47 protein-coding genes and 1 pseudogene (2 of these 48 cut by a window edge) are annotated in these 57,671 nt (G+C 65.1%); 24 read left to right on the forward strand and 24 right to left on the reverse strand.

Annotation, left to right across the window (positions count from 1 at the left end):
- From nusB to D9T14_RS02660, 11 genes are all read left to right on the forward strand, one after another.
- On the forward strand, positions 1–423 hold the 3' portion of the coding sequence (gene nusB, locus D9T14_RS02610) for a transcription antitermination factor NusB (protein ID WP_119160609.1). The gene continues 90 nt to the left of window position 1, outside the view; 423 of the gene's 513 nt are visible here — the last part of the coding sequence; its start codon lies beyond the left edge, outside the window; it ends in the stop codon at positions 421–423.
- Positions 424–559: 136 nt separating this feature from the next.
- Complete coding sequence (gene carA, locus D9T14_RS02615) at positions 560–1,714, forward strand: glutamine-hydrolyzing carbamoyl-phosphate synthase small subunit (protein ID WP_119160610.1); 1,155 nt, start codon at positions 560–562, stop codon at positions 1,712–1,714.
- Positions 1,714–5,040, forward strand: coding sequence for a carbamoyl-phosphate synthase large subunit (gene carB / locus D9T14_RS02620; RefSeq protein ID WP_119160611.1), 3,327 nt, complete (start codon positions 1,714–1,716; stop codon positions 5,038–5,040). Before carA ends, carB begins: the two co-directional genes overlap by 1 nt.
- 56 nt (positions 5,041–5,096) lie before the next feature.
- The gene (locus D9T14_RS02625) at positions 5,097–6,200 is read left to right on the forward strand and encodes a quinone-dependent dihydroorotate dehydrogenase (RefSeq protein WP_119160612.1); all 1,104 of its coding nucleotides are present in this window, start codon (positions 5,097–5,099) and stop codon (positions 6,198–6,200) included.
- The gene (gene pyrF, locus D9T14_RS02630) at positions 6,197–7,006 is read left to right on the forward strand and encodes an orotidine-5'-phosphate decarboxylase (protein ID WP_119160868.1); all 810 of its coding nucleotides are present in this window, start codon (positions 6,197–6,199) and stop codon (positions 7,004–7,006) included. The genes D9T14_RS02625 and pyrF overlap by 4 nt, the downstream gene beginning before the upstream one ends.
- A gap of 223 nt (positions 7,007–7,229) precedes the next feature.
- Positions 7,230–8,108, forward strand: coding sequence for a quinate/shikimate dehydrogenase (locus D9T14_RS02635; protein WP_119160613.1), 879 nt, complete (start codon positions 7,230–7,232; stop codon positions 8,106–8,108).
- A 210-nt stretch (positions 8,109–8,318) separates the two neighbouring features.
- The gene (locus D9T14_RS02640; protein ID WP_119160614.1) at positions 8,319–10,331 is read left to right on the forward strand and encodes an FAD-dependent oxidoreductase; all 2,013 of its coding nucleotides are present in this window, start codon (positions 8,319–8,321) and stop codon (positions 10,329–10,331) included.
- A gap of 20 nt (positions 10,332–10,351) precedes the next feature.
- Positions 10,352–12,079 (forward strand): 3-dehydroquinate synthase, encoded by a 1,728-nt coding sequence (aroB, locus tag D9T14_RS02645; protein ID WP_147434113.1) that lies wholly within the window; start codon positions 10,352–10,354, stop codon positions 12,077–12,079.
- A gap of 779 nt (positions 12,080–12,858) precedes the next feature.
- On the forward strand, positions 12,859–14,193 hold the full coding sequence (locus D9T14_RS02650) for an MFS transporter (protein ID WP_119160616.1): 1,335 nt from the start codon (positions 12,859–12,861) through the stop codon (positions 14,191–14,193).
- A 2-nt stretch (positions 14,194–14,195) separates the two neighbouring features.
- Positions 14,196–14,993 carry a type I 3-dehydroquinate dehydratase gene (aroD, locus tag D9T14_RS02655; protein WP_170175702.1) on the forward strand — a complete coding sequence of 266 codons (798 nt, stop codon included), beginning with the start codon at positions 14,196–14,198 and terminating at the stop codon, positions 14,991–14,993.
- A gap of 50 nt (positions 14,994–15,043) precedes the next feature.
- Entirely contained in the window at positions 15,044–15,691 is a 648-nt protein-coding gene (locus D9T14_RS02660; RefSeq protein ID WP_259340956.1) for a LuxR C-terminal-related transcriptional regulator, read from the forward strand.
- Between the two features lie 82 nt (positions 15,692–15,773).
- Here the strand turns inward: D9T14_RS02660 and D9T14_RS02665 are convergent, their stop codons facing one another.
- From D9T14_RS02665 to D9T14_RS02680, 4 genes are read right to left on the reverse strand one after another with little or no spacing between them, the layout of a single operon-like run.
- Positions 15,774–16,061, reverse strand: coding sequence for a ferredoxin family protein (locus D9T14_RS02665; RefSeq protein WP_119160618.1), 288 nt, complete (start codon positions 16,059–16,061; stop codon positions 15,774–15,776).
- A 13-nt stretch (positions 16,062–16,074) separates the two neighbouring features.
- On the reverse strand, positions 16,075–17,382 hold the full coding sequence (locus D9T14_RS02670; protein ID WP_119160619.1) for an FAD-dependent oxidoreductase: 1,308 nt from the start codon (positions 17,380–17,382) through the stop codon (positions 16,075–16,077).
- A gap of 17 nt (positions 17,383–17,399) precedes the next feature.
- Complete coding sequence (locus D9T14_RS02675) at positions 17,400–18,275, reverse strand: electron transfer flavoprotein subunit alpha/FixB family protein (protein ID WP_119160620.1); 876 nt, start codon at positions 18,273–18,275, stop codon at positions 17,400–17,402.
- Positions 18,276–18,297: 22 nt separating this feature from the next.
- Positions 18,298–19,050, reverse strand: a complete 753-nt coding sequence (locus D9T14_RS02680; protein WP_119160621.1) for an electron transfer flavoprotein subunit beta/FixA family protein — start codon at positions 19,048–19,050, stop codon at positions 18,298–18,300.
- A gap of 278 nt (positions 19,051–19,328) precedes the next feature.
- Here D9T14_RS02680 and D9T14_RS14415 point away from each other — a divergent pair.
- Positions 19,329–19,778 (forward strand): annotated as a pseudogene (locus D9T14_RS14415) (NAD(P)-binding protein); the annotation flags it as partial.
- Here the strand turns inward: D9T14_RS14415 and D9T14_RS14085 are convergent.
- Positions 19,737–19,910, reverse strand: coding sequence for a hypothetical protein (locus D9T14_RS14085; RefSeq protein ID WP_232012512.1), 174 nt, complete (start codon positions 19,908–19,910; stop codon positions 19,737–19,739). The pseudogene D9T14_RS14415 and the gene D9T14_RS14085 sit on opposite strands and share 42 nt — an antisense overlap.
- A 402-nt stretch (positions 19,911–20,312) precedes the next feature.
- Here D9T14_RS14085 and D9T14_RS14090 point away from each other — a divergent pair, with 402 nt between their 5' ends.
- Both D9T14_RS14090 and D9T14_RS02690 read left to right on the forward strand, forming a co-directional pair.
- Positions 20,313–20,507 (forward strand): ATP-binding protein, encoded by a 195-nt coding sequence (locus D9T14_RS14090; protein ID WP_232012511.1) that lies wholly within the window; start codon positions 20,313–20,315, stop codon positions 20,505–20,507.
- 141 nt (positions 20,508–20,648) lie between these two features.
- Positions 20,649–21,335 (forward strand): TetR/AcrR family transcriptional regulator, encoded by a 687-nt coding sequence (locus tag D9T14_RS02690; protein WP_119160623.1) that lies wholly within the window; start codon positions 20,649–20,651, stop codon positions 21,333–21,335.
- Here D9T14_RS02690 and D9T14_RS02695 read toward each other — a convergent pair.
- The 8 genes from D9T14_RS02695 to D9T14_RS02730 all read right to left on the reverse strand — a co-directional run bounded on the left by D9T14_RS02695 (position 21,265) and on the right by D9T14_RS02730 (position 34,278).
- Positions 21,265–22,986, reverse strand: coding sequence for an AMP-binding protein (locus D9T14_RS02695; protein ID WP_170175701.1), 1,722 nt, complete (start codon positions 22,984–22,986; stop codon positions 21,265–21,267). The genes D9T14_RS02690 and D9T14_RS02695 overlap by 71 nt on opposite strands.
- Before the next feature lie 78 nt (positions 22,987–23,064).
- Positions 23,065–24,216, reverse strand: coding sequence for an acyl-CoA dehydrogenase family protein (locus D9T14_RS02700; protein ID WP_119160625.1), 1,152 nt, complete (start codon positions 24,214–24,216; stop codon positions 23,065–23,067).
- Between the two features lie 38 nt (positions 24,217–24,254).
- Positions 24,255–25,664, reverse strand: coding sequence for an MFS transporter (locus D9T14_RS02705; protein WP_119160626.1), 1,410 nt, complete (start codon positions 25,662–25,664; stop codon positions 24,255–24,257).
- Between the two features lie 286 nt (positions 25,665–25,950).
- Positions 25,951–27,180: a CaiB/BaiF CoA transferase family protein gene (locus D9T14_RS02710; protein ID WP_119160627.1), complete on the reverse strand. Its 1,230-nt coding sequence runs from the start codon at positions 27,178–27,180 to the stop codon at positions 25,951–25,953.
- A 30-nt stretch (positions 27,181–27,210) separates the two neighbouring features.
- Complete coding sequence (locus tag D9T14_RS02715) at positions 27,211–28,392, reverse strand: acyl-CoA dehydrogenase family protein (protein WP_119160628.1); 1,182 nt, start codon at positions 28,390–28,392, stop codon at positions 27,211–27,213.
- A 191-nt stretch (positions 28,393–28,583) separates the two neighbouring features.
- Positions 28,584–29,276: a TetR/AcrR family transcriptional regulator gene (locus tag D9T14_RS02720; protein ID WP_170175700.1), complete on the reverse strand. Its 693-nt coding sequence runs from the start codon at positions 29,274–29,276 to the stop codon at positions 28,584–28,586.
- Positions 29,273–31,519, reverse strand: a complete 2,247-nt coding sequence (locus D9T14_RS02725) for a YhgE/Pip family protein (protein WP_119160630.1) — start codon at positions 31,517–31,519, stop codon at positions 29,273–29,275. The genes D9T14_RS02720 and D9T14_RS02725 overlap by 4 nt, the downstream gene beginning before the upstream one ends.
- A complete protein-coding gene (locus D9T14_RS02730; protein WP_119160631.1) occupies positions 31,516–34,278 on the reverse strand; it encodes an MMPL family transporter in 2,763 nt (920 codons plus the stop codon). The genes D9T14_RS02725 and D9T14_RS02730 overlap by 4 nt, the downstream gene beginning before the upstream one ends.
- A 309-nt stretch (positions 34,279–34,587) precedes the next feature.
- On the opposite strand from D9T14_RS02730, the gene mihF reads away from it, so the two are divergent.
- From mihF to D9T14_RS02765, 7 genes are all read left to right on the forward strand, one after another.
- Positions 34,588–34,899, forward strand: coding sequence for an integration host factor, actinobacterial type (gene mihF, locus D9T14_RS02735; RefSeq protein ID WP_119160632.1), 312 nt, complete (start codon positions 34,588–34,590; stop codon positions 34,897–34,899).
- A gap of 3 nt (positions 34,900–34,902) precedes the next feature.
- The gene (gmk, locus tag D9T14_RS02740; protein WP_119160633.1) at positions 34,903–35,520 is read left to right on the forward strand and encodes a guanylate kinase; all 618 of its coding nucleotides are present in this window, start codon (positions 34,903–34,905) and stop codon (positions 35,518–35,520) included.
- Between the two features lie 124 nt (positions 35,521–35,644).
- Positions 35,645–36,010, forward strand: coding sequence for a DNA-directed RNA polymerase subunit omega (gene rpoZ / locus D9T14_RS02745; RefSeq protein WP_119160634.1), 366 nt, complete (start codon positions 35,645–35,647; stop codon positions 36,008–36,010).
- A 114-nt stretch (positions 36,011–36,124) separates the two neighbouring features.
- Positions 36,125–37,315 carry a methionine adenosyltransferase gene (gene metK / locus D9T14_RS02750; protein WP_119160635.1) on the forward strand — a complete coding sequence of 397 codons (1,191 nt, stop codon included), beginning with the start codon at positions 36,125–36,127 and terminating at the stop codon, positions 37,313–37,315.
- Positions 37,316–37,421: 106 nt separating this feature from the next.
- A complete protein-coding gene (locus tag D9T14_RS02755; RefSeq protein WP_170175699.1) occupies positions 37,422–39,458 on the forward strand; it encodes a primosomal protein N' in 2,037 nt (678 codons plus the stop codon).
- A gap of 57 nt (positions 39,459–39,515) precedes the next feature.
- A complete protein-coding gene (gene fmt, locus D9T14_RS02760; protein WP_119160636.1) occupies positions 39,516–40,487 on the forward strand; it encodes a methionyl-tRNA formyltransferase in 972 nt (323 codons plus the stop codon).
- Positions 40,484–41,932 carry an RsmB/NOP family class I SAM-dependent RNA methyltransferase gene (locus D9T14_RS02765; protein WP_119160637.1) on the forward strand — a complete coding sequence of 483 codons (1,449 nt, stop codon included), beginning with the start codon at positions 40,484–40,486 and terminating at the stop codon, positions 41,930–41,932. Before fmt ends, D9T14_RS02765 begins: the two co-directional genes overlap by 4 nt.
- Positions 41,933–42,018: 86 nt before the next feature.
- Here the strand turns inward: D9T14_RS02765 and D9T14_RS02770 are convergent, their stop codons facing one another.
- The 10 genes from D9T14_RS02770 to D9T14_RS02815 all read right to left on the reverse strand — a co-directional run bounded on the left by D9T14_RS02770 (position 42,019) and on the right by D9T14_RS02815 (position 53,924).
- Positions 42,019–43,506 carry an MFS transporter gene (locus D9T14_RS02770; RefSeq protein WP_119160638.1) on the reverse strand — a complete coding sequence of 496 codons (1,488 nt, stop codon included), beginning with the start codon at positions 43,504–43,506 and terminating at the stop codon, positions 42,019–42,021.
- 313 nt (positions 43,507–43,819) lie between these two features.
- Entirely contained in the window at positions 43,820–45,040 is a 1,221-nt protein-coding gene (locus D9T14_RS02775; RefSeq protein WP_119160639.1) for a beta-ketoacyl synthase N-terminal-like domain-containing protein, read from the reverse strand.
- Between the two features lies 1 nt (position 45,041).
- Complete coding sequence (locus D9T14_RS02780) at positions 45,042–46,376, reverse strand: beta-ketoacyl-[acyl-carrier-protein] synthase family protein (protein ID WP_119160640.1); 1,335 nt, start codon at positions 46,374–46,376, stop codon at positions 45,042–45,044.
- 81 nt (positions 46,377–46,457) lie between these two features.
- The gene (locus D9T14_RS02785) at positions 46,458–47,465 is read right to left on the reverse strand and encodes an NAD-dependent epimerase/dehydratase family protein (protein WP_119160641.1); all 1,008 of its coding nucleotides are present in this window, start codon (positions 47,463–47,465) and stop codon (positions 46,458–46,460) included.
- Between the two features lie 143 nt (positions 47,466–47,608).
- Positions 47,609–49,855 carry an MMPL family transporter gene (locus tag D9T14_RS02790; RefSeq protein ID WP_119160642.1) on the reverse strand — a complete coding sequence of 749 codons (2,247 nt, stop codon included), beginning with the start codon at positions 49,853–49,855 and terminating at the stop codon, positions 47,609–47,611.
- Between the two features lie 181 nt (positions 49,856–50,036).
- Entirely contained in the window at positions 50,037–50,597 is a 561-nt protein-coding gene (gene hxlB, locus D9T14_RS02795; RefSeq protein ID WP_119160643.1) for a 6-phospho-3-hexuloisomerase, read from the reverse strand.
- A gap of 9 nt (positions 50,598–50,606) precedes the next feature.
- Positions 50,607–51,245, reverse strand: a complete 639-nt coding sequence (gene hxlA, locus D9T14_RS02800; protein WP_119160644.1) for a 3-hexulose-6-phosphate synthase — start codon at positions 51,243–51,245, stop codon at positions 50,607–50,609.
- A gap of 657 nt (positions 51,246–51,902) precedes the next feature.
- On the reverse strand, positions 51,903–52,355 hold the full coding sequence (locus tag D9T14_RS02805; protein WP_126464220.1) for a hypothetical protein: 453 nt from the start codon (positions 52,353–52,355) through the stop codon (positions 51,903–51,905).
- An 80-nt stretch (positions 52,356–52,435) separates the two neighbouring features.
- Positions 52,436–53,380 carry a quinone oxidoreductase family protein gene (locus tag D9T14_RS02810; protein ID WP_119160646.1) on the reverse strand — a complete coding sequence of 315 codons (945 nt, stop codon included), beginning with the start codon at positions 53,378–53,380 and terminating at the stop codon, positions 52,436–52,438.
- Positions 53,367–53,924, reverse strand: coding sequence for a TetR/AcrR family transcriptional regulator (locus D9T14_RS02815; protein ID WP_119160647.1), 558 nt, complete (start codon positions 53,922–53,924; stop codon positions 53,367–53,369). The genes D9T14_RS02810 and D9T14_RS02815 overlap by 14 nt, the downstream gene beginning before the upstream one ends.
- A 283-nt stretch (positions 53,925–54,207) precedes the next feature.
- Between D9T14_RS02815 and rpe the strand changes: the two genes are divergently transcribed.
- Positions 54,208–54,873: a ribulose-phosphate 3-epimerase gene (gene rpe, locus D9T14_RS02820; RefSeq protein ID WP_119160648.1), complete on the forward strand. Its 666-nt coding sequence runs from the start codon at positions 54,208–54,210 to the stop codon at positions 54,871–54,873.
- Positions 54,874–54,966: 93 nt separating this feature from the next.
- A complete protein-coding gene (locus D9T14_RS02825; protein ID WP_232012510.1) occupies positions 54,967–56,298 on the forward strand; it encodes a C1 family peptidase in 1,332 nt (443 codons plus the stop codon).
- A 211-nt stretch (positions 56,299–56,509) separates the two neighbouring features.
- Here the strand turns inward: D9T14_RS02825 and D9T14_RS02830 are convergent, their stop codons facing one another.
- A complete protein-coding gene (locus D9T14_RS02830) occupies positions 56,510–57,337 on the reverse strand; it encodes a PAC2 family protein (RefSeq protein WP_119160649.1) in 828 nt (275 codons plus the stop codon).
- Positions 57,338–57,487: 150 nt separating this feature from the next.
- Here D9T14_RS02830 and metH point away from each other — a divergent pair, with 150 nt between their 5' ends.
- Positions 57,488–57,671 carry the start of a methionine synthase gene (gene metH / locus D9T14_RS02835; RefSeq protein WP_310648464.1) on the forward strand. Its footprint extends 3,299 nt past the window's final position, so only the first 184 of its 3,483 coding nucleotides appear in the window; it begins with the start codon at positions 57,488–57,490; its stop codon lies beyond the right edge, outside the window.

Raw genomic sequence — 57,671 nt, forward strand, 5'->3', positions numbered from 1 at the left:
GAGGGAGCCCGCCACTCCACCCGTACGAAGGCTCGCAAGCAGGCGCTCGACATCCTGTTCCAGGCCGAGCTGCGTGACGAGTCGATCGACACGGTCCTGCAGCGCAGGGCCCGGCAGGGTGAACCGGACGTCCGCGAGTTCACCGCGGCGATCCTGCACGGCTACTGGGAGCACGCCGGTCAGATCGACCAGCGCATCGCCGAGTGCATGAGCGGCGACTGGACACTCGAGCGCATGCCCCGCGTCGACCGGAACCTGGCCCGGATCGCCATGTGGGAGCTCGACTTCACCGACATCGCACCGAAGATCGCCATCAGTGAGGCCCTCGGGCTCGCCAACGAGCTGAGCAGCGACGAATCAGTCGCCTTCCTCAACGGCGTGCTGAACAGGGCCCTCGAGAAGCGCCCCACCGGCCAGCGGTGAGCTGTCCGGTGGTTCGTCTCGTGGCCGCCGGTTCTGGCCGCCTCACGATTCGTGCGCTGCTATCGTTCCCCAAGGACCTCGAGGGCCTTGCCTCGGTCCTGCACTCGCTGGCTGCCCAGGGCAGGGAAGGATGGTCATGAGCGCGCACGAAAAGGACGCGATCCTGGTTCTCGAGGACGGTCGTGTCTTCCACGGCCAGGCATTCGGGGCCATCGGCGAGACCTTCGGCGAAGCGGTCTTCTCCACCGGCATGTCCGGCTATCAGGAGACCCTCACCGATCCGAGCTACTACGGTCAGGTGGTCGTCGCCACGGCCCCCCACATCGGCAACACCGGCTGGAACGACGAGGACGACGAGTCCAGCCGCATCTGGGTCGCCGGCTACGTCGTACGTGACCCGTCCCGGGTGCCGTCGAACTGGCGCAGCAAGCGCAGCCTCGACGAAGAACTCGTGGCCCAGGGCGTCGTCGGCATCAGCGGCATCGACACGCGCGCACTGACCCGCCACCTGCGTGACCGCGGCGCCATGCGCGTGGGGATCAGTTCGGTCAGCGCCGACACCGAGGCCCTGCTCGCCAAGGTCCGTCGCGTTCCCCAGATGGCCGGCGCCGACCTGATCGGGTACGTCACCACCGCCGAGCCCTACGTGGTGCCGGCCCGGGGCGGCAAGCGGTTCACCGTCGCCGCAATCGACCTCGGCGTCAAGTCCATGACCTTGCGCCAGCTGGCGGAGCGCGGCATCGAGGTGCACGTCCTGCCCGCCACCACCGGCTGGGAGCAGGTGGAGGCGCTCGCGCCGGACGGCCTCTTCCTGTCCAACGGCCCCGGGGACCCGTCCACTGCCGAGAGCGCCGCCGTCCTGTGCCGCCGGGCGCTGGCCGCCGGCGTCCCGCTGTTCGGCATCTGCATGGGCAACCAGGTGCTCGGCAGGGCACTGGGATTCGACACCTACAAGCTCAAGTACGGCCACCGGGGAATCAACCAGCCGGTCCTCGACCGGGCCTCGGGCCGGATCGGGATCACCTCCCACAACCACGGCTTCGCCGTCGACGCGCCGACCGACCACCCGGTCGACACGCCGTACGGGCGCGTCGAGGTCTCACACGTCTGCCTCAACGACGACGTCGTCGAGGGGCTGCGCCTGACCCGCGACGGCCGGCTCGCGGCCTTCTCGGTGCAGTACCATCCCGAGGCCGCGGCGGGCCCGCATGACGCCGCCTATCTCTTCGACGAGTTCGTCCAGATGATGGCCGACAACACCAGCACGACCAAGGCGGGGGAGCAGGCCTGATGCCCAAGCGCACCGACATCTCATCCATTCTCGTCATCGGCTCCGGCCCCATCGTCATCGGCCAGGCCGCCGAGTTCGACTACTCCGGCACACAGGCCTGCCGTGTCCTGCGGGACGAGGGCTACCGGGTCGTCCTGGTCAACTCCAACCCGGCCACGATCATGACCGACCCCGAGTTCGCCGACGCCACCTACATCGAACCGATCACCCCGGAGTTCGTCGAGAAGGTCATCGCCGCCGAGCGCCCCGACGCCCTGCTGGCGACCCTCGGCGGGCAGACCGCCCTCAACACCGCCGTCGCACTGCACGAGTCCGGCGTGCTCGAGCGGTACGGCGTCGAGATCATCGGCGCCAGGATCGAGGCGATCCAGCGTGGCGAGGACCGCGAGCAGTTCAAGCAGGTCGTCCAGAACCTCACCGTCGGTGACGCCGAGGTCGCTCGTTCCCACATCTGCCACTCCCTCGCCGAGGTCGAGGCGGCCGCCGAGGACCTCGGCTACCCGCTCGTCCTGCGCCCCAGCTACACGATGGGCGGGGTCGGCTCCGGTTTCGCGCACGATCACGACGAACTCGTCGCGATGGCCACCATCGGCCTGGACGCCAGCCCCGTCACCGAGGTCCTTGTCGAGGAGTCGGTGCTCGGCTGGAAGGAGCTCGAGCTCGAGGTCATGCGCGACAAGACCGACAACGTCGTCATCGTGTGCTCCATCGAGAACTTCGACCCGATGGGCGTGCACACCGGTGACTCGATCACCGTCGCCCCGGCCATGACCCTGACCGACCGCGAGTACCAGCGCATGCGTGATGTCGGCATCGAGATCATCCGGGCCGTCGGCGTCGACACCGGCGGCTGCAACATCCAGTTCGCGATCAACCCCGACGACGGCCGTCTCGTGGTCATCGAGATGAACCCGCGGGTCTCGCGCTCGTCGGCCCTGGCCTCGAAGGCCACCGGATTCCCGATCGCCAAGATCGCCGCCAAGCTGGCGGTCGGCTACACGCTCGACGAGATCCCCAACGACATCACCCGGCAGACCCCGGCCAGTTTCGAGCCCACGCTCGACTACGTCATCGTCAAGGTGCCGCGTTTCGCCTTCGAGAAGTTCCCCTACGCCGACTCCACGCTGACCACACACATGAAGTCGGTCGGTGAGGTCATGGGGATCGGCCGCAACTTCACCGAGGCCCTCGGGAAGGCCCTGCGCTCCACCGAGCAGGGCTCGGGTTTCTGGCTCTCCGACTCCTTCGACGGTGACGTCGACGCCATCCTGACCTCCCTGGCCCGCCCGCACGACAGTCTCATCCTGGAGATCGGCGAGGCGCTGCGCGCCGGTGTCCCCGTCGAGCGGATCGCCGAGGTCACCAGCATCGACCCCTGGTTCCTCGACCAGCTGGCCCTCGTCCACGAGATCGGTGAGCAGCTGCGCGGCGCGGACGAGCTCGACGAGCGCCTGCTGCGCAAGGCCAAGCGGCACGGCATCTCCGACAAGCAGATCGCGGTCCTGCGGGGCATCGACGAGGACGACGTGCGGGCCAGGCGCTGGGAGCTGGGTGTTCGTCCCGTCTTCAAGACGGTCGACACCTGTGCCGCCGAGTTCGCCGCCCGTACGCCATACCACTACTCGAGCTACGACGAGGAGAGCGAGGTCGCCCCACGCGAGAAGCCCGCCGTGCTCATCCTCGGCTCAGGCCCCAACCGCATCGGGCAGGGGATCGAGTTCGACTACTCCTGCGTCCACGCCGCCCAGGTGCTCAGCGCCAACGGCTACGAGTCGATCATGATCAACTGCAACCCGGAGACCGTCTCCACCGACTACGACACCTCCGACCGCCTGTACTTCGAACCGCTGACGCTGGAGGACGTGCTGGAGATCTACCACGCCGAGCGCCAGGCCGGGCCCGTCGCTGGCGTCATCGTCCAGCTCGGCGGTCAGACCCCGCTGCGCCTGAGCCAGCGGCTCAAGGACGCGGGCGTCCAGATCGTCGGCACCACGCCGGAGGCGATCTTCCTCGCCGAGGACCGCGAGGCGTTCGAGAAGGTGCTGGACTCCGCAGGCCTGCCCGCACCCAAGTACGGCATGGCCACCAGCTTCGAGCAGGCCCGCAGCGTCGCCGAGGCCATCGGCTATCCGGTACTCGTGCGCCCCAGCTACGTGCTCGGCGGGCGCGGCATGGAGATCGTCTACGACGAGCCCTCACTGGCCTCGTACATCGAGAACTCTGCGCTCGTCGGCCCGGACTCCCCGGTACTGGTCGACCGTTTCCTCGACGACGCCATCGAGATCGACGTCGATGCGCTCTACGACGGCACCGAACTGTACGTCGGCGGCATCATGGAGCACATCGAGGAGGCCGGTATCCACTCCGGCGACTCGGCCTGCTCCCTGCCGCCCGCCACCCTCGGTGACGCCGTCCTGGAACACATCCGGACGAGCACCGAGGCCATTGCGAAGGGGGTCGGCGTGCAGGGTCTCATCAACATCCAGTACGCCCTGTCCGCCGACACGCTGTACGTCATCGAGGCCAATCCGCGGGCCTCGCGCACCGTCCCGTTCGTCTCCAAGGTCACCAACACCCAGCTGGCCAAGGCCGCGACCCTCATCATGCTCGGCTCCTCGATCGCCGAACTGCGTGCTGCGGGCCTGCTGCGACCGGTCAGCGACGGGGCCGCCCGCTGGCCCGGCATGCCGATCGCGGTCAAGGAGGCCGTCATGCCGTTCAACCGCTTCCTCACCGAGCAGGGGCGCAGCGTCGACACGCTGCTCGGGCCCGAGATGCGCTCCACCGGCGAGGTCATGGGCATCGACCGCAGCTTCGGCGTGGCCTTCGCGAAAACTCAGGACGCCGTCTACGGTTCGCTGCCGACCGGTGGCACCGTGTTCGTCTCGGCCGCCAACCGCGACAAGCGTCACATCGTCCTGCCCGTCAAGGAACTGTCCCAGATGGGTTTCCAGATCCTCGCCACCGCGGGTACCGCGAGCGTGCTCATGATGCACGACATCGACGTGACGACGGTGCGCAAGTACACCGAGGGCCGCGGCCCGAACGGCGAACCCACCATCGTCGACCTCATCGAGGACGACCGGGTCTCACTGATCTTCAACACCCCCACCGGTGAGACCCGTGGCGGCAGGCCCCGCGGCGACGGCTACGAGATCCGGACCGCGGCGATCGGGCACGGCGTGCCCTCGATCACCACCGTCCAGGCACTCGAGTCGGCCGTCCAGGCCATCCAGGCCGTGCGAGGCGGGGACATCTCGGTGCGCTCGCTGCAGGCCTGGGGCGCCGACATGGACGAGCACTTCACCTCAACCCGGACGCACTGACACAATCAACCCAGGCGGCCGAGCGTGCCGCCGACCGACGAGGACGAGGAGAGGCCATGCCGAGTGCCGACGAGCTGTACGTGCGGGTCATCCGCCACGGCTACAAGAGCGTCATCCGCCCGGTACTGTTCCGCATGCACGGCGGCGACCCGGAGAAGATCCACGGTCAGCTCATCTCGACGATGGGTCATCTACCCGAGTCGCTGCTGGGTGTCATCGAACGTCTCGTCGGCACCGGACGCGACCCGGTGGACCTCGCCGGTGTCCACTTCCCCGGCCGGGTCGGCGTCGCGGCCGGCCTCGACAAGGACGGGGTGGCCGCCGGCGTGTGGGGCCCGCTCGGGTTCGGCTTCGCAGAACTCGGCACCGTCACCCGCCACGCCCAGCCCGGCAACCCCCGTCCGCGCCTGTTCCGCCTGGCCCGGTCGGAGGCGATCATCAACCGGATGGGCTTCAACAACAACGGCGCCGAGGCCCTGGCAGCCAAGCTCGACAACGCCGGCGTCCGGCGCGGGAACAACCGCCTGGGCGCCCCGATCGGCGTCTCCATCGGCAAGACGAAGAAGACCCCGCTCGGGCAGGCCGTCCCCGACTACCTGTTCAGCCTCGAGACCCTGGCCCCGTACGCCGACTACATCGCCATCAACGTCTCCAGCCCGAACACGCCCGGCCTGCGCAGCCTGCAGAGCCAGCGCGAGATCGAGGAGCTGACCGGCGCGATCGTCACCCGCGCCGGCGAACTCGACCCGGCCGCCCCGGTGCCGGTCTTCGTGAAGATCGCCCCCGACCTGTCCGCCGGCCAGATCGATGATCTGCTCACGGCCTGCGAGAGCGCCGGCATCAGCGGCATCATCGCAACGAACACCACCGTCGGGCGCGATGGCCTCGCCCCGGCCGACCAGCACCTCGCCAGCCAGGCCGGTGGCCTGTCGGGCAGGCCCCTCACCCGGATGGCGCTGGACTGCGTGCGCCGGGTCACCAGGCACACCGAGCTGCCGGTCATGGGTGCCGGCGGCATCATGACGCCGGCGGACGCGCAGGCCATGTTCGACGCGGGAGCCAGGCTCGTCCAGATCTACACGGGCTTCATCTTCGAGGGCCCGGCCCTCGTCATGGGCATCAACAGGCTGTGCCGGCCGGACCGGGGTGCGGTGCGATGACCGAGTCGTTCAGCGCACGCCTCAGCGCCGTCACCGCAGAGCGAGGCCGCCTGTGCGTCGGACTGGACCCGCACGAGCGGCTCGTCGCCGGCTGGGGCCTGAGCTACGACGCCGCCGGCGTCGAACGGATGGCCCGCGAGACCGTCGCGGCACTCGGCGATCAGGTGGCGGTCTTCAAACCACAGAGCGCCTTCTTCGAGGTCTTCGGCCCCGCCGGTGCCGCCGCACTGCAGCGTGTCCTGTCGGACATCGCCCAGGCCGGCGCGCTCTCGATTCTCGACGTCAAGCGCGGCGACATCGGCTCGACGATGGCCGCCTACGCCCACGCCTATCTTTCCGAGGGCGCCCCCTTGGCCGCCGACGCGATCACCGTCAGCCCCTACCTCGGTTTCGAGTCGCTGCGTCCTGCCATCGACCTGGCGCACCAGACCGGCCGGGGCCTGTTCGTCCTGTGCCGGACGAGCAATCCCGAGGGGGAGTCCGTCCAGTTCGCCACGGCCTCGGGCCGCACCATCGCCCAGCAGGTGCTCGACGCCGCCCGGGCCGAGAACACCGCGAGCGGGCTCGACGACATGGGGCTGGTCATCGGCGCCACCCACGAGGACGCCGGTGTCGACCTGACCGGCTTCACCGGCTGGGTGCTGGCCCCGGGCATCGGCGCCCAGGGCGGCACCGTGGAAGCTCTCGCCGCCATCTTCGGCGGTGCCGTCGGCCGCGTCCTGCCCAGCGTCTCCCGCGGTGTGCTGCGTGCCGGTCCGGACGTGGCGGCGCTGCGCGCGGCTGCATCCGCGCTTGTCATGCGGTGATTCTTGGCAGGGGGAGTGTCCTCGCCGCTGTCCATGATCCGTCCTGTGCGTCGCTGAACCTCCACTGCTCGGCGGTGAACTGCTGCGATCACGGCAGGGTCTGCTGAAGGATCTCGGACAAAAACTGGGGTTGTGCCTATGGCGCAAGGGCTGCCGATCGAGTTAAACTAACTAACGAGTTAGTTCGCAACGTGGCGAATGCCTCACGGAGAGGATCCTTTCCATGAACGATGAAGTTCAGCAGATCATCACCGGGCGTACAGAGCTTCTTGGCCTGCTTGCCTACCCCATCCGGCACAGCCAGTCCCCGCGGATGCACAATCTCGCTCTCGCGCGACTCGGGCTTGACTACGCCTACGTGGCCTTCGAGGTGAACGAGGAGGAGCTGCCCGCGGCAGTTGATGCCATGAGGGTGCTCAAGGTGCGTGGATGGAATGTCTCCATGCCGAACAAGATGAAGATCTTGGACTACGTCGACACGATCTCCCCTGCTGCTGAGCTCATCGGAGCGTCGAACACCGTGGTCAACGAAGAAGGCCGGCTCATCGCGTACAACACCGATGGCATGGGTGCGATGGAGGCACTGCGTTTCTACGGCCACGGCCCTGAGAAGCAGACCCTGACAGTCGTCGGTGCGGGCGGCGCGGGTACCGCGGTGACCGTGCAGGCGGCGCTGGACGGTGCGGAGAAGATCAACGTCTTCAACCGCAAGGACTCCTTCTGGGCCAGCGCGGAGCGCACCGTGGAGAGAATCAGTTCAGAGACGGGCACAGTGGGTGTGTTGCACGACATCGAGGACAAGGATGCCCTCACAGGTGCATTGGCCGATTCCTCAGTGCTGGTTGATGCGACGAATGTTGGCATGGGCAAGCTCGAGGGGATGACGAACTTCCCGGATGTCTCGATCATCCCATCGGATGTGTTCGTGATGCATGTCGTCTATGCGCCGGCTGAGACGAGGCTCCTGAGTGATTGCAAGCAGGCTGGACTGCGGTGCGCCAACGGCATCGAGATGATGTACCGCCAAGGTGCCGCGGCCTTCAAACTGTTCACCGGACACGACATGCCCTTGGACTACGTGCGCGAACACATGAATTCCTGATCTCTGTGGGAACGTCTGGACGGTCGACTCCACAAGACGATCTCGCCGGGTGACCCGTCCGGTGAGGACAGCGGACTTTCCTGGCAGGAGATGACCTGACTTATCCGGCGGACTACCAGTCCGTTCGAACAGCGCAACGGAAGCGTTGACTTGCGATCCTGGGTCCGTCTCGAGCCGAGGCGGACCCAGGAGACATGGAATGAGGTCCTCATGATTATTTCGTATGCTCATCCGACGGCACACATCTTCGAGCCCATCACTGTCCGCGGCATGACAATACCCAACCGGGTCGTCATGCCGCCGATGGGAACCAATTTCGCCACAGTGAGTGGGGAGCTCAGCGACGAACACATGGCCTACTACCGGGAACGGGCCCGCGGCGGCACGGGGCTCATCGTCATGGAGAACGTCTGCGTCGACCACCCCGTCGGCTCGAACGGGTTCACCCAGCTGCGACTCGACAGCGACCGGTACCTGCCACGCATGTTCGCCTTCACCGAGGAGATGCATCGCCATGGGGCGGTGGCAGGTGTGCAGATCAATCATGCCGGTGCCTCGGCCAATCCGACGCTGACCGGTGTCCCCACGATCTCGTCATCCGACGTGCCCTCCAAAGCCGGCGGCCCCGCCCCGACGCCGATGACCACGAAGCAGATCAGGCATGTCATCGAGCGCTTCGGACAGACCGCTCAGCGCGCCCAGCGCGCCGGCTTCGACATGGTTGAGATCCATGGCGGGCACTCCTATCTGCTGAACCAGTTCCTGTCCCCGCTCTACAACCACAGGACCGACGAGTACGGCGGCGGCCCGGAGAACAGGGCGCGATTCCTGGTTGAGGTGCTGCGTGAGGTGCGTGCCCGCGTCGGCGAACGCTTCCCGATCTCGCTGCGGGTCAGTGCTGACGAATTGCTCGACGGGGGAAATCGCCTCGATGACACCCTTGCCCTGGCCTCGTACTGCGATGAGTACGTGGACATCTGGAACGTCTCGGCAGCGGAGAACCCCACTCTTCAGTACCAGATCGACATGGCCCGACTGCCTGATGGCTGGCGCTCACAGATGGCACGCGCCTTCAAGGAGAGATTCGGAAAACCAACCATCACATCGGGCAACATCCGTGACCCGCAGGTGGCCGAACGCATCCTCGACGAGGGCGATGCTGATCTCGTAGCGATCGGTCGCGGTCTCATAGCCGATCCCTGGTGGACGCGCAAGGTGCGTGAAGGACGCCCGGAGGAGATTCTGCATTGCATATCATGCAATATCGGCTGCGCAGACCACCGGACCCGGCAGGGCAAGCCGATCCGCTGCACGGTCAATCCAAGCATCCTCGACAATGAGTCCTATCGCGACAGGAAGGTCAGCGTACCGACGAAAGTCGTCGTGGTGGGCGGTGGCCTGGCGGGCTTGGAGGCTGCTTCGACCGCGGCCGAGGTTGGCTGCGAGGTGACACTGCTGGAGAAGAACGACCAGCTTGGCGGCATCGTCCGTCATGCCGCCAAACTGCCGGCCAAGTGGCGTATCGCGAAATACCTCGACGAAGCAGTGCTTCGTGCTCGCCGTGCAGGAGTGCACGTCCTGGCCGGACAGTCGGGGGATCCTGGCCGGGTCGTCGATGAGCATCCCGATCTCGTCGTCAATGCCACCGGGAGCCTGCCGGTGGCCCCGCCCATCCCAGGACTGCGTGAACGTCTGGACAAGTCGGGCTCGGCCGTCACGTCCATCGCCGGCTTTGCCGCACGCCTCGACGAGGTGAGCCAGTGGAGCGGGGAACGGGTCATCGTCGCGGGCGCCGGGGCGGTGGGCCTGGACGTGGTGGAGCACCTGGTGGACCACGATGTGCAGGTGACATTGATCGAGCAGTTGCCCGCGATCGGCAACGATCTGGACATGATCACCCGTTTGCAGATGCTCGAGGTACTGGACCGCGGCGGCGTGGACGTCAGGGTGAGCACCAGTCTGACCGAGGTCCGCGACAACGGTGTCCTGGTGCGGACTGCGGGTTCTCCGCCCGAGCTCATCGCCATGGTGCACGGCGTGATCTGTCTCGGGATGCGGCCGGTGACCTCCGGGTTGGCGGAGCTGATCGAACGCTGTACCGGCGAGGGGATCGCCGTGATGAACATTGGGGATTCGGTGCGCCCGCGTAAAATCATCGATGCGGTGCGCGAGGGTCGTGCTGTGCTGAGGATGCTTGACGAACTCGGCAGGCGAGCCGCGTGAGGCAGACGAGATGACCCTTCTTGAGCTTCGCCGAAGACGCAGCAGAAGAAAGAACGACGATCATGGCTGATGACACGCAGCCCCCGGTACAGGACTGCGGGGACCACAGCGAGCACCATCCCGCCGTGGTGCTCGTCGGCCCGCCAGGGGCCGGCAAGACCACGGTGGGCAAGCTCATCGCCCGCGCGCTGGAACTGCCCTTCCTCGACACGGACGACGAGGTGGAGCGAGTCGCCGGCATGCCGATCCCCGAGATGTTCCTCACCCAGGGAGAGCCGGCCTTCCGTGCACTTGAGCACGAGACGGTGTTGCGGGTGCTGCGCGAGTTCGATGGCATCGTTGCGTTGGGGGGCGGTGCCGTCTTGCACCCTGGTACGCAGGAGGCCCTGCGCCAGCACATGACGGTTTTCCTCGACGTCGACGTCACGCAGGCATTGCCACGTGTTGGGCTCTCTGGGGTCCGCCCGCTGCTGATGGGCGATCCGGTGACGAAGTTCAACGAGCTCATGGCGCAGCGCCGGGCCATCTACGAGAGCGTCTCACAGATCCGGCTGAACACCACCGGCCGACGCCCGCAGGACTCCGGCGAGGACATCCTGCTGGCGCTCATCAATGCGGGCACGGTCAACCTGCCGCCGGGCATCGTGCGGCGCACCGCATCGCGGCACGCGCCGGCGAGTGTGGTGACCGTGACCGGTCAGGACGGGTACGACATCCGTGTCGGTTGGGGGCTGCTGCCTGAGATCACCGAACTCATACCGGCCGGCGCCGAGCGGGTGCTGGTGGCTCACGAGGCCGTCGGCGCTCAGACCGCCGCCAAGCTGACGCAGTGCTTGGAGGATGCGGGTCGACAGGTCGTGCGCCACGAGTTGCCCGAGCTCCGGGAGTCGAAGAACCTGGAGGTCGTCGCCCGGATCTGGGATCTGCTGGCCGAACATCATTTCGGTCGGCAGGATGCGATCGTTGCCGTTGGAGGTGCCGAGACGACCTATCTGCTCGGATTCGTAGGGGCTACCTGGCTGCGAGGCGTGCCAGTGGTGAACGTCCCCACGAGCCTACTCGCCATGGTGGACGCATCTGTCGGCGGCAAGGCAGCCCTGGATCTGCCTCGCGGCCGTGACCTGGTGGGCGCCTTCCACCCTCCGCATGGAGTGATGTGCGACCTGGGCTTGCTGGAGAGCCTGCCAGTCGAGCAACTGCGTTCTGGTCTGGCTGAGATCATCAAAGCGGGTTTCCTGGGGGACGAGCGGATTCTGCGGTTGATCGAGGCCAATGCCGGTGCTGATGCCCTGGACATCCAGTCTCCTGTCTTCCGTGAGCTCATGGAGCGCGCCCTGGCGGTCAAGGCACGGATCGTGGCCGAGGATCTGAGGGAGATAGGGCTGCGTGAGGTGCTCAACTACGGGCACACCCTGGGTCATGCCATCGAGAACTGTGGGGGTCCTGATGTGCGGCATGGCGATGCCGTAGCGATCGGCATGGTCTTTGCGGCCGAGCTCTCCCATCGAATGGGCAGACTCGATGTCGAGGTGCTGACTCGTCATCGCGCCGTGCTGCGGATGGTCGGTCTGCCGACCTGCTGTTCCTCGGCGAGCTGGGCGGAACTGTCGCAGGCGATGTCCTGGGACAAGAAGGTCCGCAATGGTGAGCTGCGTTTCGTGATCTTGGAGGACATCGAGAAGTGCGCCATCGCTCGGAACCCCGACGAGCGGTTGCTACAACAGTCCTGGGCGGCCCTCCAGAGCTGAGCACGTGGCTGCTTCGCGCCGGCAATCAGGGCGCACAGGCAAGCCCAGCACGAAGAAGCTCTGGAGCGGCTCTGGTGAGAAGCCTGCTCGGTGTGGAAGCGGGGCGTCGGTTCTGGCGTTGTCCGAAGAAGTGTCTCGGTCCGCAGGGCTTTTCCGCGGCGCATCGATCGGGCTGGTATGTCGAATATGAGTTCCCCGAGGCCCATGGCGCGAGGGGAGCAGTCCGTGTAAAGTAACTAACAAGTTAGTTCACAGCATGGCAGTCGTTCATCGAGTGACTCTCTCGGCAATGACGCGAGAGGTCGCCAGGGCGGCTGACGCGATGCGAGCTCTTAGCTGCGTTGCCGGGAACGGCCTGGCATGAAGCGGAGTGAGGCGTGGGGCACGACACATTCGCCCTATCGTTTCGCCGGGCAGAATGCCGGTCGTCATCGGCTGCGTACATCATGAAAGGCGTTCGCCGGAGACGCTGTGCTTCTTCGGTCGTGATCCCAGGAGGGCACACAGCTATGATCGTCAATCGCTGGAAGATCCTGATCATCCCCGGCGAGCCTGCGATGTGCCCGCCGCGCGGCTGGGAGCAAGCTGGTCGGCTGTGCACGGAGATCACTCACGACCTACCGAGGGGTTTCATACCCGCGCCCGGTGCGGTTGCGTCAGTCCCGGAACGTCAGTGAGTCCTGCGTGCAGGCGCACCGGCCCGTGAACCAACTCATCCCTCCCACCCGACGTGTACCCCTTGTGGGGCATGCGTGGTCGTTCATCAGAAAGGAGCTCTCGTGGCCACAAAAGTTCAGAACATGGGAGCTGTGCTCACCCTTTACTTCGCCTACTTCGTGTATGCCATGGGTCTCATCGCAGCAAGTCAGCTGGCCGGCTCGCCGAGCGATGGCTGGGGCCTGTCCGTGGCTTGGGGGGTCGAGACCAAAGATGTGATCTCGGCTCTGTCGGTGATGGCGATCGGCAAATTCATCAGCTATCCCTTCGCGGGATTCCTGGCGGACCGGTTCGGTCGTCGCAAGATCGTGCTGGTAGGTATCGCACTCAACGTGATCTTCTTCCTCCTGCTGCCGATCTCCCCGAACCGCACTATCGGTATGCTGTTGGCTGCGGTTTTCGGTATCGGTAACTCTTTCTTGGACGCCGGGACCTACCCGACGCTCATGGAATCAAACCCCTCGAATGCTGGCACGATGAACATCTTGATCAAGATCTTCATCTCAGCGGGACAATTCGTCATGCCCTTGCTCATCACGATGGTTGGTACCCAGAACTGGCGAATCGTGCCGATCGCAGGGGGTATCTACATGGTGGTGATGGGGGTCTTGGCCTGCATCGTGTCCTTCCCCGATTACAAGAAGATCGCGGCTGAGCAGTTGGCGGCCCAGAACGCCGCCGAGCAGGCTGCCGGCACCAAGAATGGATCGACGAGGGCCCGTGCGCGCTTCGCGGTAGAGGGCAGCGCCTGCCTCATCTTCATCTTCTGCACCAACGGGATCGTTTACCTGGCGAATCAGGCCCTTCCCCAGATTGGTGCCAACACCGCTCATCTGACCGAGGCTCAGGGTCGCACCCTGACACAATTCTTCACAATCGGTTCGGTCGTTGCAGTGCTGCTCACTGCCATGATCTCCTCGCGTGGTGTCAAGTCCATCAACTTCGTGCCCGTTTACGCCGCTTGTGGCCTGGTGTCGGTGGTACTGCTCAACATCGGGTTCATGCACTCTCTCGCAGGTATGAGGATCACCGCTTTCCTCATCGGCTACTTCGTCTCAGGTGGCATCATGCAGCTCGTGCTCACCGCGATGTCGGACTTCTTCCCGAAATCCAAGGGTCAGATCGTGAGCTGGTACTGGATGGCTGGCGCAGTCGGTGGATTCGTACTGCCCTACGCAGTTGGCGCCATTGTGCCGAGTACGGCAGGTGTCTCGGATGAGGAGGCCGTACACCTACTGACCACCGGCTACACCAACGTCGTGTGGCTCGCAGTAGCCTTCAGCGTACTTGCTTTCGTGACCGCGGCCTTCGTCTTCCTGCGGCACCGATCTATTTTCCGGACGATCCGGTCAATACCCGAGGCAGAAGGTCTCAGTAGTTCTGGAGAGGATAGCTGACGATGACTGTGCAGACGGTACGCGTGGGAAACGTGGTGCTGGGGGAGGGCCGGCCCAAGGTGATCGTACCGATCACCGGGGCGACGGCCGACGAGATCTTGGCTGCTGCGAGTACCGCAATATCCCACGAGATAGACATCTTGGAGTGGCGGATCGACTTCTTCGAAGGGGCACTCGACAGCGGTGCAGTCACCTCACTCGCAGGCCAACTGGCTGCCCGCTTGAACGGTCGGCCGGTACTGGCGACGTTCCGGACGGCAGATGAAGGCGGTGAGAAGCGGATCGGCGTCCAGGACTATGTCGACCTCAACTTGGCCTTGATTGCGTCCGGGCAGGTCAATGCCGTGGACGTCGAGTTCTTCCGTGGCTCAGACGCGGTGCATACCATCATTGCTGCCGCTCATGCGCAGGAGATGGCAGTGATCGCATCCAACCACGATTTTGATGCGACGCCACCGGTGGGGGAGATTGTGTCCCGGCTGAGAGCGATGCAGGACATGGGGGCCGACGTTGCGAAGCTGGCATGTACTCCGCATGATGTCGGTGATCTGCTCACTTTGCTGTCAGCGACGTGGCAGATGTCGGTGCGGTATGCCGATCATCCAATCATCACCATGTCGATGGGGCGGTTGGGAATGCTCTCGCGCATGACCGGTGCCTTCTTCGGTTCGGCGGCCACCTTCGGCATGGTCGGGCGCGCCTCGGCGCCGGGACAGATTCCCGTTGAGGATCTCAACCGGATTCTCAAGCTCATCGGTGAATGGGCTCCTACGGGCTGCTGCTTCAGGGGCTGCTGCTGAGCCAGCAGCCCGAGGGGATTCTTCGTAAAAGAAAAGGAAGTTCTGGGCCAATGGTTGTGCAACGCCAAGATCAGCAGCTAATTCGTGTCATGGTGGTCGATGAGCATGAAATCATCAGGCGAGGTGTCGATGCCATTCTTTCGGACTCGCTCGGCGTCAGCTTCGTCGGTGAGGCGCGTAGTGTCGCAGGGGCAGTGCGCTTGGCGCCTTGCTTGGCGCCGCAGATCATCTTGGTTGCGTTGCGGCTGCCTGACGGAACGGGCCTCGACCTCATCGCACAATTGCGTGATGTGCTTCCTGGTGTGCACTTCATCGTGCTCACCTCGGTGAACGATGATGAGGCGAAACGCGAGGCCTTGATGGGCGGGGCCAGTGCGTATCTTCACAAGTCCCTGCGGGCCGTCGAAATGGTTTCTGTGATCAAGGGCGTTGCCGCTGGGCGGGCCGTGGCTGGGCAGAAGCTCCCGGCCCGTAGTGGAAGCACGGATCTCACGGCGAATCTTACGCCAACGGAACGGCGCATTCTGGAGTCCATAGGCGAGGGCCTGAGCAACCGTGAGATCGGCGCGCGGATGGGGATAGCCGAGAAAACGGTGAAGAATCACATCACGTCGTTGCTGGCGAAGATGGGCCTGCGGCGACGCACTCAGGCGGCAACCTGGATCGCCACGCGACACGCACTGTCGTGGCGGAGGTGAAAGGGGGAAGAAAGCACCGTGCCGGTGTCGGGATGATCCATGACACCGGCACGGTGCTGATCAGAGGGTGTCTCGGAGGCGATCAACCTTCGCGGAACTCCACACCGAAACCACCGCGCGGATAGTGCCAGTCGAGCGCACCCCCTGGCATGATGGCCAGGCATGTGCCGCACTCCAGGCACGCTGCGTACTCGGCTGAGATGGTTCCGTCGGCTTCTTCGGTGTAAACGTGCGCCGGGCAGATGTCAATCAACAGTTTCCCGGTGCCAGTGGCCCGCACGATCCTTTGGTTGATCTCAATGTGGCTGAATTCTTCATCGGTCTGGTAATTGTTCCTCGCCAAGCGTTCGGCGACTGTGCCCGTGATCATTGCTGCTTTCTCCTCACAGAGCTCGTACGGCTTGCCAGGCATCTTTGGCGAGCTCGGTCATCTTGACGCCTGACCGTCTGATGGTTGACGCAGCAATGCCTGCCAGATGCTTGCGGGGTGTGGTGTCAAGATCGTAGATGCCATGCATCACATCAGCGAGGAGCACTCCGTAATCATGGTAGAAACGCGGGTTCTCCAACAGCGCAGGAAGCTTCTTGTAAAGCTCCATGTCCTGCCCCACGAATCCTTGTCGAAGTTTCTCATGGTACCGGTCCATGGACTCTTGCGAGAAATTCTGGGCGGCCAAGGCCTCCTCGATGGCCTGTGCCGCGGCCATCGCGGTGCCGGCGGCCAGGTCCATGCCTCTGATCGTCATTCCCGTGTTGAGCGTGAAACCGCCGGCGTCCCCGATGATGAGCAGGCCTGGCCGGGTCAGGTCATGATTGGCCATCGCCGGTCCATCCTCGATCGTCAGGTGGCAGCCGTACTCCAGCAACTCGCCGTCCTTCAACAGGGGGGCAATGGCTGGATGATTCAGGAAGTGGTCGTGGACATCGGAGGAGGCCAGTCCCCTGGCGGCCAGATCATCCAGCCGTAACACCACGCCGACCGAGATCGAATCGATGTTCGTGTAGAGGAATCCTCCCCCCGCACAGCCTTGCGTGGCGTCGCCTACCACAGCATAGGCGACGCCTTCCTGCGGGCTCAGGTGGAAACGATCCTCCAGTACGTTTTGGGGTACGTGGATGACGGATTTCACTCCGACGGCCAAGTGTCTGCGGGGCTCCTTGGCGCGTATGCCGGCTTGTCGCGCGATGAAGGAGTTCACACCGTCAGCCGCGACCACGACGCGTGCACGGAGCTCGTCCTCGCCGGCGCGAACCCCCACGATCCGGCCGTCCTCGATGAGCAGCTCATCGACCTTCACTTGGGGCATCACCATGACGCCTGCCTCCTCGCACTGCTCGGACAGCCAGGCATCCAGTTTCGACCGGAGTACAGTCACTGCGTTCACGGGTTCGGCCAGCCTCTGGTCCCAGTAGTCGACATTGACCGATGAGCTCTCGTTGAGAAAGGAAAGAACATTGCGAGTGATTCGTCGCTCAACGGGTGCCTGGATGGCGAAACCGGGAAAGACCTGTTCCATGACTCGGCAGTAGAAGACGCCACCTGACAGATTCTTGGTTCCCGGCTGGCTGCCGCGCTCAATGAGCACCACCTCATGACCCGCCTTGGCCAATTGGTAGGCGCAGACAGTTCCTGCCACGCCTCCTCCGATCACGATTGTGTCGAAGAGTTCCTCGTCCTCGTCGCTCGTCATCGTGTTCCTCCGTGCTGTCAGTTGAGTGCTGCAGTGAGGGCCGGGAGCACCTCGTAGAGGTCGCCGATGACGCCGTAGTCGGCGTAGCCGAAGATCGGTGCATCCTTGTCGTCATTGATCGCAACGATGGTCTTCGCGTCACGAGCGCCCGCCATGTGCTGCAACTGTCCTGAGATGCCGACCGCGACGTACAGATCGGGTTTCACCGACTGACCGGAAACGCCCACGTAGCTTTCTTTTGGCATCCATCCCACGCCCTCGGCTACAGGTCGAGAGCAGGCCAACTCCGCGTCAAGGGCTGCTGCGAGATCCCGGGCCAACTTCAAGTCGGCTTCAGTCCTGAACCCGCGGCCAACTGCCACGATGCGCTGTGCCGAACTGAGATCGACGCTTGCCGTGTCGGCCTTTGTCGTTTCAGCAGTGATGCGGGCTGCCAGGGGGGCGGGTGTCGTCGATGAGACCGTCGCGACCTGTTGACCGCTGATCTCCGCTCCCCCTGGGGCCACGACCACGACGGGGTGCTGCGTACTGGTCACCTTCTCGCGGGCGATCCCGCCGAAGCGGTCCAGCTCAAAGATTCCATCAGTCACGGCGATCAGCCCGGTGAGTACGGGTGCGCCCAGGTTTACGGCAAGCGAACCGGCGAGTACGCGTTCTGCGGCCCGGTTCGGTACCAGCACCACGTCGCCCGGCTGAGCGTCGACCGTGGCAGTGACTGCTGGTGCAGCGGCCTCGGCCGGAGTCCCCTCGGGAAGCGGAATGGTGAGTGTCTGATCCGCTTCGGGGAGGGAATCAGTTCCGACACCGACGATGGTTGTGGGAGCACTGAGCTGGCCGGCAACCTCGAGGAGGCCTGCGATCTGGTTATTGGTGGTGATGATCCACGTGGTCATTTCTGGTCCTTCCCCTCGATACTCACAACAGGCCATCGGCATGCAACACAGCGGCGAGTTGTTCACCGTCGGTGACAATTTTGTTCTGGCGAGTCCTGGCAGCTGGGCGCGAGCGTTCCGTGATGGTGAGATCGATGCTGCTCGGCTCAAGATCTGCAACCGCCACGGTGTCAACTTTTTTCTTTCCAGCGGCGAGGATGTCCTTCATGCCCGGAACCTTGGCCTGGGTCGCATCGGGAGCGATGGCGAGTACTGCGGGGCCGGTGACTGCGATGGTACGGGTGCCGCCCGGGATGTTCTGAATGATGGACCAGCCGTCATCACTCCGCTCAGCCCCGGCCACGTCCTGGAAGCACGGCCAGCCGAGGTGACCTGCGAGCAGTGCTGACACGAGCTTCGCGTTCTCGTCGATGGAGGCGTCTCCGGTGAGCACTAGGTTGACGCCATCAATCCTCTGGATCAGAGCGGCCAAGGCCTGCGCGACCTGGGTGAGATTCCACTCCGCGGTCTGGTCATCAGCGACCACCAGACCTCGGTCAAAACCGCGTGACATGGCCGCCTTCTTCGCCATGGAGCTGCCGACGGCAGAGGTGCCCACCGACACGCCGACGAGTTCGTCACCCGTGGCCGTGGCCAGTTCGCTGCCCAGTTGGATGGCGACGGGGTCGTACTCGCTCAGCGCGAGTTTGGCGCGCGACCAGTCAACGATGCCTTCGGCGCTGACTGAGGCATCCTGAGGATTTGCTGCCCATTTATAGGCGACGACAATGGTCATGAGCCCTCTCCTTGACAAGATGAACGGAACGCCATCGTCCCGTTGAGGCGTGGTTCACGGCTAGGGAACGTCACTACGCCAGCTATTAACTAGTCGGTACAATCATAACTGCAAGGATGCTTCGGTGCAGGGTCTTTGGTCCCGGATGATCCCGTTTGATGAGGATCCAACGACCAGGAGGAGCCTTGGCTTCTCTGGTGCAGGAAGGGATCCAACGTCGGTTCCCGATCGGGCCGGGTGCAGAGGCGCCTTCGATCGTCCTGTGAAGGGAGGGGCGCATGACTCATCGCGGTTCCCTGCCTCGTGACGCCCAGGGCGTTGAGTATCAGATCCCCGGTTTCGCCGAACTCACGCCACCATGCGTTCACGCCTGCGGCGCACATGAACCGGTACGGGAGTGGGTGCTGGCCCTGCGACGCGACGACGAGGAGGCGATACACCGGGCGTGGACCGCCATCGTCGCGGCCAATCCTCTCCCGGCGACAATGGGACGCATCTGTTACGCCGATTGTGAACGCAACTGCAATCGTGATGCGCTTGATGGCGCAGTGTCGATCCGTGAGCTGGAGGGTCGCGTGGGGGATTACGCTCTGGCCCGTGGCTGGGCGCTTCCCCCGGTTCCATGGCCTGCCGGCGCCCGTCGTTCGGCCCGGGTGACGGTCGTCGGGTCGGGGCCCTGCGGGCTGTCAGCTGCCAGTCGGCTTGCTCGTGCTGGGCATCAGGTCGTGCTGTGGGAGGCGTACGGCGAACTGGGCGGCCTGCTGCGACGGAGCATCAGCGAGGAACGGCTGCCACGCGTTGTCCTCGACGGCGAGATCGCCCGCATCGTGGCTCTCGGCGTCGATGTCCGGTCCGGACAATCAGTGCGCCACCTCGAGGACGTCCTGCCCCCTGCGGACGGGGTGATCTGGGCCACGGGTGCGTCCATGTGCATGGCGCTGGTAGTCGGCCGCACCTTGTGGCGCCAGCCTGTGCACACGAAGACCCGGCCGCGTCGCACGGCTTCCTTGTCGATAGGACGGGGGCTTCGGGCCGCTGAGGCGCTCGACGCCTACCTCGCCGGTGCCATGGCCCCTTCTGCGGGCCTTCCACCGGTGAGCGATGTGCAGCATATGAATACCGGTTATTTCGAGGGGCATGGCCCCGTGCTTCCGAGCGGACAAGCAGCAGGAGGCTCCGCAGGACGTCGATCGGGGGACCCGACGACGGTACTGGCCGGGGTCTGCACCGAGGCCGGCCGGTGCATGTCATGCGGCAGCTGCATGGGCTGCGATCTGTGCCACGATGTGTGCCCCTTCTACGCCATCAACCTACTCGACGGGGGCGGCTACGAGGTCGTGGCGCAGGACTGCGAGAGCTGCGGCATCTGCGTGGACGAGTGCCCGACCGGGACACTCAGGATGCCGTCGCCGGATGTCGCCGTTGCCCCGTGGGTGGTCCCACGAGAGCTTGCGTGAGTCGGGCGACAGACGAGGAGGGGGCGTGGTGCCTCATTGTCGAGTCCCCGCGTGGTGGGGCGTGTGCCATCCGGCCGCGACTGTGTATGGTTGGGGCGCCCCGACGTCAATATATCCCTGATCATCAGAGAGAAAGGCCCTATGTCAACCTCAACCAGCGGTCGCAAGCTCCGCCGAGATCCTGATCTGACCAAACGGGAAATCCTTGACGCAGCGGCCGAAGAGTTCGCCCGGCACGGTCCCAACGATGCTCGCACCGACGACATCGCGGAACGGACGAACACATCCAAACGGATGATCTACTACTACTTCGAATCCAAGGAGGCGCTCTACTCGAGGGTGCTGCTGGAGAACTACATGGGCATCCGGTCCTTGGAGACCGCTCTCGATCTGGCCGAGCTGTCCCCGGTCGAAGGCCTGGTCCGCCTGATCCGCGCCACCCTTGATTTCTATGAGGAGAATCAGAATCTGGTGCGCATCGTTGCCTTGGAGAACCTGCTCAAGGGAGGCAGCGTCGCGGCTCAGATCCCCGATTTCCAAAAGCTGAACGCGAGCGCGCCCAAAATCCTCGCAGAGCTCTTGGAGCGTGGTCGCGCCGATGGCGTCTTCCGCTCCGGGGAAGGTGCGCCTGATGCCCTGGACGTGCACCAGGTGCTGTCTGCTCTCGTGCTGAACCGCGTCGAACATCGAGCGACCTTCAGAACCGCTTTCGGACGTGACATGCTCGACGGTCAGGACCGTGGTCATGTCAGGGCGCTCATCGAGGAGACGGTGCTGCGCCTGGTGCTGGCCGACCCCGAGGTGTACTTCGCAGAACTGAGGCATTGAGCTTGGCCGGTTGGTCAGGGTCGGGCATCTGATCTGAGTGCTCTACCTCGAGCATTGCCTCGATGCGCTCACGCAGCACCCGTTTGGACACCTTCCCCGAGCTGGTGGTGGGGAGCTCGTCAAGGTACTCGACCCGCTCGGGGATCTTGAACTTGGCCATACCGCGGGAAACGAAATAGTCGTTCAGATCCGCCACACTGAGCTTCGGCAGCTTGTCGCGGGACACGAGGAAGGCGCATGCCCGCTGGCCCATGACTCTGTCGGGCATCGCCACCACGGCCGCTGCCAAGACAGCCGGGTGGCACATCAGTGCACGTTCCACCTCGGCCGCACTGATGTTCTCCCCGCCGCGGTTGATGACATCCTTGCACCGGCCGGTGACCCGGATGTACCCGTCGTCGTCCATGATCGCCAGGTCTCCGCTGTAATACCAACCCGCCTTGTCGACCGCGGCGGCCGTCAGTTCCGGATGACCCATATAGCCGCAGAACACGGCCGGTCCCCGGGAGGCCTCCTCCCCCTCCACCCCAGCGGGAACAGGCTTGTGAGTCAGCCGGTCGACGATGCGGATCTCGGTGCCCGGGCAGGCCCTGCCGTCGGTACTGAGCACCCGTTCGTCGCTGTCGTGGAAGGTCGTCATGGTGTGCGGTGCGGATTCGGTGGCGCCGTAGACCGAGTAGACGCGAATGCCCAGACTCCGGGCTCGTTCCAGCAGGCGGCGCGGTACCGGTGAACCTCCGCAGCACAGGAATCGAATTCTCGCCAGCCCGGTTCCCAGTTCCTCGCAGGTGCACAGCATGGAGTCGATCACGGCCGGTACCGACATGCCGCAGGTTGCTCCGTAGCGGCTGGCAAATTCCGCCATCTCCGGGCCCTTGGTACTGTCGCACAGCAATGAAGTGCCCCGAGTGAGCACCGGCATCACGACTCCGTGCATGAATCCGGTCGCGTGTCCCACCGGTGCGGGCATCAGCATCCGGTCCTCGGGGCCCAACCGCAGCGCATAGGAGAAACTGATCTCTGAGGCGATCAGATTGTTGTGGCTCAGCATGACCCCCTTGGGTTCGGACTCACTACCAGAGGTGAACAGAACGGCGGCGAGATCCTCGCCGTGGGACAACAGCCAGTCCTCCTGTGCCACCGGTTGCGTGTTCTTCACAGCGGACGAGAAACTACTGTCGTTGTCTGGTGCGTCACGCACGAAGAGGATCTTCTGTAGACCGGCCACCTGTTCGAGCAGATCGTCACCCAGCGCGTGGTAATCAGTTGACCGGAAGGCCGCCGGCATGAGCATGATGGTCGTCCCGCAGGTGTTCACTGCGTGGCGCAATTCGCTGGAGCGTAAGTTGGCCGAGAGCGGGTTGATCACCGCCCCGGCTTTCATGATGCCGATGAAGATCGGCAGGAACTCGGCCCAGTTGGGCAGCTGAACGGCGACGACTGCACCTGGGCGCACGCCTGCCCCGACGAGCCATCCTGCGAACCGCGACGAGAGCTCATCCGCCTCTGCATAGGTGAAACGGGTGCCGTTTCGGTCGATCACAGCGGGCGCGTCGGGAGAGGCGAGCACCGCGAGGTTCCACCAGTCAAGCAAGCAGTGCTCACCCCACCAGCCGCGCGCGCGGAAGTCTGCCCGCAGAGCTGCTGGCATGGCGACGAAACCTGGTTCATGAGGCCTTGGTGTTCTTGATGACATGGTGTTTCCCCTCCCCAGGTCCGGCTGCGCGCGTCAGAGCTTGTTGGCGTATTCCTTCTTGAGCTGACGCGCGATCACCACGGACTGGATCTGGTTGGTGCCTTCCATGATCTGGAAGACCTTGGCGTCGCGCATGAGCTTCTCCACCGGGTACTCCTTCGTGAAGCCGTTGCCGCCCAGCACCTGAACGGCATCAGAGACCACTTCCTGCTGCAGGTCCGTCACGAACTGCTTGGTGATCGCGCCATCCTTCTGTACGTCCAGTCCAAGGTCGACACGGCGCATCGTCTGTTGTACCAGAGCCCGGCATGCCACGGTCTTCGCCGACATGCGCGCCAGGATGTCCTGAACCATCTGGAACTCGAAGATCGGACGGCCGAACTGCTCGCGTTGCAATGCGTAAACGGTGGCCTCGTCGAGTGCCCGCTGCATCATGCCGACAGCGATGGTGGCCATGAAGGCGCGAGAAACGTCCAGCCCTGACATCGCGATCTTGAAGCCGTCTCCCTCCTTGCCCACCAAGTGGTCGGCCGGCACACGGACGTCGTTGAGGATGAGGTCGCAGGTGTTCGAGGTGCGTAGGCCCATCTTGTCCTCATGCTCGCCATGACTCAGTCCCTCGCGGCTGGCCTCCACGAGGAAGGTGGATATGCCATGGTGCCCGGCGTCGGGGTCGGTCTTGGCCGAGATGAGATAGATGTCGGCGATGCCGCCATTGGTGATCCAGCACTTCTGTCCATTGAGCACGTAGTCGTCGCCATCGCGTACGGCCCGAGTGCGGATGGCGGCCGCGTCGGAACCAGCACTGGGTTCGCTGATCGCGAAGCAGCCCAGGCCTCCGTTGGTGATGGTGTCGGCGAACAGCTGCGCCTGCTCCTTGGTTCCGGCGAGCATGACGTTGCGGAAGGCCACGAAGGTCGAGACCAATGTGATGGCATAGCCGGCGTCGACCTTGCCGAGTTCCTCGAAGACCATCGCCCCGGTCTGGAAATCGATGCCGGCGCCGCCGTATTCCTCAGGCAGCTCAAGCATGTGCAGGCCCAACTCGAAGGCGGACTGGAAATCGGCCAGTTCGCACTGCGAATCGCGATCGCGCTGTGCGACGTGGGGAGCGACCTCGCTCCAGACGAACTCCTTGACGGAGTCAAGTAGCAGTTGCTGTTCATCGGTGAGTGTCTGATTCATGATGGCCTTTCTTGTTCTTGATGTGACGAATGATCGGTTTACGTGCGGTCAACGTGGACTGGCTGGCCAGCGCCGCGCCGCCAGATATGGAAACCGGAAAGATTCCTGGCTCGCTGTAGCGCGTACTCGTGCTCGTCAAGAGGAGTCGCTTCCTCCTGCCCCAACTGCGGACCGGGGATTCGTGAGGTCTCGGGGGACAGGGCCGCCGCGAGCGCGGCGAGTCCGGTGATGCCCAGCGTCATACTCCCGACGATGAGCACGATCGCCACTTGTCGTGTGCCCGGCGGGCACAGTCCCGCGAAGACCATCGCCATGAGTGAGGAGGCGGCAGTTCCGATGTTCTGCCCGATTGCCATGCCCGTGACCCGGGTGGATGCGTGGAACAACTCGGGGAAGAAGGCCGGGAAAACAGCGTTGTAGCCCTGGTAGAGGGTGCCCCACATGAGCAGTGCGAAGAAGATCGTCAGCCACCAGATGCCGTTGGTGATGGCCCACAGGTAGAGGAAGGAGAAGGCTCCGGAGCTGAGCGCCCCGCCGATGATCAGGGGGCGTCGTCCCAGACGATCGGACAGGCGTGCCGCCACGGGGATCACGAGCACAGCCATGCAGTTGCCGAGTACGGGAACCCACAGGTAGACCGATGCCGACCAACCGATGCCGTAGGCCTGCTGGGTGGCCAGCGAGGCCCCGAAGACTGTTGCCGTCACGGGCACGATATTGGTCAATGACATCGTGAAGACACGGAGCACGGTCCCAGGGCTCTGACGCAGGACGCGGCGAATTGGTGGCACGTCGGGCGCATCACTGGGTTTTGATTCCACGGTACGCAGGCGCACCGCGAAACCCACCATGATGAGCAGGGCGCTGAGGAGGAAGGGCAGACGCCAGCCCCAGGCCAGGAAGGCATCGGTGGGGAGGAGGGCGGACAGGGGGATGAATGCCAGGGCGCCGAAGATCTGGCCGAGTTGGGCGCCCTGGAGGGTCACCGAGGCGTGCAGGCCACGAATACCGATGGGGGTCTGCTCGATGATCAGCGTGGAGGAGCCGGAGATCTCCCCGGCGACGGCGAAGCCCTGAATGAGCCGGCACGTCACCAGGAGCAGCGGGGCCGCGATACCGATTCGCTCATAGCCGGGCAACAGCCCCACGGCGAAGGTGGAGATGCCCATCAGCGCCATGGTGAGGATCAGGGTGAAGCGGCGGCCCACGCGATCACCGAGTCCCCCCAGGACGAAGGCGCCGATGGGCCGGGCCACGTAACCGACGCCGAAGGTCCCGAGTGAGGCGATGATCGCCTGCGCGGGATCGGTCGATGGGAAGAAGAGTTCAGGGAAGACGATCGCGGCTGCCTGGGTGTAGATGAAGAAATCGTAGAACTCAAGCGCCGAACCGATGGCTCCGGAGCGAGCAGCGGTGCGGCCCGGTTCTGGGCCATGATTCTTCTTCATGAGGTCAGACTCTCCCGAGTGAGGCATTCGTGCCGTCCTCCCTGTGTCTCCGAAATCGAATGAAATGGGTGGCTCGAAAGATGAGGCCCATTCGCAAGACCTTACTCAGAAGCGCTACCCCCTGTCATGCCAGCATCCGCCGGTGCTGTGGAATGAGCCTCGCCCACTGCTCGCCGGCTGACGCCGGACTGGTGGCGCTGAGCCGATGGCTGGTCCGTGGGTGCGTGGCGGGCGCATGAGAACCCGATACCGGCTGCCGGCGACCGGCAGCCGGTACCTCCGGGGCTCAGGCGCGTGGTGCGGAGGCCGTGACGCCTTGGGAAGCGAGAATCTCCTTGATCTGCTGGTCGCCGTACCCGAGCTCTGCGAGCACGGCTTCGGAGTCAGAGCCCTGGGCTCGGGTGAGTCTGAGTTCAGGATCTCCCTGTGATGTGAAGCGCACGGGATTGGTCGGAATCATCCGCTCATTCCCGCTGGGGCAGGTCACCTTGCGCAACACGTCATTGGCCCAGGCCTGTTCATCGGCATAGATATCGGTGGGTAACTGGCAGGCCTCGATCGGTACATCATTCGCCAGCATCAATTCCAGCCAGTAGGCGCGATCCTTCGTGCTGAACGCCTCATCCAGAATGTCAACCACTTCGCTGTTGAGCTTGTTGGCGTTGAGCTCGTCACAGATGTTGTAGCGAGCGTTCCCCACCAAGTCTTCGCGGCCGATGAGTCTCATGAGCTTGTCGAAGTCGCGATCGTATTCCGGGGCGCACAGCGTCATGAGCAGGCCGTCGCCGGCGGCATAGGTGTTGTTGAATGGATTGATCACCTCGCGGCGATCCTTCGGGTATTCATTGCCGTACTGGGCCGAGATCATCGCCGTATTGAGCATGAACGCGCCCGAATGGAACAGCGATGTTGTCACGTAGTCGCCTTGGCCTGTCTGCTCACGGCCCAGCAGTGCCGCGAGGATTCCCGCCGCCAGCACGAAGGAGATCTGGAAATCACCGTAACCATTGGGTGGAATCATCGGCTGGCTTCCTCGGTTCACCGTGGTGCCGAGGACGCCACCGCGTGACATGCATGCGGTCATGTCGAAGCCGGGCGCATCCTTGAGCGGTCCTTTTGCGCCGTAGCCGAGCACTTGGGCCATCACGAGACGAGGGAACTTGGCGTGCAGGCTGTCGAAATCGTAGCCGAGTTTCACCAGTGACTTGACACGAGTGGACGTGAGGAACACATCGGCGCCCGAGAGGAGACGGTCCATCACCTCACGACCCGTGTCCTTGCGAAGATCCACCGTGATGAAGCGCTTGTTCATGTTGGACATGTCGAAGCCGAGGTTCTCGTCATCGGTGTACGGCGTGCCGAAGACGGCGCCCTGCGTGCGACCGGGGTCGCCAGCAGGTGACTCGACCTTGATCACGTCGGCGCCCCATTCGCCAAGTATGCGAGCCACGGTAGGGGCTGCCAGGAAGGCTGTCATGTCGACGATCCTGATCCCGCTGAGCGGATTGGTGCCCATATCACTGCCCTTTCAAACAGGTCATTGCAGTCACGAGTTCCAGAGGTCTCCGCCGGTGTCGATCAGACCGCGGGCGGCGGTGGTGCGCTGCACGGTGGGCGGGCCCTCCTCCAGCCACATGGCACGGCAGTCGCGGTAGAGCCGTTCGGCAGGTCCGTACTCGCATTCCTCGAAGTAACCGATGCCACCCAGGATCTCGAGCATGTTATCGGACACCACCTTGACGCCATCGATCGATGCGAGCTTGCACAAGGACGCCTGGGTCATCGGGTCCTCACCCTTGTCGTAACGAGCGGCGGTGTCGTGGATCATCGACCGCAGCATGTAGACCCACTTGCCCGACTCGGCGATCATGGTCTGGATCGCCTGGCGTTGCACCAAGGGCTTGCCGAAGGTGACGCGTTCCTTGGCACGGGCAATCGAGATCTCGAGCATGCGCTGAGCCATGCCGAGGTTGGAGTCGGCGATGTGCACGCGCGACAGGCCCAGGGAGTACATGGCGACATGAAGACCCTCGCCGACCTCACCGAGGCGGTATGTGTCAGGCACTCGGCAGTCCGTGAAGCGCAGGCCTGCGTGGCCGGCCCCGCGGCAACCCATCATGTGCGGCATGTCGACGACCTCATAGCCTGGCGTGTCGAAGGGCACGAAGAAGGCGGTGAGTCTCTTGTCCTTCGCCGCATCAGGATCAGTCAGCGTGATGAGGTAGGTGCCGTCGGAGCAGTCGGTGTGGCTGATGAGGGTCTTCTCACCGTTGATGACCCACTCATTCCCATCACGCTTGGCGCTGGTCTTGATGTCCGCACCCGACCCGGCCTCCTTCTCGGTCAGAGCGAAGTTGACGAACAGCGTCTTGTCCTGGAAGCGGGGCATGGCCCATTCCTTGAGCTCGGGCTGTGCGAAGTCGTCCATGATGCGCCAGTTGAGGCCTGCCGCATGGTGCAGGTGCATGCGCATACCACCCGGGCCGCGAGAGAACTCTTCCTGGACCTTCATGATCTGGAGCGTCGACATGCCCCAGCCGCCGTATTTCTCGGGCAGGTAGAAGCGGTACAGGTTGTGTTCCTTGGCAAGCTCGAAGAATTCGTCGGGGAACTTGTTCGTCACCTCGATCTCGAGTTGCATCTCGTCGAACGGCCCCTGTGCGAGCTCCCGGATCTCCATGAGGTACTGCTGGAACTCTTCCTCGTTCCGTGGCTTCTCAGTAAGCATTGGCATCTCCTTCGATGACCGAATCTGGTGTGACACCCGTTGTCAACGCCCGTTCACTGGTTCGCAACGCTGCGAACTATCCGGGTAGAACAAATACTAGTGGTCTCGCCCCGCTCTGTCAGGGGACCATGGTCCCAGGAGCTGCGAGGAGGAGGATGACGAGAGAGTTCGCCGTGCGCGCGAGCCTGGGCTCAGGACGTCTTCAACCGTTCGGCCAGCGCGGCCAAGGACGCATCGGGGACGAACTCGGGAAGAACCTCGTGGGCGATCTGCTGGGCCTCGCCGTCGGCCAGGCCGAGCAGGCGCAGGGCACCGGCCGCCAGGGCGTCGATCTGCTCGTCGATGTCCTCGCCCGGTTCCAGCAGGAGGTAGGCGACCACACCGAGCAGCGAACCCCCGATCGCCGAGTAGGCGACGTCGGCGTTCGGCAGGCTGAAACGGCCCGCACGGATGCCCTTCTCTATCAGGCGTACCGAGGCCTGACGGAGGGAGCCGTTGAACTGCAGCGTGGCCGCACCCGCCTGGGTGACGAGTGAGGCGAAGCCGGGCGCGATCTCGGCGACCCGGCCGATGATGCGGAAGCCGATCGAGACCGCTCGGGCCGTGTCCTCGACACCTCTGACCAGCCTGTCCAGGCTCAGGCTGAAACCATCCATCGCCTCGGCGAAGGCCTCGGAGAACAACTGCTCCTTCGTCGCGAAATGGTTGTAGAACGATCCGAAGCCCACATCCGCGCGTTCGGTGATCGCCGCTATCGAGGTGTCGGTGCGGCCCTCGGCGATCAGCTGCTGGGCGGCCTGGATGAGGGCGGCCCGGGTCGCCGCCCTGCGCCGGCCATGGCGTCCTGCATGACCGGCCTTCTCGGCTGCCTTGATGATGTTCATCGCGTCCATTGTCCCGCACCGCCAGTCCGGGGGATGAGCCGGTCTGGCACGAGGGTCGTCGTCCGGGCCCTGCCGGTCAGCCCGATGAGGAGGATCACCGCCGCGGCCCACCAGGTGATGAGCGCGGCCGCCATGGAGAGCAGGCCAGCGCTCGTGGGCACCGCCATGGCGCGGACGAGACCCACCGCGGGGCTGGTGGGCAGGAACGAGGCGACCGACTGCAGCCAGGCCGGCTGAGCCGACCAGACACCCCCGGCGACCGCCAGGACGAGCACGGCGAGCGCCACGACCCGGCCACCGATGCGGTGCAGGGCCCCCAGGGACTGGTTGATCGCCAGGAAGACGAGTTCGATGCCGAAGGAAGCCGCCCCGATCGCGAGGAACGCCCCGAATCCTGGTCGCAGCGTGATGCTCGCGATGGTGCTGACGACCAGGCCACAGCCGGCGGAGAACAGCAGTGTCGGACCGAGCGAGCGCAACGCAAGCTGCCAGGTGGGCAGGTTCGACACGAAAGCGGTCCGGGTGATCGCCGGGCTGCTCGTGCTGAAGGCGATGGCGGCCACCCACAGGGCGAGGACGCCGAACAGAGCGACGGCCGAACGGGTGTAGGAGCCCAGGCCGCTGGTCGCCGAGACGAGGGGAGTGGTGACCACGTCGGAGATCTGCTCGCGCTGGTCGGCGGTGTAGCTCGGCACCTGGTCGGCGGCGGTGCGCAGGCTGCTCGCGAGCGTGCCGGAGCCGTTCCTGAGCTGGCTGGTGCCCTGGTGCAGGGCCGCGGCTCCGTCGGCGAGGCTGTGCGCCCCGTCGCTGGCCGACTCGGCGCCGGTGGTGAGCCGATTGGCGCCGTCGGAGGCCGAGGCGATCGCATCGGCGAGGGCCTGCGAGGACGAGGCCAGGGAGCCCGTGGCGCTGGACAGGGCGTCCGCGCTGGAGGCCACCTGCTGGGCGCCGGACTGGAGATCCGTGGCGCCGGTGACCAGATCGCTCGCCCCGGTGGCGGCCTGCTGGGCTCCGGCGGCGAGCGAGGCGGCGCCGGCCGAGATCTGTCCCGCCCCGGTGGCGGCCGTGCTGATGCCGCCGGCCAGGCCCGCGGCATTGTCGTTGAGTGCCGAGGCGCCGGACGCGACCTGGGTGGCGCCCTGCTGGAGCGTGCCCAGCTGGGTGCCCAGCTCGCCCAGGGCGCTCGCCGCGCTCTGGCAGTTCTCGGCGCTCTGCGCGCAGGCGACCGACAGCTGCTGCAGCTGGGCCGCCAGGGCATCGACACCGGCGCTCACGCTGTTCGCGCCGTCGGCGAGTGCCTGGGTCTGGGTGGGCAGGTCAGCGGTCTGCTGCTGGGCGCTCGACAGGGCCTCGGACAGTTGCGAGGCGCTGCCGGACAACGCACTCGCGCCGTCGCTGATGCTCTGCTCGGCGCCGGCCAGCTGGTTGGCGCCGCCGACGATCTGCTCCGTGCCGTCTGACACCTGGTGCGCCCCGTCGGCCAGCTGCGCGGCCCCGTCGGCGAGCTCCCGGCTCTGCGCGGGCAGCCCTGCGGTCTGAGTCCTCAGCTCACCCAGTCCGGTGGCGAGATTGCGCTGACCGGTGGCCAGCGTGTCCATGCCGGTGGCGAGGTCGCCGGCGCCGGTGTCCAGCTGGGCCGCGCCGTCATCGGCGCGCCCCAACGACTCGGCGAGCGTGTCGGCGCCCTCGGATGCCTCCGCCAGACCGTCGTGCACGGTGCCCATGCTCGTCAGCACGGTGTCGACATAGGTCTGGGTGATCTGCTGGCCCAGCGAGCGCTCGGCGGCCGCGGCCAGGGCGGCGCCGACCCGGGCGTCGAGGAGCGGGGAGTCATCGGCCGTGGTGATCGTCACGGACGCCTGCGAGACGTCCTCGGCGTCCGTGTCGGCGACCGAGGTGGCCCTGGCCGAGAAGTCCGAGGGTATCTCCACGACCACCGTGTACTCGCCGTCACCCAGGCCCGCGGCTGCATCACTGGTCGTGGTGAGAACCCAGTCGTAGTCGTCGGAGCCCGAGTTGACGAGTTCCTTGACCAGCTGGCGGCCCATCGGGCGGATCTGCCCGTCGATGGTGACCGGGTTGTCGTTGTTCACGACCGCCGCCCTCACCTGATCCAGCCGGGAGTCGGGGTCGTGGAAGGCGAGGACGAGCAGCCCCATGAGCAGGGCCGGCACGCACAGCAGCGCCGTCCAGGTGCGCCAGGAAGTGCGGCCGCGTAGCTGTCCGATCATCCGTTTCTTCATCGGGAGGCCTCCTCGAGAATGGTGCTGAGCGGGGCGGACTGCCCGTCCGCCCTCTGGGGATCGTCCGGGACGAACCGTGCCGGGGCCGGGGGCTCCATCGCGATCCGGAGGGGCGCGGTGCCGTCCGGCAGGACGTGAGCGACGGCGTCGGGGCTCGTGCCGGTCAGCAGGACGCAGCCGCCCGCGGCCGCCAGTCGACCGATGAGATCCCGGACCTCGGCCGTGCGGTTCGTGCCGATGACGGCGTCCGCGTCGTCGACCGCGGCCAGCGCCACGTGGCGGTGCAGGCCCTCGGCGAGGACTCCGATGACGTCCCTGCCACCGGAGGTGAGCACGCTGCGGGAGCGGACCGCGGCATTGCGTTCGGGCAGCAGGTAGCCGGCGACGCGGGCGTCGCCGTCGAAACCGGTCAGGCGCCCGGTGAGCCCGAGCAGCAGTTCGGACTTGCCCGAGCCCTCCGGCCCGGTGAGAACGGCGATCTGTCCGGGACGCAGGTCGAGGTCCACCGGACGGTTGAGGGCTGCACCGTCGCGGTCGCGAACGATCATGTCCTTCGTCGCGACGACCTCGCGGCCGTCGGCCGGCCAGCCCTCCAGTGAGAGCTGGCGGGTCAGGGAGGCGCCCTCGACGTCGAACCGCGGGAGCACCCTGGCCAGCCGCTCGGGCATCGTCCAGGCGCGGTGCCCGAGCAGTCTGAGGACCGCCGGCACCAGGGTCATGCGCACGCAGAAGGCGTCGACGAAGACGCCCACCGTCAAGGCCGTGGCGATCGGCTTGATGATGCCCGAGCTGCCCTCGGGAATGAACATCGCGAAGACGCTCAGCATGATGAGCGCAGCGGTGGTGACCACCGGTGCCGCCTTGCAGAAGCCCTCATGAATCGCCTGCACCGGGTCGCCGCTGTGCGCGTACTCCTCGGCGGTGCGCGAGACGAGGAAGACCTCGTAGTCCATGGCCAGGCCGAACAGGACACCCATGACGATGATCGGCAGGAAGCAGATGAGCGAGCCGGTGAAATCGGCGCCGAGCAGCCGGGCCAGGTGCCCGTCGACGAAGATGCTCGTCGTCACGCCGAAGGACGCCAGGATCGACAGCAGATAGCCGACGGTCGCCTTGATCGGCACGGCGATCGAGCCGAAGACCATGACGAGCAGGACCAGGGACAGACCCACGACGAAGACGCCGTAGGGCACCAGGGCGTGTGTCAGCTTCGCCGAGACGTCGACGGCGACGGCCGTGATGCCGGTCACCGCGAAGTCCCGGAGACCGTACCTCTCGGCCATGGCGGGCCCCTGCGCACGCAACGCCTGTACGAGCTCTGCCGTCGCGGCCGAGTCCGGTGAGCCAGTGGGGATGACCTGGACGATGCCGTAGCTGCCGGACTCGTTCGGGGTGGCCATGGCGATGCGCTGGACCCCCTCGACCGTGGCCAGATCCTCGCCGAGATCGGTCATGGCCTGGACCGGGTCGGTGCTGTCGAGGACGTTCACCACGACGATGAGCGGCCCGTTGTAGCCCGGCCCGAACTTCTCGCTCACCGTGTCGTAGGTGGTGCGCACCTCGCTGCCCGGCTTGGCGGCGCTCTCCATCGGCAGCGACAGGCGCAGCCCCCTGGCCGGGAGCGCGAGGACGGTCACAGCGGCGATGACGAGGACGACGGTGACGAGCGGGCGTACCGTGACGACGCGCACCCAGTGCCCGAAGAACGTGTCGCCGCCGGCGCGATGGCGCCCGGGGCGCGGCGTGATACGGGTCCCGAAGAAGCCCAGCGTGGCCGGCAGCAGCGTCATGGCCACGCACACCGCCGTGCCGACACCGAACGCCGAGGCGACGCCCATGATCGTCAGGAAGGGGATCCGCGCGACGAACAGCCCCACCAGCGCGATGATCACCGTCACGCCGGCGAAGACCACGGCGGTGCCGGCCGTCGCGATGGAACGGGCGACGGCCTCCTCGGGCTCAAGCCCCTGGGCGAGGTTGTCCCGGTAGCGGGAGATGATGAACAGCGAGTAGTCGATACCGACTGCCAGGCCGATCATCACCGACAGCAGCACGGTGGTGCTCATGATCGTCATGAACCCGGTGGCGGCGTAGACGAGTGACTCGGTGATCGCCACGCCGACCAGCGCCATGACGATCGGTACGAAGGCGGCCAGGACGTTGCGCAGGAAGACGGCGAGGAAGACCAGGGCCAGTACGACACCGATCGCCTCGACGACCGAGATGGTCGGGATCACGTTGTCGAAGGCGGTGCCCCCGACGTCCACCCGGGCGCCATCGCCGAGCCGGGACTGCAGTTCGTCGGCCGCCTGCCGCACCGAGTCCAGGGTCTGCTCGGTGAGCTCGTTGCGCTGCCCGTCGAACTGGATGGTGATGATCGCCGCCGTGTCGTCCGCGGAGATCGCGCCGCTCACCAGCGGGGAGAACGGCGAGGCGACCGTTGTCACCTGGCCGAGCGCGTCGATCTGGTCGACGGTCGCCCCGATCGCGTCCCGTTCCGGCTGCGAACGCACCGAGGCCCCGTCCGGTACGACCACCACGATCATGCCGGAGGCGCCCGAGACCTGCGGGAAGACCCGGCTCAGCGTGTCCAGGGCGCTCTGCGAGGAGGCGCCGGGGATGCGCACCGTGTCGTCGGTGCCCTTCGACAGGGCGCCCATGAGGGTGAAGCCGGCGACGAGGACCAGCAGCCAGGCAAGAACGACGATCCGGCGTCGGCGGAAGGCCGCCCGGCCGAGGCGGTACAGGTGGGAGGACATGATGCTCGCCCCTCGCTGTGATGACTACATCGAAACTGATGAAAACATCATTTACGTTGAAACGATCAGAGTCAACCCCGGAGAAGAGCGTGTCAGAGGTTGACGAAGGCTCGTTCGACTCTCAGGGAAGGATCAGGAATACCCCGGAGAACAGCTCTCAGGGGTGCATAAGGGGCCGATTTCTTGAAAAGTTACCGATAAATCGGCGAACAACTAGGGATGAAGGCCCGGAAACAGCCGCCCGGGCGGTACCTTGTACCCAAGGCCGGGCAACAGGGTCCCGGACATGTCTTGATTGGGAGAGGATCCATGGCCATTCCGACTCTTTCACCCGAGCAGCTCCAATCCGCTCGTTCAGCCGCGACGAAGGCCCGCCGGGCCCGCGCTGACTTCAAGGACAAGGTGCGCAAGGGTGAACTCACCCTGAGTCAGGCACTCGACGAGGCGGCCAAGGATGACGTACTCGCGCACGTCAAGGTCGTAGACCTGCTCAAGGCGCTCCCGCGCGTCGGGGAGAAGCGCGCGGCCGCCATCATGGAACGCTTCGACATCGCCCCCAACCGTCGCCTGCGCGGGCTCGGGCGTCACCAGGTCGCCGGGCTCAAGAAGGAGTTCCACTGACCCATGGGCGAGACGCGACCGGCCGTCCGCTGTGACAGCTCCGACGCGCAGGGCGGCAGTATCGGCGCGTCGAGGCCCGGTGTCTTCGTGATCTCAGGTCCCACTGCCGTGGGCAAGGGCACGGTCTGCAACCGGCTGAAGGTGCTCTACCCGGAGATCTTCGTGTCCGTCTCGGCGACCACACGCCCCCCGCGTCCCGGTGAGCTCGACGGCGTCGCCTACTGGTTCGTCACCAATGACGAGTTCGACCGGATGATCGCCGACGACGGACTCCTCGAATGGGCCATCGTGCACGGAGCCCACCGCTACGGCACCCCCAGACGCCCGGTCGAGGAGGCGGTGGCAGCCGGCAGGACGGTCATCCTCGAGATCGACCTGCAGGGCGCCCGCCAGGTGCGCACCACCTGCCCGCAGGCCACCCACATCTTCCTGGCGCCACCCAGCTGGGACGAACTCGTGCGGCGCCTGCAGGCCCGCGGCACGGAGACCTCCGAGCAGCAGGAGCGCAGACTGCGGACCGCGGCCCGCGAGCTCGAGGCCACCTCCGAGTTCGACGAGATCGTCGTCAATGGAGAGCTCGATCCGACCGTGCACAAGCTGGTAGAGTTGATGCGATTGTGAGCCTGCCGCTCGCAACGAAGCCATTCTCGCGGCCCGGCGTTCCGCCGGGCCGCAGGACACCCGGGCGCCCACGCGTCCGCCACGACACAGACCTCCCCACGGGGGATGAGACGAGGATTGCACTTTGACCAGCATGACGCCTGAGGGCTCGACCGCACCGTCCGTCGACGACCTGCTCGAGCACGTCGACTCGAAGTATCGTCTCGTGCTCGTCGCCGCCAAGCGCGCGCGTCAGATCAATGCCTACTACTCCCAGCTCGGTGAGGGCCTGCTCGAGAACGTCGGACCGCTCGTCGACACCGGCCCCCAGGAGAAACCGCTGTCCATCGCCATGCGCGAGATCGACGCGGGTGTCCTCGAGTACACCGAGATCGATGCGGCCGCCGAGGCCGCCGCGCGTGCCGAGGCCGCCAAGGACCCGGACTTCGACTTCGGTGATCCGCTGGCCGACCTCGATGCCCTGGCCGATCCGGGCAGTGACCTGGCCTGAACCAGTCAGCTGCCGTTCGTGCTCCCCGGGCACGATCGGCCTCGTCCAGTGGCCCCGGGCAGCTGCCGGGGTCTTGTGTCCGGCTCTTCGTCGGACGGAAAGCAGACAGCACCCATGAGCAGCTTGTTCACCTCGGAATCAGTCACCGAAGGACACCCCGACAAGGTCGCCGATGCCATCGCGGACGCGGTCGTCGACGACATGATGAGGCAGGACCCCGCCTCGCACACCGCGATCGAGGTCCTCATCAGCAACGGCGTCGCCATCGTCGCCGGTGAGGCCACCACCGAGTCGTACGTCGACATCGCCGATGTCGCCCGCGCCTGCATGCTCGACATCGGCTACGACTCCTTCGACAAGGGCCTGGACGGTGCCACGTGCGGTGTCATGGTCGCCCTCAACAACCAGTCGCCCGACATCGCCGGCGGTGTCGCGAACTCCTGGGAGATGCGCTCCGGCTCGGCAGTCGACGAGGCCGACCAGCAGGGCGCAGGCGACCAGGGCCTCATGTTCGGTTACGCCTGCACCGAGACGCCCGAGCTGATGCCGATGCCGATCCACATGGCCCACCGGCTGTCCGAGCGGCTCTCGGAGGTCCGCCGCAGCGGCGTCCTGGACCACCTCGGCCCCGACGGCAAGACCCAGGTCACCATCGACTACGACGGCATCACCCCGGCCGCCGTCACGAACATCGTCGTCTCCACCCAGCACGCCGAGGGCGTCGACCTCGACACCGTGCTGGCCCCCGAGATCCGCCGCGAGGTCATCGCCCCCGTGCTCGCCGAGTACGAGGTCGTCGCCGATGCCGTGCAGGTGCTCGTCAACCCGTCGGGACGCTTCGTCATCGGCGGCCCCCAGGGCGACGCCGGGGTCACCGGCCGCAAGATCATCGTCGACACCTATGGCGGCATGGCCCGCCACGGCGGCGGCGCCTTCAGCGGCAAGGACCCCTCCAAGGTCGACCGCTCGGCGGCCTACGCCCTGCGCTGGGTCGCCAAGAACATCGTGGCGGCCGGCCTGGCCACCCGCTGCGAGGTCCAGGTGAGTTATGCCATCGGCCGTGCCCACCCGACCAGCCTCCACGTCGACTCCTTCGGCACCGGCGCCGTCCCCGACACCCAGCTCGTCGACGCCGTCCAGCAGGTCTTCGACCTGCGACCGAGCTCGATCATCCGCGATCTGGACCTGCTGCGCCCGATCTACTCGCGGTTCACCAACCATGGCCACTTCGGCCGCGAGATTCCCGAGGCGGCCTGGGAGCGCACCGACCGGACCGACGCCCTGGCGGCCGCCGTCCGAGGCTGAGCAGAGCCCCCTGCGGGGACCTCCCGGGTCCGTGCGCCACCGGGTGCGCAGGTGACCCCGTCACGGGGCGGTGAAAACGTCGGCGGTTCCTCCTAGGATCGACACCATGACGACCACCGACGCGCTCATCACGGCATCGGCGCCAGAACCGAGCCCGGTGCCGGCCCGCCGCATCGCGCGCGTCGCCCTCGACGTCCACCTGCCCCACCTCGACCGCTTCTTCGACTACTCGGTGCCCGAGGCCATGGCCGGTGAGGCCGTGGTCGGTGCCCGGGTCAGGGCGCGTTTCGCCGGCCGGACGGTCGACGGGTTCATCGTCGAGCTGCCCCAGGACTCCGAGGTGGAGAAACTGACGCCCCTGTCGAAGGTGGTCTCCACCGAACCAGTGCTGGACGCCCACCAGGTCAGGCTCATCCGGGTCGTCGCCGACCACTACGCCGGCACCTTCGCCGATGTCATGCGCCTGGCCGTGCCGCCCCGTCACGCGGCCACCGAGGCCGCCGAGCAGCACCCCTGGCCCCGGCCCGAGCCGGCGCACGTTCCCGCCGGGGCGCTCGACGAGGCGCCAGGCGGCCCCCGCTTCCTCGACGGCCTGCGCCAGGGCCGGCACCTGCGGGCGCACTGGCAGGTGCCGCCGCGGTTCGTCACCGACCGGTCGGGCGCCTGCGACTGGCGCCGCGGCCTCGTGCAGGCCTGCGCGGCCACCCTCGAGGGCGGTCACAGCGCCCTGGTCCTCGTGCCCGACGTGCGCGACGTGCGGCGGGTGCGCGAGGCCCTCACCGGCTGCCTCGGCGAGGGCTGCGTCGCCGAGCTGCACTCCGAGCTCGGCCCTGCCGCCCGCTACCGCAACTACCTGGCGGCCAGCCGGGGCGTGGCCAGGGTCCTCGTCGGGACGCGGGGTGCCGCCTACGCGCCCCTGCACGACCTGGGCCTCATCTGCCTCTGGGACGACGGCGACGACCTGCACGCCGAGCCCCGCGCCCCCTACCCGCACGCCCGCGACATCGCCGCCCTGCGGGCTTCCACCCAGCCCTGCGCCCTGCTCCTGGCCTCCCACGCGCGATCCAGTGAGGTCGAACGCTGGGTCGAGTCCGGGTGGCTGGCGGCCCTGGCCAGCCCGCCCGGTGTCGTGCGGCGCGGCTGCGCGCTGGTGCGGGTGGCGGCCGACTCCGACGAGGCGCTGCGGCGCGATCCGCTGGCCGGCGCGGTGCGCATCCCGCGGCGCGCCTTCGAGACGATCAGGGCCGGCCTGGCCTCGGGCCCGGTCCTCGTCCAGGTGCCACGCTCGGGCTACCTCGAGGCACTGTCCTGCGGGGACTGCCGCACCCCGGTCAGGTGCCGCACCTGCAACGGCCCGGTACGGGCCGACCGCCTGCCCGACGGCGGCCGCAGGCTCTCGTGCCGCTGGTGCGGGCGCGTCATGGCGTCCTGGCAGTGCCCCCGGTGCGGCTCGGCCCGACTGAGGGCCCCGATGGTGGGCTCGCGGCGCACCGCCGAGGAACTCGGCAGGGCCTTCCCGGGGGTCGTGCTCGTCGACAGCTCGGGGCAGAACCCGCGCGAGAGCGTCGGGGACACACCCGCGCTGGTCGTGGCCACCCCCGGCGCTGAGCCATTCCCATCGGCCGGGTACTCAGCAGCCGTCCTGCTCGACGCCGCACTGCTGCTCGGCCGGGCCGATCTGAGGGCGGGCGAGGAGGCGCTGCGGCGCTGGCTCGCCGCCGTCGCCCTCGTCCGGCCCGCGTCCGAGGGCGGCTCGGTGTGTCTCGTCGGGCCGGCCGGGGACGCCTCGGTGCAGGCCCTCGTCCGGCTCGACCCGGCCGGCTTCGCGGCCCGCGAGCTGGCCCAGCGGGCCGAGGCCGGTTTCCCGCCGGCCGTGGCCATGTGCGCCGTCGAGGGCGCCGAGAGGACCGTCACCGGCTTCGCCCGGCTCGCCGACTGGCCGGAGCAGGCCGAGGTGCTCGGCAGGGCCCAGCTCCCACCCGACGAACCGGACGCCGAGCCCGTCTGGCGGCTGCTCGTGAGGGCGCCCCGCGCCGCGGGCGGGGCACTGGCCGGTTCCGCCAAGAAGGCCCTCGCGGTGCGCAGCGCGCGCAAGGAACCCGGGGCGGTGCGGGTGCGCATCGACCCGGTCGAGCTGTCCTGAGCGGCGCGGCGCGTCCCCGGCAGTAGGCTGTGGCGGAGCAACGTGAAGGAGCACTCCATGCGCATCGTCTTCGCCGGGACACCCGAGGCGGCGGTCCCGAGCCTGCGGGCACTCGCCGGCTCGCCGCACGAGGTCGTGGCGGTCGTCACCAGGCCCGACGCGCCGGCCGGGCGCGGCAAGCGGCTCACCGCCTCACCGGTCGCCGTCGCGGCGCAGGAGCTGGGCATCGAGGTGCTCAAGCCCGCCCACCCGCGCGACGAGGACTTCGTCGAGCGGCTCACCCGGCTCGCACCCGACGTCTGCGCCGTCGTCGCCTACGGCGCGCTCGTACCCGAGCACGTCCTGGCGATCCCCGCGCACGGCTGGGTGAACCTGCACTTCTCGCTGCTGCCCGCCTGGCGCGGCGCCGCCCCCGTCCAGCGGGCCCTCATGAGCGGCGACACCGTCACCGGGGTCACCACGTTCAGGCTCGTGCCGGCCCTCGACGCCGGACCCGTCTACCGCCAGCTGCGCGTCCCGGTCGGCGAGGAGGAGACGGCCGGCGAACTGCTCGACCGGCTGGCCCGCATCGGCGCCGACGTGCTCGTCGACACCATGGCCGACATCGAGGCCGGGCTGCCCGCCGTCGAGCAGGACGAGGAGGCCGTCACGCTCGCCCCCAAGGTCGAGGTCGGCGACGCCCGCCTGGACTGGTCGGCACCGGCCGGGCACCTGGTACGGGTCGTTCGCGGCACCAGCCCGCACCCCGGCGCCTGGACCCTCTTCGAGGGCCGGCGATTCAAGGTGCTGGCCGCCCGAACCGACGACCCGGCCGTGTCCGGCCCGCACCCCGGCCCTCTCGTCCCGGGCCAGATCGAGGCCGACGCCAGGCACCTGTGGGCGGGCACCGGCGATGGTGCGCTGGAGCTCGTCCGCGTCCAGGGCTTCGGCAAGAAGGCCATGAGCGGGGCGGACTGGGCCCGGGGCACCAGACCCGCCCCGGGTGCCCGCTTCGACGACCCGGCCGGCGACGGGCAGGGCCGGCAGTGAGCGGTCAGAACCGGCCCCGCCGCCGCGAGGAGTTCCCGCGCAACCCCTCGCGCCCTGCCAATGACCGAGGAGGGCGCCGCCCCGGCCGGACCCGTGACGGGCGCGGCGGCTCCAGGCGGCCGCTCGACCGGCCGCGGCGCACCGCGCTGGAGGCGCTGCGCGACATCGGCCGTTCCGGTGCCTACGCCAACCTGGCCTGCAGCCGTCTCCTGGCCGAGCAGCGGATCACGGGCCGTGACGCCGCCTTCGTCACCGAACTCGTCTTCGGCACCTGCCGCATGGTCGGCAGCTACGACGCCATCATCGAGCATGCCTCCGGCCGCAGCCTCGACGACCTCGAACCCGACCTCGTCGACGTGCTGCGGCTCGGCGCCCACCAGGGGCTGGCCATGCGCGTGCCCGACCGCGCCGCCGTCGACACGAGCGTCGACCTGGCCGCCCACGTGGTGGGGGAGCGCGCCTGCGGCATCACCAACGCCGTCATGCGCCGGATCATCGCCCGCCCGTTCGGGCAGTGGTGCACGCTCATCGCCGGCGGCGACCCGGACCGTGAACGCGAGCTGCGCACCGGCCACCCGCGGTGGATCATCGACGCCTACGCCGAACTGCTCGGCCCCGACGAGCTGGAACCGGCCCTGGCCGCCGACAACGAGGGCGCCGAGCCGACGCTCGTCGTGCGCCCCGGCCTGTGCGAACGCGACGAACTGCTCGCCGCCGGCGCGACCCCCACCCGCTGGTCGCCCTGGGGCGCGCACCGCGGAGGCGACCCGGCCGAGGTCGAGGCGGTGCGCACCGGCCGCGCCGGCGTGCAGGACGAGGGCAGCCAGCTCGTCTGCCTGGCTCTGAGCCGGGCCGAGGGCCTGAGCGGGCCCCGCTGGCTCGACCTGTGCGCGGGCCCCGGCGGCAAGAGCGCCCTGCTGCGCGGCCTGGCCGCCGAGCATGGCGCCTTCCTCGTCGCGAACGAGGCCCAGCCGCACCGCGCCCGCCTCGTGAGTCTCGCCCTGCGCCGCTACGACCGGCGCGGCCACCAGGTGATCGTCGCCGACGGCAGCGAACCGGCCTGGGACGAGGCCACCTTCCAGGCGGTCTTGGCCGACGTGCCCTGCTCCGGCCTCGGCGCCCTGCGCCGCCGTCCCGAGTCGCGGTGGCGCCGCACCCCGGAGGACCTCGACGAACTCGTCCCGCTGCAGCAGGACCTGCTCGACGTCGCCCTCGGCTCGGTGGGCGCCGGCGGGCTGGTGGCCTACGTCACCTGCTCACCACACCGCGCCGAGACCGCCGACGTCGTGGCGAGCGTGCTCGACCGGGTCGACCTGCTCGACGCCCCCGCCCTCATCCCCGAGGTGCCCGGCGCCGCAGCGGCCACCGACCCCCGCTTCGTCCAGCTGTGGCCCCACCGGCACGGCACCGATGCGATGTTCCTGGCACTGCTGCGCAAACGATGAGCGGAGCGTTCCGCTCCACGGTCATTTCAGTCACCGCCCGAAAACACCACGTACCCCATACCTCCGGTGCTGTTTCGCCCTGCCGCTTATGGTGTTGGAACGGCCTGACCGGCGCCTCGACCGAGGCTGATCCGGTCGAAGACGGCCAGTGCCGTCGAGGCCGCGATGAACAGGGCGATTGCCGCGTAGGCGCTCGTCAGCGCCGTCGCCCAGCCGCGGGAGACGAGTGAGTAGAAAATGGCCGTGGTGATCGCGTTGCCGATGGCGGTGGCGATGCGTTCGGCAGTGGATTTGATGCCGCCGGCGACGCCGCCCTCGGCCGGTGGGATCTCGGCCATCGACAGGGTCTGGTTGCAGCCGGTCATGCAGCCACTACCGAAGCCGATGAGTGACAGCGGCAGGATGAGCCACCAGAAACTGATGTGGGCTGCCTCAATGCCACGGGCGGTGACGGCTGTGCCGATCACACCGATGGTCATGCACGACAACCCGGTGATCACAATAGTACGTCCCTTCGTGAGTGCCATGCGTCCTGTTAGAAGTGAGGTAACCGCTGTGATAATTGCGTAAGGCAGGCCCAGCATGCCGGTGGCGAGGGCCGAGGCGCCCATGCCGTTCTGAAGAAATAGCGCAGCCAGGATGAGTACCGAGGTGCTACCTAGGAACTGTGTGCCACTGATGGCAGTTCCATGGGTGAAGGAGCGGTGATGGAAGAGTGCCAGGTCGACCATGGGCTGACGTCCGTGGGCCTTGTAGGCGCGTTCCCAGCGCAGCCAGGCGGCTAGGAGAACGGCTGCCGGTGCCAGTAGCGCGAACGCCGGGCCCGTTTTGAGGATGAACGGGAGCATGATGCACAGCACTGCGGCGGCCAGTAGGACGATGGCCACGGGGTCGATGTCGAGGCGCGTGTGCGGGGCTCCGCCTTCGCGTCGGGTCTGATGGCGGTGACGCTCCGTCTCGAAGGGGAACCAGCGCAGGGCAAGAACAGCACCGATGATGCCTAAGGGGAAAGTCCAGATGAATGAGGCGCGCCAACCAATGTTCGGTCCTGCTGCGCGGATGATGAGGCCGGTGAGCAGCGGGCCAGCTGTCACTGAGGCCGAGATGACCAGGCCGAAGATGCTGAATGCCTTTGCCCGGGCCTGGCCTCTGAAGTACTGCTGGATCATGCCGGTGGTTTGCGGGTTGTAGACGCCGGCGCCGAAGCCCTGGACGAGGCGGGCGATGTTGAGCATCAAAGGGCTGTTGGCCAGGCCGCAGGCCAGCGAGCCGAGGCTGAAGATCGCCATGCCGATGATCCATACTGAGCCATGGCCCAAGGTGTCGCCGATGCGTCCGGCCGCGACGAGAACCATGCCGAAGACGAGGGCGTAACCCGAGAGCATCCACTGCACAGAGGAGTCCGAGGCGCCGATCGCGCTCTTGATCGTTGGTAGGGCCACACTGATGGACGAGATGGCCATCACAGCCATGGCGAGCGGGATCATCAAGGTGAGCAGTATTTTGATGCGGTTGAAGACCCGGGTGTGGCCCGCAACGCGGATGAGATTGTTTTCAACGGTAATGAGAGACATGGCTTCCTTTGTTTTGCCTGTCGTGTTGGCGGAGTTCGAGCGGAGCCCGATGTTCGCGTCGGCTCAATCGTCGACATTGCGTCAAACACCTGCAGTTCAAGCCATGGGGCACCCAACAGGACAGACTATGGCGCGGCTGCGCACTGTCAGCCTTGGGTCGTGCACCGGCGGATCATCGGGGGTTACGCTAGTGTTGGCAGGCAACGTCATTGCTGGCCTCCAGTTGTCGCATGAGGGGCAGATTTGGTCCGGCCCTAATGCCAGCCAAAACCGCAGGTGAAGCAGCAAAACCGAGGTTCTTCGGATTGGTTTTTCAGCTGTCCTCAGCGGACAGAATCAAGCCCGAGATCCTGCTACCAAGCAGGCTGCGGTGCAGGATGAGGACATTTCTGATCTGCTGGTCTTTGGTTTCATTCCCGGTGAACCATTCTTCGCAGCCCTCAGCAACTGCGCAGGCGAGACCGGGGACCTGTTGGTGTCCCAGGCAGAGCAGAGCGGTGATGATGTTGGTGACAACACTGAAACTGATTCCATATCCAGTGATTGGATTTGGTGTGTAAATCAGGTTTCTGGTTGGTTGAAACAGGTCGGTGATGGCGGTGAGCTCTGAATTCGTTGTGGCCGGTTCACCATCCGCTGTCGGAATGATTAGATCAATATCTGAAAAAGTGATGTGGGCGTCGTCTATGAGTCTGGTAATAAGTTTTCGGTACTCGGCGTCGATGAGGATGTCTCGAGACAAAAAAGACCTGCTTGCGTTGACGGTACCTACAGCAGTCACACTGGCCAAGGGAACTGCCCCTCGAGCGAGTGCGGTTTGCGGATCTTCAACGCCTATGACGGCGCCTCCATTGCCAGGAGCAAACCCCGTATATTGAGAGCAAAATGGTTCGTATGCTGTTTCTTCGCAAAAAGTGAGTGAATCAGCGCAGTAATCCACGAGAAGATCCGGAGGAACGGCCTCGGCGGCACCGATAAGGACAACCTTATTTCGTTTCTTCTCAATTGTTTGTAGCGCGATATCGAGCGCATCAGGGCCAATGCATGACCCAGTCGTGACAGCACAGTTCTCTCCTTTCGTTCCTAAGATGCTGGAGATTTCTCCTACACTCGATCCGAAGTAGAATGCCATGCCGGTGCGAGGAGATATTCTGCCCGGTTTCCCGCTGACAACTTTCTTCATCTGGCTGATGCCGAACTCGATTTGCGCGAAAGCAGTCCCCATTATGACGCCAATATCTTCCGGGTTCAAGTATTCTTGGGAGGAGAGTTCCCGGATGGACATCTCACCTGCGCAGTCGAGCGCAGTCGTCGTTGCGTAGAGAACTTGATCGTCCATGTACCGGGTTCGCCTGCCGAGTTCTGGGTAATTTTCCAGCGGTACCCTGGTGGGGGCGGAGCACAGAAATTGCTTTCCCGAATGTCTTGGGTGGTGCACGAGAGAGCTTGTTTTCGTAGTCAGCGCATGCCAGAGAGAACTAGCCCCATGAATTCCTCCGGAAGAATAGCCTGTGCCGGTCACAAACTGTCTCATATTAGTCACTCCAATCTGCTAGTACCAAGGCCATGTTTGATCCCCCAAATCCAGTTGCAGTCTTTAATACGTAGTCACACTTTTCGATAGTGCGTGCTTCATTCGGCACGCAGTCCATGTTGCACTCCGGATCAAGTGTAGAATAGTTCATGGTGGGCGGAAGAATTTTTTCACGGAGGGTCATACTCAGACACACTAATTCCAGCGCGCTCGCTCCACCGAATGCGTGGCCAATCATTGACTTGATGGAGCCAATTGGCGTGTCGGTTCTACCGAGCGCATCCGTAATGGCCCGAACTTCCGCTCTATCGTTTTCGCGGGTTCCGGTCCCATGGCAACTGATATAGTCAATATGGTTCGGCGATATGCGTGCTTCAGTAAGAGCCTGTTGGATGGCATCTGACCACCGAGAGCCCTCATGGGAAGGTCTTACCATGTCTTCACCATCTGATGTTGCGGCATAACCGATGACTTCCCCATAAATGTGTGCGTTCCGCTCAAGAGCCGAACTCAAGTCTTCCAGGATGAGGAAACCGGCACCCTCTCCGAAGACCATGCCGTCCCTGTTGGCAGAGAACGGCTTGCATGCTTGAGCTGGCTCGCCAGTCCACCGTGACGTCGCGCCGATGACCCGGAACCCCATGTAGTTGGTGATGATAATGGGTGCGTCGCAGCCGCCCGCGAGCGCGACGGTTGTTCGGCCTGTCTTGATATCGCGGAAGCTAAGTCCCACCGATTCTCCACCTGCATAGCAGCTGGTGCTAGCCGAACGCAGGATGCCGTTGGCTGAAAAATGATGCGCAATCAGGTCAGGCCAGGCCCCAGGACAAAAAGTATGGGCTAATGAGGAAATGGGACGAGGGGACCTAGTGAGATGCGAGGTTGCCATGTCGGCGGCGCTCGCTATCCCTGCTGTGGTTGTTCCAAGATATACACCGAACTGATCATTTGGAATTATTTTACCCAAGGTATCTGTCAAATGGGCATCATCGAACGCCTCTTGAGCTGCGACAAGAGCTAGCTGCATGCCCCGATCCGTTAGGTTCGCATAGGTTGCTGCTTGGGGAAATTCCGCGGCGAAGTCGAAATCACATAGCTCGGCTCCGAGCGGTGGAGGGGATATCTCAAACTTGGAGAGCGAATGCAATTCACCTACAGCGATCTTTCCACTGACTACTGAACGCCACAACGTGTGTGCACCCACTCCGTATGGAGACACTGCTCCTAGCCCAGTTATTACTACCCTGTGATTTGTCATGGATCTCGATTCATTTGCTAGATGGTGTTTTTGACTGAACGATGTTCTGAGGGGATGTGATGAGGTGTAGATCGCCATCGGAACTTATTCATGGAAGGCGAAATAAAGTCAAGTTACTAGCTGAGCTCTACCAGTTGGCAACTTAGTAGGCCTTACGTTCTATGTGTGGGTCCAGTTATCACGAAGCCAACGCATAGTTCTGGCGAGGCCATCTGTGATGGAGAATTCAGGGGAATAGCCAAAATCTCGACGTGCTTTTTCACAGGAACAGAACCAGTAGTTAGTTGTCATCCACTGAATATCACGAGGAGTTAATGGAGCGGTAAAACCAAATATTCCTGATAAAGTATCAACGACATGGGATATTCCTAACAGTGGAGCTCGAGGGAAATTCCTTTCGGGTGGTGTCAGCTGGTAGGCTGCTGCTATGCCCTCGATAATTTCTTGGAAGGTGTACGGCCTCGAGTCGGAGAGAAAATAGGTTTGCCCTACGGTGCTATCTGATTCGGCTGCGTCAATCATTCCTCTTGTTAGGTTTTTGACATAACAGAAGTCTGACAGGTTCTTGTGACTTCCTGGGATTATCAAGGGGTAGTTATGCTGGGATGATTTTTTGATGAGCTCGAAGAAGCGATACCAGTCTTGGCTGCCTTCCCCATATGTCATGACGGATCTGATGATTACCACGGGGCTTCCTGTTTCCGCGCGGTGACGTAGAGCGGCGAATTCCACGTTTGCCTGACAACGACCATAATTCGTGAGTGGCCGTAGTTCGCTTTCCTCGGTGAGAGGGAAGCCATCTCTGGAGGGGCCTGTGGCGGCGATGGTGCTCTGAACGATGATACGTGAGACATTCTGATTCTGTTCCCATGAGGCTAGGATATTCTTAGTACCAACAATGCCTTCGGAGTAGGAATCGTAGCTCCGATGTGAGCTAGGGTGTTCATTCTTGGCGAGGTTGAAGACCGTGTCGACTCCTGCCATCGCGTCTTGGATTGTATTCATGTTAGTAAGTGAACCCTGTCTGACTGAGACGGCTTCGGGAAATATTGATCGAGTCTGCTGGATGTCGGGGTCAAGAACCACGACATCGTGTCCTCGATCAAGAAGATCTTCCACCAAACTTCTCCCCACAAAACCAGTAGCACCTGTGACTAATGCCTTCATTTGTTTGTTTCCCCTTTCGATCTGACATGCTGATTGATGGGTTCATTTACTCGGCGGAAGCCATCGCTGCGTCCGCAACCGGTTGTCTGAATGAGATGGCAGTTGCACAAATCTCCCCAAAAAGCAATTTTGGCTGTGGGCTGTCAGCTTTTTCCTGGCAGGAAATGCCTGTAAAGTTTGGCTAGTGGCCCGGGGGCCCACCAGTTCCACTGGCCGAGTACCGTCATCGTCGCCGGTACGAGCAGCAGCCTCACGAGGGTGGCGTCGGCGGCGACCATGATGGCCAGTCCCACCCCGAGTTCCTTGATGGAGATCATCTCGCCCGAGACGAAGCCGAGGAAGACGGCGATGATGATGGCGGCCGCGGAGGTGATGATGCGGCCCGAGCGCTGCAGGCCGCGGGCGACTGCCTCGTCGTTGTCGTAGCCGGCCTGCCAGTACTCGGTGATGCGGGCCAGCAGGAAGACCTCGTAGTCCATCGCCAGGCCGAAACCGAACGCCATGAGGCAGGCCACGATGAAGGTCTGCATACCGGCTGTCTGCGGCAGCCCCAGGTGGCCGCCCTGGAACAGCCAGGCCGTCGCCCCGAGTGAGGCGACCAGCGAGAAGGTGTTGATGATGAGCGCCTTCAGGGGGATGATGAGCGAGCCGGTCATGCAGAACAGCAGCACGAAGACGGCCGCGACGACGATGAGCGCCGCCCAAGGCGCTCGATCAACCATGGCATCGATGAAGTCGGTCTGCTGGGCTGCCTGGCCGCCTACCCAGACCTGGTAGCCGGGGTCGATGGCGCGGATCTGGTCGACGGCGTCGGTGGCTCGCGGGCCGACCGGGTCGTCGACGTCCATGAGGACGCTGATGAGCGTCATGTGCTCGTGGTCGGCAAGATCGGTGGCCGTGACGTGGGTGACGTCGTCCATGGCGCCGAGGTCTGACACGAACCCGGCCGCGGTGGTCGGGTCGGTCTGCGCGACGATGCTGATCGTCGGGCTGGCCAGCGCCGGGTAATCGTCCTGGAGGATGTCGTAGCCGGCGCGCACGGAAGAACCTGCTGGCATGTACTCGATGATGTTTGTCCGCATGTGCATGGAAACAACAGGACTCGCCATAACGGACAGCGCAGCTGCGATGGTAAGAATGACGATCCACGGGTGCGCCACGACGCGGCGCGACAGGCGGCTGAACACGCCGTCGTCGGACGATGTGTCGCCCACCGCGGCGAGGACACGCCGCAGCCCCGGCACCCGGCTCAGGGCGCTGGGGCGGACGAGGCGGGCGCCGAGCAGCGTGATGATCGCCGGCACGAGCGTAACCGTCCCCAGAACCGCGACCAGTGCCACAATGGCAGCGCCAGCGGCAATCGTCTTGAACATTGGAGTGCGAAGAACAAGCAGACCCGCAATGGAGCAGGCGATGGTCAGCGCCGAGAACGAGACGGTGCGGCCCGCGGTGGCGACCGTGCGCACGACGGTGGCCCGGACGAGGTCCTTCATGGCGTCCCCGGCGGGCAGTTCGCCATCATTCCAGCCGGCCCTGGCCAGCTGGGCGGCGGCCTCCTCGCGGTAACGGCTGACGAAGAGCAGGCCATAATCGATCGACAAGGCCAGTCCCAGAATTGAGATGACATTGAGGATGAACGAGTGCACATCGAGAGCGAAAGTCAGACACCACAGCGCGCCCATCCCGACCAGGATCGAGATGACCGCGTTGACGAGCGGTAGACCGGCGGCCAGCAGGCCGCCGAAGACGATCACCAGCAGGACAAGTGCAACCGGCAGGCTCACTGATTCTCCTTGAGCAAGATCTTTTTGGACCAGTTGGCCAATGGAATCACTGATGAGCTTCGACGACACTGCGTGAGCATTCGCGTTGGGTGAGTGCTGACGTAGTGCGTCTAGATAGGCGCCCTCGGCCGTTTTGGCAACCCGGTCGTTAGCTGCCTGTGAACGTTCGTCGTCGAGGCCTTCAGCGAGTGTGACGAGTTCAACGTAGCCATCACCGGAGCTTGAGAGCAGAGCTTTAGCTTCTTGGGAACTCGGATCAGGCATCATGAAAGCGTCCTGTACCGAGACGACGTCTTCAAGATCGGACAGGGTCTTGCGAGCCATCGACACGGCAGCGGAGAGTTCTGCAGGGTCGTTACCCATGTCAACGTCGCTGATGATGACTGTCACTGTTTCACCATCGGTCTCGTCAGAGGTTGTCAGCGAAGTAACACGGTCAGACTCAGTATCGGGAGTGGGGGCGTTCGTGCTTGTCAAGCGGTCGAAGAGACCGCCATGCCCCATGCCTTGAAAAGTTAAGTAGACCATGGCGCTCAGTAGCAGCATCCAAGCGATGATGAACAAAGCTGGATGTCGAGAGACAGTGCGGCCGATCTGATCAAACATGGACTTCCTTATATCGAGGATTGTATTAGAAATGGCACAGTGCAGAGCAGTGAAAAATGGTTTCGACTGGTAGGTCAAAACTGTTGAGGTGGAGTGCAGAATACAGAACCGCGGTAAAGATATGGGGTGGTGACGGTGATTTTCTGGTTCAAGGGAGTCGTCGTACGCTGCATGCCGTGGTTCATTCTAAGTTGGCGTGGCGAGTTTGCATCACCTCAACGCTTTGAGACATCTCATGGCGAAGCAGCATGACAAGGGCATCGCAGGTGAGCCAAGCCATCTGCTCAAAAAGTGATCCGGAGAACTGTTTGGACGCGATGGGTGTTTCAACCTGCATCGCCAAGTGGGTCCGGCCCGGCAGAATGATGCGATGGGATGCCATTTGTGCAACGGGGCCCTGTGGGTTGAGGGTTATTGTTGCGAGCGTGGCATTCAGCGCGCATGCCTTCTCCGCCATGACACGAAGGCTGGCCGTGGCACCTGAGCCGGAAATGATGATGAGCAGATCGTTGGCTGTGATGGGCGGGGTCGTCGGTTCACCGACGAATGAGACGTTGATCCCGAGATGGAGCAGGCGATTTGAGAGTGCGCGTGCGACGAACCCCGAGCGTCCGGCACCGCTGACGAAAACGCGTTCAGCGCGCTGGCAGGCCTCGCATAAAGCACGGACTTGTTCTCGATCAACATAGGCCGAGGCTTGGGTTAATTCATCGATGATGGTGTTGAGTTCAGGCAGTGGCATGTTGGCTCCTCATGATGACACGGTGTGGAGGGCTTCTCGCATGCTGCTGGCCGCTGTCACAGGGTTTTCGGAGTGAGTAATACCGGACCCGACGACGATGACTTCTGGTCCGAGCTTGGCATAGGAGAGGATGGTTGTTGGGGAGATCCCTCCTGCGACTGCGATCATGGAGTGTTTAGTGCATTCCGTCAGGACTGAGAGGTCATCAAGCGGGGTGCGTCCCTGCGCTTGTTGGTCGACTCCGGTGTGAACCCCGAAATGGCATACCCCAATGTCCTCCAACTCGGCGACACGGGCGGGGATATCTGGTTGGCAGATCATGTCGACATACACGTTACGGCCATGTGTAGCAGCCATTTCGACGCATCCTTTGATGGTGCTGATATCCGTGACGCTCAATACAGTGCAGTAATCTGCGCCAGCTTCGAATGCGAGAGCGGCAACGTAAGCGCCGACATCCATGATCTTCGTGTCTGCGAGTATTTCGAGATGTGGAAATTCTGTGTGATAACGACGAACTGGCTCCATCCCATATCTAGTGATCATGGGTGTGCCGACCTCGATGATATCTATAAATTCTTGGACCGTTGATATTAGTTCTGTCGCGTCATCAAAATCCAAATCATCCAATGCAAGCTGGAGTTTCATGGTACTCCTTTCGGGGGTGTTTAGGTATGTCAATATGACTTAACCTTCCGGAATAAGTCCACCGGGGACATTACAAGCCTTATTCCGAATGGGTCAATGGCCTTCATTTTCCTGCAGATGGGGGGAGGTTCAGGGTTGTGGTAATTGCTGACTCATGATAACGACGTGGTCGCCTCTTGGTGGTGAAGATGGGTCCATTGTGTGGGTGAGTGAGGGGTGAATCTCCGACTATTTAGTCGAGGAGCAGGCACGAGATCGTGTGGATTGGGCTGCCAGGAATACTCTGTGCACGAAGGCAAACACTTGGTGAGGGGGTGCTTGGATGAAGGCTTGTACTGGTCACTAGGATGAATGCCTTCAGGGAGGAATCAGGGATTGCTGGTTGTCACCATAGTCATCGACAACGATGACCGGTTCCGCTCGTTCGCGTTCGGGGCGTTTATCACGCAGTTCTGCGTTGGGTTCGGCGTTCTGACGATCAGATGAATCCCCCTGGCCTCCGTCATACTGAGCGCTGTCGAGAACGGATGGTCTCGGCCTCGGTTGATCCGAACGACGTTGTCTTCACCGGACTCGGCGTGCCGTTCCAGCCATGCCGGGACGTGCGGTTGATGAGGCGGTCATCGAGTTCCCCGATGGCGCCGAGTTCCCCGGTGGTTACGAGCTGGAGCTCTGCTCCGCGAGTGCCTTCAGGTTCTTCAGCTGGCGGCCTGCCATGATCTTGTCTCCCAGGGCCAGGAACGTGCGGGTGAGGGCAGGAGTCCGGCGAGAAAGACAGGCCGTTGCCTGAAGGCGGGTGGTCTTGGGGCTTCGGGGGAGCGCCTCGTATGACACCGCGATGTCACCGTAGACCGGGATGAATTGAGGTCGGGAGCGTCCGCTGATGGACTTCCCGGACACGAACGAGTCGATGGCGAAGATCAGGAAGGGCTGCCCGATCGTCAGGCGTTCTGCGTCCAGGGTCAGCGTCCGGGGACTACGACGTCCCGGATGGTCCAGCCAGTCGATGCTGTATGGAGCAACTGTGAGTTGGCAGAGCCAGCGGTACACGAAACCCTGCGGAGCGTTGATGTCGATACAGCGCACCCATCGGTCTGCGGAATGAGGCATCAGGTCATCCGCGGGACAGTGGCGGTTGATGTCTCTCGGATCTGCATTGGTGTACCGGAAGAAGGCCGGGGCATGGTGAGTCATGGCATCTCCGAATGGTCGATCAAACGAGCGCCGAGGGTGTTGCCGGAATCGAGTTCCTCGTATGCCGAGCGAATTCGCTTCGGGCTGTGCCACGAGCCGACAACTGGCATGAGCTCTCGCGCAGCGATCGCGCGGGCAAGCCAGGCCAGGTCCTGTGAGGCATGGCCCGCGGCGACCGGCAGGCTCGTGACGTGTTGTCGCAGTGCGGGCGCAACGGTTGCCGGCCATGCCCCTCCGTCAACGACGACCGTGCGTCCGCCGGGGCGCACGGCGGTCAACCATTCAGCGGGTCTCCCTGCTGCTGCCACCATGCCGTCATAGCCGCGACTGGATTGAATCTCCTCGAGATCGTCGCGATGGTCCCAGGCCTCCTGGGCACCCAGATCGCGACACGTGGTGAGCGCTCGTTGTCCCGCGACAGCGTCCACCGTGGCGCCATGCCGGGCGGCGATCTGGATGGCGGCGAGGCCGACGGGGCCACCCGCCCCCAAGACGAGTAGGCGTTGCCCCGGTTGAGTTCTCAGCACGTCCCGGACCGCCTTGAGGGCCGTCAAGCCACCGAGCGCCAGAGCGCAATCTTGCGGATCGGGTGTGTAATCCGGCGGGAAGACCCCGCAGCGGCTCGGCTCGATCGCAAGCATCTCCACGGAGGTTCCGCGTCGGGTGAGGGGCTCCAAACCGAGCACGATGGCAACCCATGAGCCTTCGCCCAAACCGGTGCCATTCGCGTCGACCACCTGACCAATGGCGTCGAAACCGACCTGTTTGGGGAAACCGATCCCGTGGGGGAGACGCCCGTGCATGTATCTCGCGTCGATGCGGCTGACGCAACTCGCCAGCACGCGGACGAGTGCCTGCCCCCGACGCAGGTCCGGAACCGGGCGCTCGATGATTTCGAGGACCTCCGGGCCGCCATGGCGTCGATACTCAACCGCCCACATGGTCATTCCTCTCGCAGAGCAGTGAGGCGGCCAACGCGCACAGCCTGTCCTCGAGTTCCCTGAGCGGAAGATCGGTCAGTGTCAGCCACGCCTGTGCGGCGCCGAGGAGCACCGCCTGGACATCGCCGGCTCCGAGTCCGGCAACAGGGGTGAGATGACTTCTTCTCAGCAGGTCCTCGATCTCGCTGCGTCCCTGCGCCACCACTCCCTGTTGAAGCCGTCTGCTCAACACCGGGTCGTTGGCCATGTCGAGGAGCACCGCCGGCATGACCCGGGCTGCTTCGTCCTTGCCCAGAAAAACACTGACGCGACGCGCCAGCACTCTGCTGGCGTCAGGAATCGTCGGTTCACACTCCAATGCCGGCAGCTCCCGATCATGCATCACGGTTGCGAACACCAGTTCGGCCTTGGTCGGCCAATGTCGGTAGAGGGTTGTCTTGGCCACACCGGAGGCGGCGGCAATTCCTTCAAAGGTCACCCCGCGATAGCCCCGAGCCTCAATGGCGGCGAGCACAGCCGGTCGTACTTTCGACTCGATGTTCATGACACCTCGCTTTCGCTACGCTACGTAGCGTAGCTCTTGGATGGGTGGGCCACAAGAGGGGCCGGCGACTCGCACGGGTGCGGCATCAGGTGGTCCAGCGAGCAGTCGGCTGGCCAGTGTCTGGTCTGCGTCTGGTTGCGGAATTCGTAGATCGGGAGCGGTGACGGGGTCATCGTGTCGCGTGGCGGTGCCGCCGAGGCCGAGGCGGGCCTCATTGGGGGTCTGTTCGTGGTTTGGGGTAGTCGGCTGGTCCTCCTTCAGGCCATGGCCATAGACTTGCGCCGTGACCATGCGCATCACGCCCAGCGTGCTCAACGCCGACCTGTCCGACCTCGCCGGCACCCTCGAGAAGATCCCCAGCAGCGACGCCGTGCATGTCGACATCATGGACAACCACTTCGTGCCGAACATGACCTTCGGCCTGCCGGTCGTCGAGGCCCTGCGCCGACGCACCGCGCTGCCCATGGACATTCACCTCATGGTCGACAACCCCGACAGCTACGCGCCGCAGTTCGCCGAGATCGGCTGCGAGTCGGTCACCTTCCACGTCGAGGCCTCCGGCGCCCCGATCCGGCTGACCCGCGAGCTGCGCCGGCTCGGCGCCCGCGCCTCCATGGCCCTCAAACCGGCCACCCCGATCGAGCCCTACGCCGACATGCTCGGCGAACTCGACCAGGTGCTGCTCATGACCGTCGAACCGGGCTTCGGCGGCCAGAAGTTCCTCGACCTCGTGCTGCCCAAGATCAGGCGCACCCGTCGGCTCGTCGCCGCCACCGGCCAGGACATCTGGATCCAGGTGGACGGGGGAGTCAGCGTCGAGACGATCGGCCGCTGCGCCGAGGCCGGCGCCGACGTCTTCGTCGCGGGCACCGCGGTCTTCCGCGCCGACGACCCCGACCAGATGGTGCGCCAGCTGCGCGAGCAGGCCACCGCGGCCTGCGCCCACTGAACCGTCAGCAGCCTTCCGGGCCGCCCAGCGGGTGAGCGGCCCCAACCACCAGGTTTGCGAACGGTTCTCAACCGGAGGGGATATCCTGGTGCGGTGAGCACACCGAACCCATCCCTCGACCAGGACACCATCGCCGCGCTGACCGAGCGCTTCGCCGCCGACCCGGCCGCCCGGATCGCCCAGAACGCCGTCGCCACCACCGACATCGACACGATCAGCCTCGACCGGGCCGTCGTCGCCTCGATCGACCCCAGCGTCTCGAACCGGGTGGACAGCTGGAGCGCCGCCAACCAGAAGAAGTCCGGCCGCTGTTGGCTGTTCAGCGGCCTCAACCTGCTGCGCAGCGGCGTCATCGACCGGCTCAACCTCGAACCGGACTTCGAGTTCAGCCAGGCCTATCTGCACTTCTGGGACAAGCTCGAGAAGGCCAACTGGTTCTGCACCTCGATGATCGAACTGGCCGACCGCGAGCTCGACGACCGCACCGTCCACCAGCTGCTCGCCGACCCGATCGGCGACGGCGGCCAGTGGGACATGTTCGTCTCCCTCGTCACCAAGTACGGCGTCGTCCCCAAGTACGCGATGCCCGAGACCTTCTCCAGCTCGAACACCGGCTCGATGAACGCCCAGCTCGAACAGATCCTGCGCCGCGGCGCCCTCATCGTCCGCGAGGCCACCGCACAGGGCCGCGGCGAGCAGGCCCGCCGGGAGATCCTCGAACAGGTCCACCGCGTGCTGTGCATCCACCTGGGCACCCCGCCGGCCCGCTTCCTGTGGCAGTACCGCGACAAGGACAAGAACTTCGTGCGCGGCGGCGAGCTCACCCCGGCCCAGTTCGCCGCCCAGGTGCTCACCGTCGACGTCGACGACTACGTCTGCCTGGTCAACGACCCGCGCCCGAGCAGCGGCTACAACCGCATGCTCACCGTCGACCACCTCGGCAACGTCGTGGGCGGGCGCCCGGTGCGCTACCTCAACGTCGAGATCGACGTCATCAAACAGCTCGCAGCCCAGATCATCTGCGACGGCCAGCCGGTCTGGTTCGGCTGCGACACGGTCCCGCAGTCCGACCGGGAGCGGGGCATCTGGGACGCCCGGCTGCACGACTACGAGGGCGTCTACGGCATCGACATGTCCACGACGAAGGCCGAACGCATGGTCAGCGGCCAGTCCGCCATGACGCACGCCATGGTGCTCACCGGCGTCGACCTGCTCGACGGCGTCCCGCGCCGCTGGCGGGTCGAGAACTCGTGGGGCGACGAGAAGGCCGACAAGGGCTTCTGGACGATGAACGACTCCTGGTTCGCCGAGTACGTCTACGAGGTCGCAGTGCCGCGCCGGCTCCTGTCGGCGGAGCTGGCCGCCGTCCTCGACACCGAGCCGGTCGTACTGCCCCTGTGGGACCCGATGGGCGCCCTCGCCTGACCGGACCCCTCGAAGACACCGGGACCCGGGGTGCGCGCCCCGGGCTCAGGCGTCACCGAACCCGACTGCCCGCCAGGCACGGGCCCCGGCACCACGGTGGTCAGCCGGTGCGATCTGCACCCCGGTCACGGGCGCCGCGGGGTTCCGGCCGGACGGCAGGCACGGCTCAGCCGGCCCGCCCCGGGCCTTCGGACCCGGGCAGGAAGGCCCCTCACAGATTGCGCCGGCGCAGATAGCGCTGGAACTCGGCAGCCAGGGTGTCGCCCGTCGTGTCGGGCAGCTCCTCGGCGTCCTGCTGCTCCTCGAGGTCGCTGATGTACTCGGCGACGTCCGGGTCGTTGCTGGCCAGCTCGTTGACCCCGCGCTCCCAGGCCTGCGCCAGCTCGGGGATCTCGCCCGGGTCGAGCGCCTCGTCGACGAGGTCCTCGACCCTCGTCAGCAGGCTCAGCGTCGCCTTCGGGCTCGGGGGCGTGGCGACGTAGTGCGGCACCGAGGCCCACAGCGTCACGCAGGTCAGGCCGACCCGCTCGCAGGCGTCCGCCAGCACGCCGACGATACCGATCGGGCCCTCGTAGTCGCTCGGGGCGATACCGAGTTCCCTCGTCAGGACGCCGTGGCTGGACGAGGCGTTGACCGGCAGCGGCCGCGAGTGCGGCGAGTCGGTGAGCATGGCCCCCAGGATGACGACGAGCTCGGGCTCGACCGAACGGATCGCCGAGATGAGCCCTTCGCAGTACGAGCGCCAGTGCATGTTCGGTTCGGGGCCCGAGATGAGCAGTGCGTCGCGGTGCGGCAGATGGCACAGCGAGATCTCGGTGGCCGGCCAGCTGATCTTCGGCTCGTCGTCGATGAGCTCGACGCGCGGGCGGGTGGCCTGGAAGTCGTAGTACTCCTCCGAGTCGAGGCGGTGCCACAGCTCGGTCGGGTAGGTGCTCGCGAGATGCCTGATGACGCCAGTGGCGGCATCCGCGGCGTCGTTCCAGCCCTCGAAGGCGGCGATCACGACGGACGGCATGCGCGTCTCAGCTGACTCGGCCATGCCTCAAGGGTAATGACCGGCTCCAACGCCGCGCCGCTCCTGCCGCGTGTTGGCGGGCCGGGGCCGGCGGCGCGCCTTGGACCGTCACGCGGCGTTCGCCAGATGTGCGCCGGCAGGGAACAGCCGCCGCACCCGCATACGCTTGGGCGGGTGGATGCGTTGAGTTTGCGAGAGGCCCTGGCCGCCCGAGTCCTCGTCGGGGACGGCGGCATGGGCACGATGCTGCAGAACTGGGACCTGACGGGCGCCGACTTCGACGGCGCCGAGGGCTGCAACGAGATGCTCAACGTCACGCGACCCGATGTGGTGCGTTCGGTCCACGACGGCTACCTGG

Origin of the sequence: Propionibacterium australiense, assembly GCF_003666605.1 — a bacterium.
GTDB lineage: Bacteria > Actinomycetota > Actinomycetes > Propionibacteriales > Propionibacteriaceae > Propionibacterium > Propionibacterium australiense.

What these genes read in the sequence shown, in the direction of transcription:
- D9T14_RS02690 (WP_119160623.1), top strand. Translation starts at nt 20,649, where the DNA reads ATGTCAACCTCAACCAGCGGTCGCAAGCTCCGCCGAGATCCTGATCTG.
- D9T14_RS02775 (WP_119160639.1), bottom strand. Translation starts at nt 45,040, where the DNA reads ATGAGACAGTTTGTGACCGGCACAGGCTATTCTTCCGGAGGAATTCAT.
- D9T14_RS02670 (WP_119160619.1), bottom strand. Translation starts at nt 17,382, where the DNA reads ATGACGAGCGACGAGGACGAGGAACTCTTCGACACAATCGTGATCGGA.
- D9T14_RS02780 (WP_119160640.1), bottom strand. Translation starts at nt 46,376, where the DNA reads ATGGCGATCTACACCTCATCACATCCCCTCAGAACATCGTTCAGTCAA.
- carA (WP_119160610.1), top strand. Translation starts at nt 560, where the DNA reads ATGAGCGCGCACGAAAAGGACGCGATCCTGGTTCTCGAGGACGGTCGT.
- D9T14_RS02715 (WP_119160628.1), bottom strand. Translation starts at nt 28,392, where the DNA reads ATGCTTACTGAGAAGCCACGGAACGAGGAAGAGTTCCAGCAGTACCTC.
- D9T14_RS02625 (WP_119160612.1), top strand. Translation starts at nt 5,097, where the DNA reads ATGCCGAGTGCCGACGAGCTGTACGTGCGGGTCATCCGCCACGGCTAC.
- D9T14_RS14090 (WP_232012511.1), top strand. Translation starts at nt 20,313, where the DNA reads ATGGGCTGCGATCTGTGCCACGATGTGTGCCCCTTCTACGCCATCAAC.
- D9T14_RS02665 (WP_119160618.1), bottom strand. Translation starts at nt 16,061, where the DNA reads ATGATCACGGGCACAGTCGCCGAACGCTTGGCGAGGAACAATTACCAG.
- hxlA (WP_119160644.1), bottom strand. Translation starts at nt 51,245, where the DNA reads ATGAAACTCCAGCTTGCATTGGATGATTTGGATTTTGATGACGCGACA.
- D9T14_RS02710 (WP_119160627.1), bottom strand. Translation starts at nt 27,180, where the DNA reads ATGGGCACCAATCCGCTCAGCGGGATCAGGATCGTCGACATGACAGCC.
- D9T14_RS02720 (WP_170175700.1), bottom strand. Translation starts at nt 29,276, where the DNA reads ATGAACATCATCAAGGCAGCCGAGAAGGCCGGTCATGCAGGACGCCAT.
- D9T14_RS02640 (WP_119160614.1), top strand. Translation starts at nt 8,319, where the DNA reads ATGATTATTTCGTATGCTCATCCGACGGCACACATCTTCGAGCCCATC.
- D9T14_RS02700 (WP_119160625.1), bottom strand. Translation starts at nt 24,216, where the DNA reads ATGAATCAGACACTCACCGATGAACAGCAACTGCTACTTGACTCCGTC.
- D9T14_RS02815 (WP_119160647.1), bottom strand. Translation starts at nt 53,924, where the DNA reads ATGAACATCGAGTCGAAAGTACGACCGGCTGTGCTCGCCGCCATTGAG.
- D9T14_RS02830 (WP_119160649.1), bottom strand. Translation starts at nt 57,337, where the DNA reads ATGGCCGAGTCAGCTGAGACGCGCATGCCGTCCGTCGTGATCGCCGCC.
- D9T14_RS02810 (WP_119160646.1), bottom strand. Translation starts at nt 53,380, where the DNA reads ATGTGGGCGGTTGAGTATCGACGCCATGGCGGCCCGGAGGTCCTCGAA.
- D9T14_RS02680 (WP_119160621.1), bottom strand. Translation starts at nt 19,050, where the DNA reads ATGACCATTGTCGTCGCCTATAAATGGGCAGCAAATCCTCAGGATGCC.
- D9T14_RS02635 (WP_119160613.1), top strand. Translation starts at nt 7,230, where the DNA reads ATGAACGATGAAGTTCAGCAGATCATCACCGGGCGTACAGAGCTTCTT.
- D9T14_RS02695 (WP_170175701.1), bottom strand. Translation starts at nt 22,986, where the DNA reads ATGCCAGCAGCTCTGCGGGCAGACTTCCGCGCGCGCGGCTGGTGGGGT.
- gmk (WP_119160633.1), top strand. Translation starts at nt 34,903, where the DNA reads ATGGGCGAGACGCGACCGGCCGTCCGCTGTGACAGCTCCGACGCGCAG.
- aroD (WP_170175702.1), top strand. Translation starts at nt 14,196, where the DNA reads ATGACTGTGCAGACGGTACGCGTGGGAAACGTGGTGCTGGGGGAGGGC.
- mihF (WP_119160632.1), top strand. Translation starts at nt 34,588, where the DNA reads ATGGCCATTCCGACTCTTTCACCCGAGCAGCTCCAATCCGCTCGTTCA.
- D9T14_RS02785 (WP_119160641.1), bottom strand. Translation starts at nt 47,465, where the DNA reads ATGAAGGCATTAGTCACAGGTGCTACTGGTTTTGTGGGGAGAAGTTTG.
- D9T14_RS02755 (WP_170175699.1), top strand. Translation starts at nt 37,422, where the DNA reads ATGACGACCACCGACGCGCTCATCACGGCATCGGCGCCAGAACCGAGC.
- metK (WP_119160635.1), top strand. Translation starts at nt 36,125, where the DNA reads ATGAGCAGCTTGTTCACCTCGGAATCAGTCACCGAAGGACACCCCGAC.
- carB (WP_119160611.1), top strand. Translation starts at nt 1,714, where the DNA reads ATGCCCAAGCGCACCGACATCTCATCCATTCTCGTCATCGGCTCCGGC.
- D9T14_RS02660 (WP_259340956.1), top strand. Translation starts at nt 15,044, where the DNA reads ATGGTTGTGCAACGCCAAGATCAGCAGCTAATTCGTGTCATGGTGGTC.
- D9T14_RS02790 (WP_119160642.1), bottom strand. Translation starts at nt 49,855, where the DNA reads ATGTTTGATCAGATCGGCCGCACTGTCTCTCGACATCCAGCTTTGTTC.
- D9T14_RS02675 (WP_119160620.1), bottom strand. Translation starts at nt 18,275, where the DNA reads ATGACCACGTGGATCATCACCACCAATAACCAGATCGCAGGCCTCCTC.
- D9T14_RS02770 (WP_119160638.1), bottom strand. Translation starts at nt 43,506, where the DNA reads ATGTCTCTCATTACCGTTGAAAACAATCTCATCCGCGTTGCGGGCCAC.
- fmt (WP_119160636.1), top strand. Translation starts at nt 39,516, where the DNA reads ATGCGCATCGTCTTCGCCGGGACACCCGAGGCGGCGGTCCCGAGCCTG.
- D9T14_RS02705 (WP_119160626.1), bottom strand. Translation starts at nt 25,664, where the DNA reads ATGAAGAAGAATCATGGCCCAGAACCGGGCCGCACCGCTGCTCGCTCC.
- hxlB (WP_119160643.1), bottom strand. Translation starts at nt 50,597, where the DNA reads ATGCCACTGCCTGAACTCAACACCATCATCGATGAATTAACCCAAGCC.
- D9T14_RS02805 (WP_126464220.1), bottom strand. Translation starts at nt 52,355, where the DNA reads ATGCCTCATTCCGCAGACCGATGGGTGCGCTGTATCGACATCAACGCT.
- D9T14_RS02725 (WP_119160630.1), bottom strand. Translation starts at nt 31,519, where the DNA reads ATGAAGAAACGGATGATCGGACAGCTACGCGGCCGCACTTCCTGGCGC.
- D9T14_RS02730 (WP_119160631.1), bottom strand. Translation starts at nt 34,278, where the DNA reads ATGTCCTCCCACCTGTACCGCCTCGGCCGGGCGGCCTTCCGCCGACGC.
- pyrF (WP_119160868.1), top strand. Translation starts at nt 6,197, where the DNA reads ATGACCGAGTCGTTCAGCGCACGCCTCAGCGCCGTCACCGCAGAGCGA.